Below are 57,081 nucleotides of genomic sequence, written 5' to 3' on the forward strand. Positions count from 1 at the left end.
ACAGGCCGATAGTAGACGCCCGACCGGTTGAGTTGCAGCAGCGTGCATTGCCGGATTATCGGCAGGCATGCTCTCTTCGGGTCAATCATCTGCCGCCTCTGATCACGCCCAACCGAGCAGAGGCATCCCGCAAAAAATCCCGTTCCACCAGCAACTGGCCGATCTTGGCGTGCAGTTTCTCTACATCAGCAGGGCTGACTGAAGGTTCCGTTACTGACTTACCAGAAAAAAGGCTTGCCATGCCTTCGATCGCCTGGCGCTTCCATTGGGCGATCATCGTCTGATGCACGCCATGTTTCGAAGCCAGTTCCGCCAGCGTCAGTTCCCCACGGATCGCCTCCAGCGCAACCCGTGACTTGAACTCTGCCGCATACCGTTTCCGCGTAACCTTGCCCATAAAACCCGTCCTCGTTCAGGCCAGATGATAGCTTATCGCCCTGTCCGAAAAATGGGGACCACCTCTGCCTTCCTTTGACGGACTGTCGGATCGGTCGTTGCCGGAAGTGCGCGAAATTTTCATGACGGCAGTGCGCCTGATCGAGGGACGCCCCCTGCCAGATGTTGAAACGCAGGAAGAATATGTGCCCGGTCCGGCTGGGGCGCCCGACGTGCGCGTGCTGATTTACCGGCCGCGCGAACGTCGGCCCAATGCGCCTGCCATGGTCTATATCCATGGGGGTGGCCTTGTCTCCGGCCATCCCGAAGTTGACGATCCCAAATGTCAGGTCCTGGCCAGCAAGATGGGCTTTGTCGTCGTGTCCGTCGATTACCGCCTGGCGCCGGAGGTCAAATATCCCGGCGCGATCGAGGACTGTTACGCCGTGCTGAAATGGGTGCATGAGAATGCGGCGACACTGGGCATCAACCGCGACAAGGTGGTTGTCGCAGGCGAAAGCGCGGGTGGCGGACTGAGCGCTGCGCTGTCTCTGATGGCACGCGACCGCAAGGAGTACAGGCTTGCCTACCAGTTGCTGATCTATCCGATGCTTGATGACCGGACGGCCACGAAAGTGGATCCGGCCCCGGATTTCGGTGAATATGTCTGGACGCGTTCCGCCAACAAATTCGCATGGGAGGCCTATCTGGGGGCGGCCGCAGGCGGGGCCGATACGCCAGCCTATGCCTCTGCCGCGCGTGCAAAGGATCTGTCCGGGATTCCGCCCACGTTCATCGGGGTGGGATCCATGGACCTGTTTCTGTGCGAGGATCTGGAATATGCCCGTCGCCTGATGGCGTCCGGCGTCCCGACGGAGGTTTCTGTGGTTCCGGGTGCCTATCATGTCTTCGATATGTTCGTGCCTGATGCGGAGTTGTCGCGCCGTTTCATGGAGGCCTACTGCGCCGGCCTGAAGCGGACGCTGGGCCTGTAACGGGCAGGGACATGTGCAAAAAACGGGCTGCATCCGCGTGATTGCGCCCGTGGCTTGCGGCCCGAATCCGTGCGGGCATATTTGGGAAATCTACGCCCTCGATATCGAACCTGTGGTGCTGGCGGACAGTACGGCAACGGTTGCGGAAGCCGCCCGGGCAGTGGGTGTGGCGGAAGGGCAGATTGTCAAGACGTTGGCACTGAAGGTCGGGGGGAGGGCCAGCCATCCGGTCAGAGTGTTCTGTGATGTGTCACTGCGCGCATTTGAGGAAGTCTGACCGGTAGCCGGGGACCGGAACAGTTCGGTATGCCTGATACCGGACCGGCTTGCGGAACTTGTCGGCGCGGAATGTCAGCAAGCCTTGATGGCAGGCATCATCCTGTCACGGTCAGTCAGTCTCGTGATGCGGTTCGTTGGGGTTGGGCGGTGATAGTCCGTAAATGGATTTCAAAGGTAGCGACGCAACTGTCCAGTTGCCTTATGCGATGCTACGAAAAGAGATGCAGATGGTTACAACACATATATCTCTTTATCCATTCACAGGTATTGTCAGAACCGCGCCAGGGTTCTTGGTCGTTTTTGAGAGTTCCATAAGGATCTGCAGCATTGTAAATCCAAGCTTGCTGGAAAAATCCGTATCGGAGATATAATAGAACTTTTTGTTATATTTTATCTCAACAAAAGAAGAGCGTGGACGTTCATCGCTTACATGAACAAAAACAGTTGGCTTTGTATTTCTGCCAATCAGGATGACTTTGGGAAGCGTGCGCCCTGAATCAATATCTTCTTGTGGAACGTCGATCTGATACGCAATCTGCCCTAAAACGCCAAGCATTGTGCGGGTCAGGAGCCTGATCTGGCCATGCTGCGGTCTTCCGGCCCCGTAGATGACTTCTACACGCTCGTCTTTCGGTCCCATTTCAAAGAAACGACGTGTCGCCTGTACAATTTTGGATAAAATCGGATCAGTGGTCGACGATACCGTCAGGAATACCCGGTCGAAAGCCGGGGTTTTTCCTGGTATTTCCTCGCTATGTTCAAGCTGTATGCCAAGCAGGCCAGCAATCTGCAATCGGCGGAGATCGTAGATGAGCTCAAAAAATTCCGGGGACCCTCTCCCCACATCGCCACCTATGGCCCCCACGTTATTGATGAGGTTAACCGCCTGAACCGACAGGCGGAACAAAATATCTATGGGCAGGCCGCCCATGGCCAGAGGCAGGAGGCTGCCCGGAGGCAACGGGCGGAGGAAGCTCTGGGCATAGGCGTCGCCCGTAACGGGTTGGAACGTAAAGGTCGGGCTTTCCTGTATCTGCGCCCCGATGGCTCCCGCAGGCCTGAGGGGATTGGAGTCCGATCCAACCCCGATGGAAATATTACGTTGCAACTGGTAACCGGAGATAAGTTGGGTCGTATCCAGAAAACCAGGGGTATCAGCATATCGCAAACGGACAACATTGAGGAGTGTCTGTTGCTTGGAAGATCCGATTAATGCCTGGGAGTAATCAAGCTGATCATGGTCCAGTCTTTGGGAGCCAACGCCATAACAGCCGCTCAACAAGAAGGCGAGCGAAATCACTGTAAATTTTTTCATAAAAGTGTAACTCTGCATCCCTGAATATGGCGTATTATCTTGTATTTAGACTTTTGGGGTGACGGTGGCGCGTTTGTCTTCATGAACTGATCCAGTTGCTGGATGTCATGATAGCATGCGTGTTTCTTAAATTGTATCTACATTGAATTTTATCTGATCCATCACCATTCCACTATACTCTTCAAAAATACAGCTATTATCAAGCCTGCTCATTCCTTGTTATTTTTCATGAATGATACGAAAAGCCTTCCAGTCGGCCATGTCAGACCTTATCGCCGGACAATGTCGATCCACGACAGCAGGATCTGAGAACAGCGTTCAATGGACTGTGATCCATTGTGAAGATGAGGCATCAGGGGAGGTGACTTATCGGTAGATGCCGCGATGGATGGTCGCTTGGTGTCTGATCGGCATTTCAGGCCAGAATGGCTGGATTCCCCGAGGCTGAATTTATGCAGGAGCGTCATTGATAACTGAACGCCATGCCCCAATTTCAGAAGCGGTGCCCTAAAAGGCCATGAGGATGCAGGGCAGCAGGGTTGGGGCGAATCTCCATGTCATCATTGACGCATTGGGCAATCTTTCAGTTCCACAGCCCGCTCCGGTGACGGAACAGGATCACATGAAATTTGTGGGATATGGGGAACATCCACGTTTTCCCTCCGCTTTGCACAGGCCGTAGGCCTTGGCTGCCTGCACGGCGCATGAGCACAATTTTCAAGGGGAATATGTTATTGTAGGAGAATATGTTAACTGATCACTGCTGGTTCATCGCGTCCTGTGCAAAGGGGAAAAACATAAGGTATCAAATCCGACTGCGAGTTTGTCTTAATTTCCCGTAAGGTATCTCTTGCCATGAGAAAAAGTTTTCTTTTCCTTGTTCCAGCACTCATGATGGCCACCCATGCATATGCAACAGATGTGAAGCTTCCGGATGGGACGCTGGCGAGCGTCACCGTCCAGACGCCCTGCACCAGCAATAGTTATAAAGAATATGAGACGTGCATTTCAGCCATCCTGAGTATCCCTTCCAATCGTGGTGGCGACGTGGATGTCAGGTCTCTCGAAACCCTGCTTCCTAAGGATATTCAGAAAGCTGCGATCATAAGCGGGATCACTTCGACCCCTGTCATGCCGATGACGGTGTCCTTGAAACATTATGATGACAGTAATATCACTTGGCCAACAACGGATACGCCACTCGATCATGTGATAATTCCAAATAATGGAACGTATCAGGTCGTTCTGACAACGAATGACGGTGGGAAAACATGGGGCATGCGGGTTGTTATTGAGCAGTCGGGATCTGCGGAGCAATAAAAGTCCATATATTCAATGATAGATCGCAGCTGATCAATCGTAAGTGACTGAAAATGAAATCTGGTCATCACACGTCTTGACAGATGGCGATATGAGGCCTGCCCTTGGGCATGAGCCAAGGTAAAATTTGGGTGGAGCCGTCAACGTAATCGGATCGCCTGCCATACGGTCTGGTGCGGTTGGCAGAGATGCGGTGTAGCGGACCGGTAGCAGCGTTTCCCGACGGGGTATGGCGTATGGGAAACCGCACGCATGCCTGACGATCCATCGCAAAATACGGACAGGGTGATATTCCCTCTCTCGCATTTCCTGCCATGAGCATATCCCATGCTGAACAGGAGGGCAGATGATCGTGCAACCGATCATATTCTTGGTCACACACTGAATGTGTAATGCATGTCCAGCAGGGGATCCCGGCTTTCCTGTCCGGCACATTGACGGAACCGCATATAAGCCGGGTTCGGTTTGTTCGGGATGGGCATATCCGGGACTATTGTCGCGGATATGCCCATTTCAGCCGTTATCGAATATACTTGTGTTCCGTGTGTCGGCAGAATTGCCCCGTCTTGAAGGCCGAGGCAATTCGCACTCCACGGGAAGTTATCTTTCGAAACAAGACCCCATCAGAAATTGACCTGCGCCTTGAGATACATATAGCGTCCCTGCCAGTCATACATGCCGGGATCGGTGTTGTAATCTCCCAGGGCATCGAACTGGGGCTGCTTGCCGCCAATGTTGCGCACGCCACCGGTCACGGTGAACTTGTTGCCGCGATAGGTGATGGCCACATCGTGATAGAAGGTCTGATTGATCTTGTACCACTGCGTGAAGCTGGCATTATAATCGGACGAGGGGAAGTAATACATGCCGTCGATGAAGCGCAGCATATAGGTGAAGCTCCACCGTCCATGGGTGAAGGTGGCGGTGCCGTTGGCCAGCCATTTCGGGGTGCCAACCGACCCGAGGTAGCTTACAAACGGCGTGCTGGGCGTATTCTGCTCCTTGTATGCCATGACATCCTGAATGTCCGCGCCGAAATGCAGCGAGTTGGCATAGTCGATGTCGTAGTTGTACTGCGCCGAGATATCGAGACCGTCTTCCTTGAAAGCGCCGACATTTTCTTCATAGTTGGAAACGGGGTTGAGCTGCCCCGACACATCGCGTCCATGGATGACGTTACAGTAGGCGCTGGACATGTTGGCGCTTTCATAGCAGCCATCCAGTTCGGTCTGAAGGGACGGGGTGCTCAGCGCGTGCGTGATGGAGGTGTGGAAATAATCAATCGTCGCGGAGAAGCCGGGCAGGAAGGTCGGCGAGAGGATGGTGCCGATCGTATAGGTTCTTGACTCCTCAGGCTGGAGGCTCGGATTGCCGCCACTGATATATTTCATGGCGTTGTTGACCTGCTTGAAGGTCGAGGGATTGAGGCCCTGTGCACGACAGTTGGCGGCAACAATGCCTGCCAGCGCACCATATTCGGAAATCTGCCCGCACGGATCATGCGCGCCACTCAGGCTGATTGTCTGGCCCGCATACAGGTCACCGATCTGTGGGGCACGGAAACCGGTTGCAAGGTTGGCACGGAAGCGGATGCTGTCCGTCGGCGCGTAGATCAGGCCCGCATGCCAGTTATATGTCTGGCCAAAGGTGTTGTAGTTGGAAAAACGTCCTGAAACCTGGGCGCTCAGGCTTTTGGCCGCAGGCAGGTTCTTCAGCAGGGGGATACTGAGTTCGCCGAAGACTTCGGTGACGTTATATCCACCCGATGTGCTGGTGTAATAGTAATTCGATGCCTGTCCGCTCGAAGCGAAGTCACTGGCGTAGGAGTAGCCGTCCAGTCCACGATGTTCGACGCCTACGGCGATACCCAACGGCCCATAGGGCAGGCGGGCGATATGCTTGTTGGCGAACGTGACCTGCACGTCGCGAAGTTCATAGCCCGACGGATAATCGTCCGTGACGCCGATGTATTTTTTCGCGGCAGGCGAGAGCGTCTGCGAAAATGGGTTGATCAGGACACAGCCTGGCTGGCTTGTGCAGACGGAAGGATCATAATATCCCGTTGTCGAGCCACCGCCACCCGTCTGGTGAAAGCCCAGGGCGTTTTCCATCTTGACCCAGTTGATCTGGCCATTCTGGCTTTCTTCACCAACGGATTTACCGAAGGAATAGAAGGCATCATATGTCCACCCGCCTGAATGTGGGATGGACCCACGCAGGCCGACGGTGGCCTGATACTGGTCGTTCTGCAGGTCGCTGTAGCGTTCGCCAAGTCCCATCATGCGTTTGTACATGGCAACGTCTTCACCGAACGGGTTATAGGGGTTGCCCGACGGAATGATCATTTCCCCCGAATTGCCCGTCAGTGTCGTTGCCGGGGTGCCAATGAACATCGGCACGCCCTTGGACCAGCCCGCCGTGTGCGTCCAGTTTCCATCAATGTAGAACTGGACATTCTTGGTGATGTCGAAATGTCCGCTGCCCGCAACAGTCTGGATGCTCTGCTGGGCAAGCATCTGGTTGCCCTGTGAATAGTCATAGTCGTTGGCATAGCCAAACGGGCTGAAGCCCCCGTTGCCATTGGGGGTTACGGAATAATTGCCCAGCTGTCCCGGCTGGGATGTCAGGGGCGCGCCACCATTGGCTGCCACGAAATAACCGTTGGGCGTATAGGTCGAGCCGTAATACTGTGGTGCCCCGGGTGAATTGTCCCACCCTGCACGGTCGTGCATGGCCCATTTGCGGGCATTGGCATCCACGGGCGCCTGATAGTTGTAGGAGCCACTCAGGATGAAATTACCGCGCCCGTGCATGATATCCCATCCATGCGTGGCGGTCAGTGCGCTGGTCTCGGCATCTCCTGAATCGCTGATGCCGCCATTGGCGGTCAGGGTCGTGCCCGTGTAGTCCTTTTTCAGGGTAATATTGATGACACCCGCGATGGCATCGGAGCCATAGGTGGTGGAGGATCCGTCCTTGAGGATTTCAACGCGGTCAACCATGGCCGGTGCGATCGCATTCATATCCACGCAGCCGCCGGGTCCTTCGACCATGCGGTGCCCATCGACCAGGACAAGGGTGCGCGCCGTGCCCAGATTACGGATATTGATGCATGAACCGCCGAAATTGCTGTAGGAATTGCCGGAGAAGTTCATGGACGGAATGCGTGAAAATACTTCACCCATCGTCATGGCGGACGATTGCTGGATCTGGTCCGACGTGATGAGGGCGACAGGCTGTATCTGTTCCGTTTCGCGGGCGCCCAGATGGGTGCCGACGACCATTATGTTTTCGCTATTGTCGCTTCCTTTCTTTTGATAAACCTTTGTTTGTGTTTTCTTGCTTTTCTTTGCCGGGATGACCTGTCCCGACGTCGTCCCCGGCAGGGAAATGATCTGCGCATGTGCGGATTTACTCGAAAGTAATTCGCCCGCTGCGGTGCCGAGGATACACAGGCCAGGAGTAGTCAGTATAGAAAGGCAAGTCGTATAACGACTTATGCGGAATGACATCGGTTAATGCTCCTTCCTTGTTGTGCCCTATGTATTTATTCGGAAACACATCATATCGAGCGGTATAATGTATCGGTTCCGGAATGTAATATCGTCAATTTCAAAAAAGTTGTTCGTGCATAACTTTTGTTTAAGGGGACCGGAACGATATGTTGAATTCGACGTATTGGTATTACGCCTGACAAAATGAAAAAGGTACGAAAATCATCAAGTAATTCTGATGAATTCATTTTTTAGTTGTAAATTAATCACAACCGTAACGAATTTTCCAAACAGAATCCTGAATGTCATGCGCACGATAACCTTGGCCTGCGAAAATTGTTGGTCATGAAGTCATGTTTTGAGAAGCGAAGATTATTTCGCAGCACATGACTGTAACGAAACAGGTTTTATTTCTGCATATCTTCCACTTTGTCATGGGGGATGCAGGATTATGGGCAGTAGAGCCGCGTGATCGTCATTGCGAACACTTCCCATATCCCTGATGCCTGTATTTTTCAGGTAGGGGAACACAAGGCAGGCGGAAGCCGGAGACGCGCCCGAAACGATACGAACACAATGCCTGTACCGATGGAAGATATCATGCCGTATATATCTATATGGCAGGCGCATGATCGGGTTCCCATCATGACTACTTGGTTCGTTTCAAAATATTCCAGTTCAAGACAGATTGTGTCAATTCCAAAATGATTCGGTCGTATTAGCCCTTGGTTAAGGGGGAGGGGTTTTGTTAATTGAAAGGAACGAATGGTATTAACCGACATTTTCATGACGAACCCGGATGGCGGAGGCAACAAAAAGACGTTGGGGGATGCCCCATGGCATGTTCCCATATGCATGACGGAAAGAATGGAGCCGGTTCGAGAATGCAGAGGTCCCGACGGTCACGGGTACGAACCGGTGTAAGTTGGCGGACCGGAAGGATGCTTGATATTGCGTGATGTGATGGCTTAGCCTCAGACAGGGCCGGAGATGTTTCCAACTGGCCAGTCACGCGCAGAGGCAGGGCAGCACCCAATAACCTGTCATGTGACGTGTCTGCGGACACTGCCGGACGCCACGGGTCATCATCGCTCCGCCATGGAAAGGCAGCCCTTCATGTCCATACGCATCGGTGTTGCTGGCTGGTCGATCCCCGCTGCGCTGGCCGCGGAGTTTCCTTCGGTTGGCACGCATCTTGAACGCTATGCAGGGCGTCTGCTGGCTGTCGAGATCAACAGCAGCTTCTATCGCCCGCACCGGCGCACGACTTATGAACGTTGGGCAGCGGGCGTGCCGTCCGGGTTCCGGTTTTCCGTAAAGCTGCCCCGGACCATCACACATGAACGTCGCCTGGTCGGTTGCGGGGCGCTTATGGAACGGTTTGCCGAGGAAACCGAGGGGCTGGGTGCAAAACGTGGTCCCATCCTGGTTCAACTGCCGCCGGGCTTCGCCTATCCCGGTGAGGCCGCAGAACGTTTCATCACGGATCTGAAGGCCATCATCGCCGGGCCTGTCGTTCTGGAACCAAGGCATGCCAGTTGGTTCCAGCCGGAGGTTGAACGCATGCTACAGCGACAGCAGGTATCGCGGGTCGCGGCGGATCCGGCGCGACCATCATCATCTGCGGCGCAGCCCGGGGGATGGGACGGCCTTGCCTATTTCCGGCTGCATGGCTCCCCGCGCATCTATGTGTCGCCTTATGGGAAAGATGCCATTGCGGAGCAGGCAGGGCGCATTGCGGCGCTGAATGCGCGCGGCACGGAAGTCTGGACGATTTTCGATAATACCACCTATGGCGCCGCCACGCGGAATGCGTTGGAGCTTGTCGAAGCGGTCATGGGAAAGAAATGATTGATGGAATGGAAAGGGTATTTTTCGAGGCCTGTTGAAAAAAGCGTCACCAAAAACGTTTGAATGGTTTGTGTGATTTCCTGTGGGTAGGGGAGTGTCCGTGTCCTGCCGCGGGCCATAAAAAAGCCGGGACATCCTGCGATATCCCGGCTCCGTGTCGTGGGGAAGGCCCTGCTTACTTCAGGCCGTCGACAAAGGCTGCGATACGGCGGCAGCCTTCGCGCAGGGTTGCGGTATCGGTTGCATAGGAAATGCGGAAGAAGGGGCTCATGCCATAGGCCGCGCCCTGCACGGAGGCCACCTGCTGTTCTTCAAGCAGGGCCATGACAAAATCGGCGTCGGTTGCGATCAGGCGGCCGCCTGCCGATGTCTTGCCCATGCATCCGCTGATGTCGGGATAGACATAGAACGCGCCCTGCGGCGTGTGGCACTGCACGCCGGGAATGGCGTTGAGCAGGCCGACCACAAGGTCACGCCGTGCCTGGTATTCGGCCGCGCGGGCCTGAAGGAAGTCCTGCGGGCCATTCAGCGCCGCGACGGCTGCCGCCTGCGCCAGCGTGTTGATGCCGCTTGTCGTCTGGCCCTGCATGTTGTTCATTGCCGCAATCAGCGCGCGGGGGCCACCGCAATAGCCCACGCGCCAGCCCGTCATGGCATAGGCCTTGGACACGCCATTGACGGTCAGGACGCGATCTTTCAGGCGTGGCTCCACTTCGGCAATCGTGCAGAAGGTGAAACCGTCATAGATCAGGTGTTCATAGATGTCATCGGTCAGGATCCAGACCTGCGGATGCTTCAGCATGACGGCGGCGATGGCTTCCATGTCCGCGCGCGGGCAGCATGCGCCGGTCGGATTGCCGGGGAAATTCAGCACCAGCCACTTCGTCTTGGGGGTGATGGCGGCGTCAAGGGCCGTAGCCGACAGGCGGAAGCCGCTTTCGGCGGGGCAGGGAACGGGGACGATATTCGCACCGGCCAGGCGGGCGATGTCGGCATAGCTGATCCAGCTTGGCGTGGGCAGGACCACCTCGTCACCGGGGTTGATGGTGGCCATCATGGCGTCATAGATGATCTGCTTGGCGCCATTGGCCACCAGGATTTCGCCCAGTGCGTAATCAAGATGGTTTTCGCGCTGGAATTTGGCCTGCACCGCTTTTTTTAGTGCGGGCTTGCCATCCTGCGGCGGATATTTGGTATCTCCGGCACGGGCCGCTGCAAAGGCCGCCTCCACAACATGCTCCGGCGTGGGGAAGTCCGGTTCGCCAGACGAGAGGCTGATAATCTTCATCCCTTCCGCCTTCAGCACCGACGCCTTGTCGGTCATCGCGGCGGAAGCCGAAATCCCAATTCCATTCAGTCGATCCGCAAACCCGGGCATCAGACGCTTTCTCCACTTCTGCTCATGCAACACAATACATGCCTGCAATATATCGTAGATGGTTTCACGACTGGGCCGATACCGACGAAAACCGTCTGGCCCCATACAACAATCCTATGGGGCGCGATCAACCGTCCCGTCCATCCATCCGGATCGGGTTGCGTACCATCGACAGCGACAGCATGGCCGCAATGATCAGGGCGATGGCGCACATGTACCACGCCATGTCGAAACTGCCGGTCCAGGCGACGATATACCCGGTCAGGATGGGCGAAAGCAGCCCCAGCGCGTTGCTGCATGTCAGCGTGACGCCCGTCACCGCCCCCATTTTCCCACCATCTTCGACCATGTCGGTCAGCAGGGCGGTATTGGCGCCATTGGCCGCCATCAGGCAGGCCAGCGCGCCGGAAAGGACCAGCAGGATGGGCAGCATGGTATGGAATTGCGGCAGAAGTCCGATCGTGGCGGCCCCCGTCAGGCAGGTGGCGACAACGAAACGCCGGTAGGGCGGGTGGATGCCATTGCGAAAGACCAGCTGTTCCAGGACCCGCCCGATGATGACCGCGCCGACCGCCGCACTCAGGTAACACAGGGCCGTGCTGTTGCCCGTGCCGGTTGTGTCGATATGTAATTCATGGATGAGGTAGAGCGGCATCCACGACATGACCAGGAAATTGAGGTAATTCTGCGTACACTGCACCACCAGTATCCCAAGGAAGGAAGAAGAGCGGAACAGGTTGCGTATTTCCCGTAATGAAATGGGTTTCCGGCGTGGTGCGTCGGACTTTTCCTTCGGGTTGCGGTAGACCAGCCACCACACCGCCGCCCACGCGATGCCAATGCCCCCCAGCGCCATGAATTCACAGCGCCAGCCAAAGAACGTGATGAGATAGGCCCCCGCGATCGTGCCGCCCGCCAGGCCAAGCTGCATGCCGGTCAGGAGTATGGTCATGACCGACCCGCGTTCCTGCGGCAGCGCCCAGTTGCGCACGACCGTGGCTCCAACGCCAAAGGTCGGGGCTTCGCCCACCCCCAGCAGCATGCGCGTCAGCAGGAACTGCGTGATGTTCTGCGCCATGCCGCCCAGCAGCATGGCAAAGGACCAGATGCCCACCGCAAGGCTGCCGATCACCCGCGCCCCCACCATGTCGAGCACGATGGTCGAAGGCAGGTTGAGCAGGAAATACGACCACAGGAAGCTTGAGGACACCCAGCCCATCTGCACCGGGGTGAGGGAAAATTCCCTGCCCATCGTCGGCAGGGCGATGGACAGCGCGGCACGGTCGCCATAGCTGATGGCGTACATCAGGAAAACAAGGAAAAAGAAGACATGGCGGGCGGGGATTGCACGTCTGACTTTTGCTTTGGTCGTGATTTCACCTGTTGTCACGCGACAGGACTCCCGGTGTGGCGTGGATTTGGGATGAAGCAGCAGGGCGGCAGGCGTTGGGCGGGGGTCATGGCGGGGTGCCCGTGGCGGCGTCCATCGTGCCCTCGGCCACGGCTTTCTGCCGGGCCGGGCGGTCATGGCGCAGCATCCACACGCCAGAGCCAATAATCAGCAATCCGCCAATGACCATGGCCACGCCGGGGATTTCCCCAAACCCGAACCACCCGATCAGCGCGGCCCACAGCAGCCCGGAATAGGCAAAGGGCCCGATGGCGGACACCTGCGCCGATGCAAAGGCCTCGGTCTGGAGCACCTGCGCGATACCAGCGAAGGCCCCCACGGCGACAAGGCACAGCGCGTCGGTTAGGTCGGGCGTGGTCCAGATGAACGGCAGCGGCAGCGCGGTCATCGACGTCATCAGGATGGCCTGCCACAGGGCGATGGTGGTGCTGGATTCCGTGGCCGAAAGCTGGCGGATCTGCATGGTGGTCAGTGCGCCCACGCCGCCCTGCGCCAGCGCCACGAAATAGGCCCAGGCGGGCACCGCGCTGTCGGCGCCGTGCAGCAGTCCCTTGCCCAGGGCGACGACGACCACGCCGGAAAACCCGATCAGCACCGCAATCCAGCGCTGGAAGGACGGGCGTTCATGCAGGAGGGGAATGGACAGCAGCACCAGGAACAGCGGCTGCGTGTAGGACAGGACCTGCTGTTCCGCCAGTGGCAGGCGGGTTACGGTAATCACCACCATGATCATGCTGATCAGCCCCACGACCGAGCGCAGGACATGTCCGCCGAAATGATGCGTTTTCAGTACGATGCCCGTGCGTGATGCGATCAGCAGCACGAATGGCAGGGAAAACAGGTTGCGGAAGAAGGTGATTTCAAGCGCGGGAAGGGTCGATCCCGTCAGTTTCTGCAACGCATTGAGTGCTGCGGTAAAGAACGTGGCCGATGCCAGAAGCAATGCCCCACGTTTCAGGTCATGCTTCATTGTATCCGTACCCCGATGCACGACATGAACGAAGGTGTGCGTCTTGAAGGATCAATTTTTCAATGCCCCGGACTGCTTCACGTTACGTCACCGTAACGCAGTGGGCGCATTCCGGGTCATAGGCATTCGTTTCTGCGGAATAATAAATTCTTATGGCTGGGCGGTGCCTCAGTCCATGACCCGGCACGCAGGCGTCAGGATGCCGCCACTGGCCTCGATCTCCGCACGGATGGCGCGGGCGAGTTCCAGTGAACCGGGCGTATCGCTATGCACCAGGATGGAGCGTGCCCGGACCGGCAGGCGCACGCCATCGATGGTGGTGACGGACCCGTCATGCAGGAACTGCCTTACGCGCGCGCGCACGTCCGCCAGGTCATGGATGACCGCGCCCTGCTGGCCGCGCGGAACCAGTGTGCCTGCCGCCGTATAGGCACGGTCCGCCAGGAACAGGGTATGGGGACGCAGCCCCGCTTTTTCCGCCGCGCGTTCCGTCGCCTGGCCGGGCATGCAGAATACCGCCAGATCACGGTCCATGGCCGCAATGGCACGGGTCAGGCGCAGGGCAAGCGCTTCATCCGCGTTGGCCATGTTGCCGAAGGCGGCGTGGTAGCTGACATGGGTGACGCGATGGCCATGCCGTGCGGCGATGCCCTGCAGCGCGCCGATCTGGTAGCACATCATGGCTTCCATCTCCGCATCGGAGACGGCCATCGCACGCCGCCCGAAGCCGATCAGGTCCGGCAGGCCGGGATGCGCGCCAATCCCTACGCCCTTTTCCTTTGCCAGTCGCACGGTGCGATCCATGATGGCGTAGTCACCGGCATGGAAACCACAGGCGATATTGGCCGACGAAACGGTATCCATCAGGCCATCGTCATCAGCGATGCGCCAGCGGCCGAACCCTTCGCCCATGTCGGAATTGAGGTCGATCTTCATGCCCTGTCTCCAGATTTCACACCCGTGCGGCAGCGCGCGGACTGCCGGTAGCGACCCACCATCATGCGCAGGTCATCCAGATAGGCGACCACCGGCCGCATGGCGGCGACACCCTCGGCGAAGCTGCATTCATGCAGGCGGATGCGCGTGCCGATCCGCGCCTGCCCCAGTCGCCACAGGTCGGCTTCGATCACCGTGGCGATGCGGGGATATCCCCCTACGGTATTGGCGTCGGACAACTGCACGATCGGCTCCCCCGCAGGGGGGACCTGCACGATCCCGGCAATGACACCGTAGGAGCGCAGTTCAACCCGGTGGCGCAGTTCCAGCGGCGCGCCCGACAGGCGGTAGCCCACGCGGTTGCTCTGCGGGGTGATGCGCCATGGCGTCGCCCACAGCCTCTGCTGCGCATCGGGGGTGAACAGCCCGTAATCGGTTGCGGGCATGGCGCGCAGGTTGATGGTCCTGCCGTCCTCTTCCCCGGCAGGGTTGCCCAGCACGGCGGAAGGGGGCAGGGCGCCATAACCCGAAATGTCCAGCGTGGCGCCCGTGGTCTCCAGCGTATCGCCCACCTCCAGCGGCCGGCCGTCCAGTCCGCCAAATCCCCCGCGCAACTGCGTGCTGCGTGACCCCAGCACGACGGGCACGTCGATGCCCCCCGCGATGCAGACGTAACCACGTGCGCCCTTGCTGGGTGGGCCGATACGCAGGACCTGCCCGGCGGCTGCGGTCTCGACCATCCATGGCAGCACAGGGCGGCCATCGAGTTCGAGTGCGGCGTCAATGCCGCCCACCACAAACGTCGCCGCCGCGTCAAAGCGCAGGACGAACGGATAGGTCTGAAGTTCGATGCAGGCATCATCGTCATTGTTGCCCAGCAGGATGTTGCCCACCCGCAGGGCGATCGGGTCCATCACGCCGGACGTGCCGACGCCAAGGTCACGGTAGCCGGGCCGCCCCAGATCCTGCACCGTATTGAGGGGCGATGTTTCAAGGATCGTGATCACAGCTCTATGCTTTCCGGATGGAAACGGATGCGGTCGCCCACGGCGAACAGGGCAGGGGGCTGCCTGTACGGATCAAACAGGCGCAGGTCGGCATAGCCGATGGAATTCCACCCATTCGGCCCCGTCAGCGCGGAAATGCCCGCCTGCATGCCACCGATGATGACAGTGCCCGCCTGCATGTTCAGCGACGGCACGGTCTTGCGCGGGGTGGCGATGCGCGGGTCCAGTCCATGCAGGTAACCAAAGCCCGGCGCGCTGCCGATGGCGCAGACCGTGTAGTCATTGGCGTGATGGATGGCGATGACTTCTTCGGGCGGCAGGCCATAATGGGCGCTGACGGCGGCCAGGTCCTCGCCCAGTTCGCCGCCATAGCGTACGCCGATTTCAAACAGGCGTCCCTCGATATGCCGTTCGGGCAGGGTTTCCCACGCATGGCACAGCCATTCGGCCACGGCCTGCGGATCGGCGGGCGGCGCGGCGAAGACCAGCATGAGGTTGGTGACACCGGGGATGAGTTCGCACACGTCTGGACGGGCCTGCGCCGCATCCATCAGCGCCCAGATCCGGCGCTGGTGCGCCATGGTGAACGCGCCCGGTGCCTCGAACAGCATGGCGCGCGTGCCGATCATGCTGGTGACGGGGCGCGCACCTGCATCGTGCGCCATATCGTGCCTCATATCCGTGCTCAAGCTACACAGTCCCCGCAACAGTGCCCGCGACAGCGGGGCCACATCCCGAAATAAAGGCCACGGCCCGGTCCGGAACCATGCCGGTACAGGTTCCGCAGCCTCATGTGCCAGGGCCGAAACTATGGCGTTTTCCGTAATGATGGCCAGTGCAATTCTGGTTGTGAGGCCATTGGATAATCTTATGGTTCAGGCGCGCGGCGGTGCCATCAGATTATGTTATGGCGTGAGAACGAAGTCTTCTTGGCGCATGTCGCGCCCGGCCGGTAGCATGGCATGAATGGCTGAGCATCCGGCAGCCGTTGTGGGGCCGGGTCGTGTCAGTCCGTCTGTTCTGGATCGGGTTTTTTACCAATGAGCAACCAGCCGTATCGTACCGCCCTCGTCACTGGCGCATCCTCTGGCATCGGGGCGGCAATCGTCCGTCGCCTCGCGGCGGAAGGGATCGAGGTGCATGCCGTGGCGCGTGATGCGGCGCGGCTGGAAACGCTGGCGAAGGAAACCGGGTGCATCCCCCATGCGGTCAGTGTCTCCGACCAGGCCGGGATCGAGGCGCTGGTCAAGGGGCTGGAAATCGACATCCTGGTCAACAATGCGGGGCAGTCGCGCACCGGGAACATCACCAGCACCACGCCGGAGGATATCGACGCGCTGGTGGATGTGAACCTGCGCGCGGTGCTGCAACTGACGCGGCTGGTGGTGGCGGGCATGATCGCGCGTGATCGCGGGCATATCGTCAACATCACCTCGATCGCCGGGCATTATGCCTTTGCTGGTGGGAACACGGTCTATCATGCCACCAAGGCCGGCGTGCATTCGCTGTCGCAGCAGCTGCGCTGTGACCTGTTCGGCCGCCACATCCGCGTGACCGAAGTCTCCCCCGCGCGGGTCGAGACCGAGGTCTTCGGCCGCCTGATCGGCAATATGGAAGAGGCGAAGAAGCGTTTCTTTGATGAATATGATTCGCTGCTGCCCGAAGATATCGCCAATTCCGTGGCCTTTGCCGTCATGGCGCCGCAGCGCATGAATGTCAGCTTCATGGAAGTGCTGCCGACCATGCAGGTGGTAGGCGGCCTGAACTTCGCCAAGAAGACATCCGGCGCGGCGTAAGCGCGGTGGATCTTTCCCATGTCAGGCGGCTGATCGAGCTTCTGGCCCATGCCCCGGTGACGGAGCTTGAGGTGGAGGAAGGCGGCTGCCGCATCCGCATCACCCGTGGGGATGGGCGGATGCAGGCCGCGGCGCCGCCTGCCGCCATCGTGGATGCGCCCGCCGCGTCCGGGGCGGATGCCCCGGCTGCATCCCCGGTCGCGCCGCATGTGGCGGATCGTGTCATTACGGCCCCGTCTTATGGGGTGTTCCACCTTTCACCTTCCCCCGGCGCCGCGCCTTATGTCGCGGTGGGGGACGCGGTGCAGGCTGGACAGGAAGTGGGACTGGTCGAGGCCATGAAGGTATTCAATGCCGTCCGCGCGACACAGGCGGGCGAAATCGCCGCCGTCCTTGTGGATGACGGCGCCGAAGTGGAGGCAGGCACCCCCCTGTTCCGCCTGGCATGAGTGGGCATGGACGTTTCAGCAGGGTGCTGATCGCCAATCGGGGCGAGATCGCCCTGCGCATCCAGCGCGCCTGCCGCCAGCTTGGGCTGGAGACGGTGGCCGTGCATTCCGAAGCCGACGCGGACAGCCGCCATGTGCACGAGGCGGATGTCAGCCTGTGCATCGGCCCTGCGGCGGCGGCGCGCAGCTACCTCGATCCTGACGGGCTGCTGCTGGCGGCGCGACTGACCGGGGCGCAGGCCATCCATCCCGGCTATGGCTTCCTGTCGGAGAATGCGGATTTCGCCGATGCGGTGGAGGCCGCGGGCCTGACCTTCATCGGCCCGACGGGCGCGTCCATCCGCATGATGGGCGACAAGATCACCGCCAAGCGCGCAATGCGCGAGGCCGGGGTCCCCTGCGTTCCCGGATCGGACGGCCCGCTGCCCGCTGACATGGACGCGGTGAAGGCCATTGCGCTGGAGGTGGGCTTTCCCGTGATCGTCAAGGCGTCGGGCGGCGGGGGCGGGCGCGGCATGCGGGTGGTCGAGCGCGAGGCCGACCTGGCGCAGGCGGTCATGCTGACGGCCAAGGAGGCGCAGCAGGCCTTTGGCAACCCGACCCTGTATCTTGAACGCTTCATGCAGAAGCCGCGCCATATCGAAATCCAGGTCCTGTGTGATACGCATGGCACGGCGCTGTGGCTGGGCGCGCGCGACTGTTCACTGCAGCGCCGTCACCAGAAGGTGCTGGAGGAGGCGTCCGCCCCCGGTATCGCGCCGGAGATGATCGCCCGGATTGGCGAACGCTGTGCCGAAGCCTGCCGGCGCATCGGCTATCGTGGCGCGGGCACGTTCGAATTCCTGTATGAGGACGGGGTTTTCGCCTTTATCGAGATGAATACCCGCGTGCAGGTCGAACATCCCGTTACCGAGGACACGACCGGCATTGACATCGTGGCGCAGCAGTTGCGCATCGCACAGGGCGAGACGCTGGATATCGCGCAGTCCGACATCGCATTGCAGGGACATGCCATCGAATGTCGCCTCAATGCGGAGGACCCGTTCACCTTCATGCCCTCGCCGGGCACCATCACGCGCTGGGACCTGCCCGGCGGCCCGGGGATCCGTGTCGATACGCATGTGGTCGCGGGCTATACGGTGCAGCCCTATTATGACTCCCTGATCGGCAAGATCATCAGCCATGGCGCAACCCGGGCGCAGGCCATCGCGCGCATGCGCGTCGCGCTGGCGGAAATGAAGGTGGAAGGCGTTGCCACCAATATCGCCCTGCATCAGGACCTGCTCGCGGACCCGGCCTTTGAACGCGGAGGGGTGGATATCCATTACCTTGAACGCTGGCTTGCACACAGGACGGCCCCATGAACAACCGCCCCGAACAGTTGGTGCCCCATTTCGACCGGCTGCCTGAACCCGAACAGATCGTGCAGATGGCGACATGGCTGGCTCAGGCGGGATTGCAAAGCCTGGAACTGGTGAATGAGGCCGCCGGGTTGCGGCTGCGCCTTTGCGTGGGGCAGGCCGACAGCGGCACGGCACCTGCGGCCCCTTCGGGCGCGGTTGCGTCGTCCGCCGCCGGGGCGCAGGCCGTGACGGTCACGACGGCGTATTTCGGACGCCTGTGCCTGGCCCATCCGTCGCGTGACGTTCCCCTTGCCCCGGTGGGGACAAAGGTGGCGCAGGGAGAGGTCGTCGCGCTTCTGGCGCTTGAAAGCCTGCTGCTCCCCGTTGTCGCGCCGGTGGCGGGGACGGTGACGGAAGTCATCGGACAGTCTGGCGCGCTGGTGGGGTATGGCGCGGCGGTCATGCGTATTCGCCCCGACTGACGGCAGCCAATCGGGGGCGTGCCGCCTGCGCGGCCCCGGCTTTTATCCCGCAGAGTGCGGACAATGTGCGGATGTGTTCAGGCCGCAGGCGCGGTCTGGTGCCTGTCCCGTGACATTCTTCCTGATGTGGAGGCACCGAAATGACCGATATGCCCCTTCCGGCACATGATGCTGGTTCCCATGTGCCTGCGGGCCTGTTGTCAGATGGCGTGCGACAGGCGGAAGGATCGCCCGGCAGCCGTGTCGAGCGCGACCTGCTGGGCGAGGTCACACTCCCGCCCGGTGCCCTGTGGGGGGTGCATACATGGCGCGCGGTCGAGAACTTTCCCATCAGTGGCACGACGGTCGGCGCGTTCGGGGAACTGGTGCAGGGACTGGTCAGGGTCAAGCAGGCGGCGGCAGGGGCCAACCTTGCGCTGGGCCACCTGGACGCGCTGCGTGCCGGGGCCATTGATGCCGCATGCCGGCGGATACTGGAAAATCCGGCCTATCACCGGCAGTTTGTCGTGGATGCCATGCAGGGCGGTGCGGGCACGTCCACGAACATGAATGCCAACGAGGTGATTGCCAACGTCGCCCTTGGGGTGCTGGGGGAAAGGCCGGGGACATATTCGGTGCTGCATCCCAATGACCATGTCAACATGGCGCAGTCCACCAACGATGTCTATCCAACCGCACTGCGGCTGGGGTTGCTGCTGGCGGTGGACCCGCTTGTTGCGGCGCTGGAGGGGCTGCATGCGGCGCTCGATGAAAAGGCGCGGGCGTTCGGGACGGTCCTGAAGGTCGGCCGCACGCAGTTGCGCGATGCCGTGCCCATGACGGTGGGGCAGGAATTTGCGGCCTTTTGCACGGCTGTCGCCGCGGAAATCAGAAACATAAGGGAACAGGCCACCGCCTTTGAGCAGGTCAATCTGGGGGGGACGGCCATCGGGACGGGGCTGAATACCGATCCGCGTTATGTCCCCATTGTGATGGCGCAACTGCGCGCCCTGACGGGACGGCCCATGACCAGTGCGCCAGACCTGATCGAGGCGACATCGGATGTGGGGGCCTTTGTCGGGTTTTCCGGCGTGCTCAAGCGCCTGGCGCTGAAACTCTCCAAGATGTCGAGCGACCTGCGCCTGCTGTCGAGTGGCCCAAGGACCGGGCTGGGTGAAATCGTGCTGCCTGCGGTGCAGGCCGGGTCTTCCATCATGCCGGGCAAGGTCAATCCGGTCATCCCGGAGGCCGTCAACCAGGTGGCCTATCTGGTTGCCGGGCATGACCTGACCATTACCATGTGTGCGGATGGGGGGCAGTTGCAGCTCAACCCGTTCGAGCCGATGATAGGCTACTGCCTGTTCACGTCCATCAGGATATTGCGCGCGGCGGTCGAAACCCTGACCACGCGGTGCATCAACGGCATTTCGGTGGACCGGGCGCGCTGCCAGTACCTTTCCGGGGTCAATATCGGTGTCATCACGGCGCTGGTGCCGGTGCTGGGATATGACATCTGTTCGGCCATCGCCAAACGTGCGCTGTCGGAAAACCGCAAGGTGACGGACCTGATTGTCGAGGAAGGGCTGCTCGATGCCCGGCAGCTTGACGCCCTGCTCGCCCCCGATGCGCTGACCCGCCCCAATGTCGGACGTGCGCCGGCCTGATCCATCAGCCGAAAGGCTGGGTTCCGGGCCAGCTTTGCGCGGCCGCCATCGCCTGGGCCAGTTCGATCAGCAGTTCGCGCACCGCGACAGAGGCTTCCGTTTCCGGAATGATTTCAGGAACACACAGCGAGACATCTTCCTGTATGACCGGATTGCGCAGCGGATAGATGCGCGACCTGCCCGGCACGACAATCCGGCTGGCGACGGACCATGGCAGGATGGTGCTGCCGATGCCTTCTTCTATTGCGCCCTGCAGGGTGATCAGGGCCTCGATTTCAGCGACAATGCACGGTTCAAGCTGCCTGCGCATGAAGGCCATGTCCACGCTCTTGCGGACAAAATTGTGCTTGGGCGGCAGCAGCAGGGGAATGTCGGCAATATCAGCCAGTTGCACGGCGCCCGTTTCATCCTGCGGGAACGCCAGCCCGTCGGGGGCGAGCAGGAAGAACTCCTCCTTCATCATGGGCGTGAAAATGACGCCCTTGATCGGCCCCGCGCCGTGGATGACCGCCATGTCCAGCCGCCCGGTCATGATCAGTTCGCTGTAGATGTCATCAAAGCTTTCGGTCAGGTGCAGCGTGATGTCGGGCAGGTGTTCACGCACGCGCTGCAGCAGCTTGACCGAAAGGGTGGAGCCCGCGCTGTAGGGGGACAGGCCGACCGACACCTTGCCAACGAGGGGACCGGCGCCACGGCTGATTTCAACCATGGCCCGGTCGAACTGCTTGGTCAGGGTCTGGGCATGCCGGTAGAGTTCCCGCCCGGCCGTGGTGGGCGTCACGCCGCTCTTGCTGCGGATGACGAGTTTCTGGCGGAAGGCATTTTCAAGTGTCGCCAACTGCTGGCTCAATGCGGGCTGGGCGATGTTGAGCAGGTCAGCCGCACGGGAAATGCTGCCAAGATCGATGATTTTAACAAAAGCCTGCAGTCGTCGTATATCCAACTGGAACTCCATAAGTGTTATGGGCGTGTGGCTTTATTGTATTGATAATAAGGATATTTCTGGAATTGTCAATCTGTTGCTGGTGTCGGTGCGCTCCGGTCCGGGCACTGGCGCGTCCGGTCCTGCGCGCCTGCATTGCGTTGCATCGTGCGGGGCCGCGACAGGCAGCGGGATGCTTGTTGTGGCAGCAAAAATGGGGAGCTTCCAAAACATGTATTATTTTCAACAGTATAATTCATTCTGGATGAATAAGAATCCGCCCTGTTGTGCAACATATCAATAATCCATATGACGCCAAATCATAACGGATGCGCATCATAAACCTGCACATGTTCGTTGCGAAACGTCGGGTCGAGTTGCAGGGGAATTCAGATGGCACGCCTATCAAAGCGGAAGTTATATCTGGTGGCTGGGGTTGCGTTCGGTACGTTCGTGCCGGCTATGGGAGACGCCGCGACGGCAACTGTCTCATCCCCTGGAAAACATTACAAGGTCGATACGCACAAGAAGGCATCCACGCCTCCCCATGTCGTGCCCACGTCGGTGCGTGCCTCCACGCAGCCGGAAGTGATCCATGTCGGGGGACATGCGACCAATTCCGTCTTCTCCCCCGCCACGGCACAGCACAGCACGACGCAGGTGACGGTCGTAACCGGCGCCGAACTGCTCAAGACCGGCCAGACCAACGTCCTGTCCGCCCTGGCGCAGGCCAATCCCGCGATCACCACGGCCGCCCTGCCGGGGGGCGGCGCGAGTTCGTTTGTCCAGACCATGCAGCTGCGCGGGCAGTCACCTGATGATACGCTGATCCTGGTCAATGGCCATCGCCGCCATATCGGCGCCAACTTCAATTCGAACGCGGGCACCAACTGGGGGAGCGAGCCGGCCGACATCTCGCTCATTCCCATCACGGCGATCGACCATATCGAAGTCATCACCGAAGGGGCTTCGGCGCTGTATGGCCAGGACGCCATCGCGGGCGCGGTCAATATCGTGCTCAAGCGCGATACGCATGGGGGCACCGTCAATTTCAAGAACAGCGGCTATTACGCGGGTGACGGGCAGGGGCTGGACGGGTCGGCCAACTATGCCATGGCGCTGGGGAACAGGGGCGGCTACCTCGACCTCGCGGCGCAGGTCACCCACCAACTGCCGACGACCCGTGGCGGTGATTTCTATGGCACCATGTTCGCCGATCCCACCCGCAACGCCACAGCGGACCGTGACGTGCAGCGTGGGCTCGGCCTGCCCAAGAGCACGCTTGAGACCCTGAGCGAAAACATGTCCATTCCCGTGGCGCACGGGTTCAGTTTCTACAGCACATCCACCTTCTCCCACCGTCGCGCCAACGTGCCGGAAACATTCCGTGCCAATTCGGGTTCGGATATCTGGCTCAACCCGACGCTTTATCCCAATGGTGACCAGCCCTACATCACCATGGACCAGTACGATTTCGAAACGGATAACGGAATCCGCGCCCGTAAATTCGGTTTCGCGTGGGACGCCTATGTCACCTATGGGCGTGACCAGCAGAAATATGGCACCAAGGATTCCGAAAACGCCACGATGTCGGGTGGCGAATATGTCTATGACCCGACGCAGACATCCTTCTATGACGGGCAGTCGATCTCCTCGGAACTGACGGCGGGACTGAAGGCGTCACGTTCGTTCCATACCGGCCTGCTGCCCCGGGACATCAACCTGAAATTCGGCGCGGAATACCGTCACGACACGTTCCAGATGACCGAAGGCGAGACCGCGTCATGGGGCGGGCAGGGGGCGACCGACCATCCGGGCAACGTGCCCATGGCGGTCACGAACCAGAACCGTGACGTGTATGAAGGTTTCATCAACCTTGATTTCTATCTGACGAAGAAATGGGAATGGACGCTGGGCGGTCGCGTCGACAGCTACAATAACCTTGCCACTGTCGCGACCGGGTCCGTGGGCACGCGTTACAATTTCAACAAGCGCTGGGCGCTGCGGGCAAATATCAATTCCGGCTATCGCCCGCCGACGCTGGGCGAGATGTCCTATTTCTACTCCGCCCCCTATCCCGGCTATACCGTGGACCAGGTGCCGGCCAACAGCGCGATTGCAAAATACCTTGGTGCAGGCAACATGAAAGGGGAGTATTCGCGCAGCTATACGATCGGGCTGGATGCGACGCCGGTGGATAATTTCCATATTACCGGCAACCTGTATTACATTGCGATCAATGACCGTCTGGGCAGCACGCAGTCCTATACGGTCAACCAGAATGACACCGTGCTGAAGGATCTCCTCTCGGCCGCCAACATTTCGAGCGCGACATCGCTTTCATATTACGCAAACCTTTACAACACCCAGACATTTGGTGGGGACCTCAGCGCCGACTACACCCTGCATACGAACAGGTTTGGCAAATTCCGCTTTGCCATGGGCATCAACTTCTCCGATAACGAGATCCGTTCCGCCCGCAACAATCTGGTGAATGAATATACCAAGGAAATGGTGCTGCATTCCGCGCCGAAAAACCGTGAACAGATCAGCGTGAACTGGCAATACAAGAAGTGGTCGGTATTCCTTCAGGAAATGCGTTACGGTTCGATCACCTACATGGCCGCGCCCACGGGTGCTGGTGCCGTGCCGTTTGAACAGAACCCGGCATTCATCACCAACCTCGAAGTTGATTACAAACCCATACCGCGCTGGACGATCGGGGTGGGTGCCAATAACCTTGGCAATAAATACCCGACCCGTATTTCAAGTGCGATTGCCAATTCGCAGCAGGGTCTTGCGAAATATGCGTCCTATTCCCCCTATGGGTTCAATGGCGGACTGTATTACGTCAAGACATCGCTCGATTTCTGAGGCATGACGGACACGGATGGTTTCCCCTGATATTTTGGGAACCGGATTACCCTGCATGATGATTTCAGATAATAAATGATAATTAAAAAGGATTTTGGATGTCGCCTTTTCACGGGGCGGCATCCTTTTTTTTGAAGTTTCCCTCGGGGCCTCATGCGCCCTCGGCAGGACAGGGTGCGTCCTGTTTCCCATGGGCGACTGTCCGGATGCTGATTGCCCTTTGGCGGGGAACCAAATCCACATGGTCGCTGTTTCTTCCGGCAGGTGAGGAAGGACATGTTTCCTCCTGCCTGTTGGTCGCGGGGTGTCCCGCAAGAGAGGGCAGCGCAGCCATGACATTTTCCCTTGAAGCCCTGTCGGCCTGCCGCGCGGATCTGGAGGAGGAGGCGAGCGCCAATGATCCGCAGGCCGCGTTCCCGGTCGAAGGGATGGCCCGCCTGCGAAAGCTGGGTGTCCTGTCGGCCGCGTTGCCTGAAACACTGGGGGGACAGGGCTTTGGCACCGGGCGTCAGGGTGGCATCGGGTTGCTGCATCTGCTGCGGTTGGTGGGGCAGGGGAGCATGGCGCTTGGCCGTCTCGTGGAGGGGCATATCAACGCCATTCGCCTGATCGCGTGCTATGGCACGGCGGCGCAGTTGGCCCGTGCCGCAACGGATGTGCATGACGGGGCCCTGTTTGGTGTCTGGGTCACGGATGGCGTCGTGCCGTTGCGCATGGAATTCCTTGATGGGGGCATCATGCTGCAGGGGGAGAAGGCCTATGCCTCTGGCGCACACCATGTCACCCGTGCCCTTGCAACCGCGCGCACGCGGGGCGGCATGACGCATATGCTGCTGGTCGCGCTGGAGGGCGCGTGCACCGTATCATCCATATCCGGTGGCCTTGCGGGCATGCGTGGGGCAGGGACGGGGCGGTGTGATTTCGGCACGCTGGGCCTGCCGCCAGATGCGATGATCGGGCAGGCGGGGGATTACCTGCGCCAGCCGGAATTCTGCGCGGGCGCATGGCGTGGCATGGCCGTGGCGCTGGGCGGGATCGAACGGTTGACCACCCTGTTGCGCCAGCAGTTGTCCGAACGTGACCGGGCGGGCAGCCCGGCCCAGCAGGCGCGCATCGGCATGGCGCTGATTGCCACGGAAAGCGCGTATCTGTGGACGCGGAAAGCCGCGCTGATTGCCGCCATTCAGGACCGGCACGACGCGGGCGAGGTCGCGGCCACCGTCAATCTGGCGCGCATCGCGGTGGAACGGGCCGGGCTGGATGTAATCGAACTGGTCCAGCGTGGCCTTGGGCTGTCGGCATTTACCCGGACGAATGTGGTCGAACGCCTGACCCGTGACCTTGCGACCTACCTGCGCCAGCCTGCGCCGGATGAAACCCTGTGCGAGGCTGCGTCATGGTTCACCCATCGCGACCTGCCCCGGCTGGAGGACATGTCGTGAAGGCCGCTGTCCTGCATGGGATATTGCGCAGCCTGCCCGTGGCCCCGCTATCGGCGATCGTGCCGGGCACGGCCCTGATCCTCGCCCCGCATGCCGATGATGAGAGCCTTGGCTGTGGCGGACTGATTGCCGCGTGCTGTGCGGCGGGCCGTCCGCCGGTCGTGGTGATCCTCAGTGATGGCGTGGGCTCCCATCCCCGTTCCCCTACATGGCCCGCACCGCGCCTGCGGGCACAACGGCGGCACGAGGCGCTGCGGGCCGTGTCCAGCCTTGGCCTTGCGGCGGGACGGCTGTTTTTCCTCGACCTGCCCGATACGGCGGTGCCGCATGCAGGGCCGGTGTTTGAGCAGGGCGTGCGACAGATTGCGCAGATATGCAGGGATCATGGGTGTGGCGTGGTGCTGGCCCCGTGGCGGGGCGATCCGCATTGCGACCATGAAGCGGCATGGAAGATGGCCGTCGCGGTGCAGGGGCGCTGCGGGGGCGGGCTGCTGGCCTATCCTGTGTGGGGCTGGCTGCTGGCGGCAGGGGTGGACGTGGACCATGAACGGCCCGTGGGGATGCGTCTGGACATCGCGCCCTATCGCGCGGCCAAGGCGCGTGCCATCAGCATGCACGAAAGCCAGTATGGCGACCTGATTACCGATGATCCCACCGGTTTTCGCCTGCCGGGGACATTGCTGGAGGCGCTGGTGACGGATTTCGAGGTCTTTGTCAGGCCATGACGGGGGCAAGCTGGTCCCGCGGCGTGTTCGAGCGGATATACGCACATCACCCCGACCCGTGGGGGTTCGGGACACGGGCGTACGAACGTGACAAATACCGCCAGACACTGGCCCTGCTGGAGGGGCGGCATTTCCATCATGCGCTGGAACTGGGCTGTTCCATCGGGGTGATGACGGTGCGCCTTGCGCGGCAGTGTGCGCATGTCCTTGCGGTGGACGTGGCGGAAACAGCCATCAGGCGCGCCCGGCGTCGCTGCGCCGGATTGCCGGGGGTGTCGTTTTACAGGGGGCAACTGCCCGAAGCGTTTCCTGCCCTGCCGCCACATGCGTGTGATCTGATCGTGATTTCGGAACTGCTGTATTTTCTTGCCGCGCGGGATATCGCCCGCCTTGCGATGCAATGCCTGCACGTGCGGCGGCCGGGTGCGCCGATCATCCTGGTCAACTGGACCGGGCCGACCGACACGCCCTGCCATGGTGACGAAGCGGCAGCCCATTTCATGCAGCAGTGCGCCTCCGAAGATGTGCGGGTGGTGCATGCCCGGCGTTATCCCGGCTATCGTCTGGATATGCTCAATGACAGGACATCGGTGCGGCCGCCTGAACCGTTACACGCAGGTGGCGGATCGTGATACATGCAGATGGCGCAGGATCTGTTCGGCCTGTCGTGCGTGCATGTCCAGTTCGGCGCGTCTGACGGGCCTGCGTTGCAGTGGGGGGCTGGCGGTTTCCAACTGGCTCCACGCCATGCCGAAGAACCGCGCGTGCATCATTTCGAGGACGCGGGACAGCGGCAGGTCCAGTCGCCGGGCCAGGGACCGGGCAGTTTCATGATGCTGCCTGCCCGATTGGGGAAGGGCGCGGACCCGGCGCAGGCTGGCGCGAGCCTGCGCCCGAAGCAGGCATGTCCCGGCGGCCTCAAGGCTATCGTCCAGCATCTCGTCCTGCCGGATCACGCGACGGGCCATCGTGTCGGCCATGCCGCCGCGTGCCCGCCCGACGGTGCGGCCAGAGACGCGGACCGTGACGTCCGGCGCATGGCGGATGGCCGCATCCATCCGCCGTAGCGCCGCAAGGAAGCCGCGGTCCTCGCCCAGTGGCAGGGGCGGGATGCCGCCTGCCTGCCGCCATGCCCCGACACGCACGGCGATGCTGGCGCCGGAATGTTCGGTATGACGTGGCCAGGGATCATGCGGATCGGGGTCGATCAGGTCATGGATACGGTCCAGCAGCGTGGCATAGGCCATCTCCGCACGGTCGTCGGCATGCAGGCTGTCGGGGATCAGCAGGGCATCCGCCGGGTCGATCAGGGCGCGTCCGCATACCGCATCGGCCCCGGCATCAAGCGCGGCAAGGTTGCGCGCCAGCCAGTCCGGCGCGACCATGCTGTCGGCATCGGTGGTCATCAGGATACCGTCAGGCCCCGCCACCGTTGCGGCCTCTTCCATGGCTTCGCACCGTGCGGTGCCCGCATGGGCGATCGGCAATGGATAGGTCCGTTCGATCAGGGAAAGGGAAAATGGCAGGTACGCGGCAACGTCCCGCACCCTGTCGGCCGTGGCGTCGGTGCAGTTGTTGAGCAGCAGGACGGCATGGGTCAGGCAGGCACCCTGCTGCGTGGCGAGGGCATGCAGGCAGTGGCCGATGCGCTCCGCCTCATTACGCACGGGAATGGCGGCGACAAGGGAACGGGCAGGCGACATGGAACACCCGTTGAAAGGGGATCGGTCAACGCCGGGCCTGCCGCCATGGTTTCATGATGCAAAGGACAAGAAGAAATATCGCAAAAATCATCCAAAGGTTTTTGGTGAAGCTTTTTTCAAAAAGCTTCAGGGAACGCTGCCTTCCTGAAAACAGGCAGCCCCCGGGAATCCTTCGCGCCTCATTCACCATTGCGCACGACAACGCCCCCCTTGGCAACAAAACGCACGGCATGCAGGGTGCTGATATCGCGCGTCGGGTCCCCCGCGACCGCGACCAGATCGGCCAGAAGGCCGGGCCGGATCGCGCCCAGACGGTCGTCGATATGGAAGATCCGCGCATTGCCCGATGTCGCGGCCTGCAGGACGGCGGCAGGGGGCATTCCTGCGGCGGCCATGGCCTCAAGCTCCCGGGCGTTGGTGCCATGGGCGAAAACGCCGACATCGCCCCCGACACACAGGGTCACGCCTGCCTTTCGCGCGGCGGCAAAGCTCGCACGGCTGGTCTGGACGGCCTGCGGGGCCGGTTCCTTGCCGTTCCAGCCGCGATAGCGGGCGATGGCTTCCATGGCCGACAGCGTGGGGCACAGCGCCGTGCCGTGGTCGTGCATCAGGCGAAAGACATCCGGCGTGCCTTCCGACCCATGTTCGATGGTATCAACCCCCGCCAGGACGGCACGGCGCATGCCCTCGGCCGAATGCGCATGGGCGGCGACGATCCGGCCCGCCGAATGGGCGGCTTCCACCGCCGCGCGCATTTCCTCCATCAGGAAGGTCGGGCGGCTCGGCTCCCCCGGCCCCCAGTGGTAATCCGCATACAGCTTGACCACATCAGCACCCGCCGCGATCTGCGTGCGTGCCGCACGGACCAGGTCGGGGCCATCGGCCTCCTGCGCGCCCTGCGGAACGGCGACGCCGGGTTCGAACCCTTTGGGTCCGTAGGAACCGGTCGCCACCAGCGCGCGCGTCGCCACCAGCATGCGCGGGCCGGGGATGATGCCCTGCTCGATGGCCTGTTTCAGGCCCACATCGGCATAGCCTGCCCCCTCGGTGCCGAGGTCGCGGACCGTGGTGAAGCCCGCCATCAGCGTCGCCTTTGCCGCGACGGTCGCACGCGCGGTGCGCAGCGCCAGCGGTTCATGCAGGACCTGGTCGTCCCATTTCGTCTCGTTATAGGGATGGAGGAACAGGTGGGAATGTCCCTCGATCAGGCCGGGCATCAGCGTCATGCCCGGCAGGTCGATCACATGTGCGCCAGCAGGCGCGGCGAGCGCCGGGCCGACGGCCGCGATGCGCGTGTCATGGACCAGAACCGACCAGCCTTCGTGGGGGCGGGGATCGATCCCGTCAAAGACCCGCGCGGGGCGGATCAGCAGGTCATCGGCCCACGCCGGAACCGCAAGGAGGCCCAGCAGCGCTAGGCCCAGAAAATATCTTGCCAAACGCATCATGGTCTTTCCCATGCGGGCGGTCTGTCGGTCTTGCATGTCGTTGCGCCTGTGGATAGATTTTTGCCGATGATAGCCCTGCGTCTTCGTGTTGCAACCTCCCGCATGCTCTTTGTCTCGGCCCTGTGCGCGGGGATCAGTCCGTGCGCGCACGCCGCGCCACCGGATGAGGCCACCCGCCTGCGGCATGAGGCCGGCCGGGTGACGATCACCCGCGATGACTGGGGCATTGCCCATGTGCGCGGGCATACGGATGCGGACGCCGTTTTCGGCGCGAGCTATGCGCAGGCGGAGGATGACTTCAACCGGGTGGAGACGAATTACCTCGTCTCGCTCGGTCGCCTTGCGGAGGCGGAGGGCGAAAGCGCGCTGTGGCAGGACCTGCGCATGCGGATGTTTGTCGATCCGGTGCGCCTGCAGGTGGATTATGCCGCATCGCCGCGGTGGCTGAAGCGCCTGATGGAGGCGTGGGCCGATGGCCTCAACTGGTATCTGCGGACACATCCGCAGGTGAAACCGCGCGCCATTGCCCATTTCGAGCCATGGATGGCGCTCAGCTTTACCGAGGGCAGCATCGGTGGCGATGTGGAACGCATCTCGCTGACGCAGCTTCAGGCATTCTATGAAAAACGCCCTGTCGCGCCGAGTGCTGAAGAACGGGGCGCAAAACCGCGCGAACCCAAAGGCTCCAACGGGATCGCGATTGCGCCGTCCCGTACGGCCGATGGTCATGCGCTGCTGCTGATCAACCCGCATACCAGCTTCTTTTTCCGCTCCGAACTGCAGATGACCAGTGACCAGGGGCTTGATGCCTATGGCGCGGTCACATGGGGACAGTTCTTCATCTACCAGGGGTTCAACCCGCATGCCGGGTGGATGCATACGTCAAGCGGCGTCGATGTGGTCGATGAGTTTACCGAGACGGTCTCCCGCTGCGGAAACCAGACCTGCTACCGTTATGGGGGAAAGGATGTCCCGGTCGAGACCCGCAGGGTCACGTTGCGGGTGCGCACGCCATCAGGGACACTGGCCGAGCGCGAATTCAGCATCAATGCGACCCGCCATGGACCGATCGTCCGGGCGGACGGGGAGAAATGGGTCAGCACTGCCCTGATGTGGAAACCCATCCCCGCGCTGGAGCAGTCCTTTCTGCGCACCAAGGCGAAGGATTACGCGCATTTCCTGAAAGTCTCAGCACTGCAGGCCAATTCGTCGAACAATACCATCTTCGCCGACCGCAAGGGGGAGATCGCCTACCTGCATCCCCAGTTCGTGCCGCGTCGCGATGACCGTTTCGATTACCGCCATCCCGTCGATGGCAGCGACCCGGCAACCGACTGGCACGGACTGCATGCGCTGTCGGAACTGCCACAGGTGGTCAATCCGTCAAGCGGGTGGGTGATGAACACCAACGACTGGCCCTGGTCCGCCTCTGGCCCCGACAGCCCGAGGCGGGAGGCCTTTCCACGTTACATGGACATGGTGGGCGAAAACCCGCGCGGCATCCATGCAGCACGCCTCCTGAGCGAGGGACGGGATTTCACCGCGCGCTCCCTGATGGCTGCGGCCTATGACCCGTGGCTGCCGGAATTTGGCGTGCTGGTGCCGCAACTCGTCTCCGCATGGGAACGGCTGCCTGCCGGGTCGCGGCAGAAAGCGCGGCTGGCGGGGCCGGTGGCATTGCTGCGGAACTGGGATGACCGGTGGTCGGCGCAGTCCACGGCGACATCACTGGCGGTGTTCTGGGGGGATGGACTGCTGGAACGGGTGCGTCCGCTGGCGAAGGCGGAGGGTGGATCGCTCTATGATTACCTGAGCACGCGGGTCAGTGACGGGGAACGTCTGGACCGGCTGGAGGATGCGGTAAACCGTCTGGTACATGATTTCGGCAGATGGCAGGTGCCATGGGGCACGATCAACCGGTTCCAGCGCATCAATGGCGACCTGACACAGTCCTTCAGTGATGCGAAGCCAAGCATTCCCGTCCCGTTCACGTCCGCCATATGGGGATCGCTCGCCTCCTTCGGGGCGAAACGCCATCCGGGGACGAAACGCTATTACGGCACAAGCGGCAACAGCTTTGTCGCCGTGGTGGAATTCGGCAGGAAACTCCGTGCCTGGGCGGTCTCCACCGGGGGGGAAAGCAGCGATCCGGCCTCCCGGCATTTCACCGACCAGGCCCAGCGATATAGCGACGGGAACCTGCGCGAAGTCTATTTCTACCCCGAACAGTTGCTGGGCCATGTGGAGCGGCGTTACGCGCCCGGCGATTGAGGGGATGCGTTCCCATCAAGGGGGACAAGTTTCCAGACGGTTTCCGCAGCCGGGCAGGCCCCTTTCAGGCCGCCGGGAATGTCGTGCCTTTCCATGCGGGTCAGCATGAATTGTCGCCCATAATGCTGCCGGACCTCGGCCTCGTCCACGCTGAATGGCGGCCCTGCCCGGCATGACTGGTCATATTCCACACAGACCAGCAACTGGGGGGCCGCGTTTGTGATGGAAACCAGGTGCGTGGCGTAACGTGACCTTGCAGCGGCAGGCAGCGCGATCAGGGCCGCACGGTCGTAAACTGTATCGACATGACCAAGGTCATGGCGGGTCAGGTCAAAGACGTTGCCGACAAAGATGCACAGTTTCCCGGCCTCGAAACGCTGAAGCGTGCCTGTCGCCGTGACGCGCGGCGACAGGCCGAGTGCGGCAAACAGCTGCCCGACCGCAATCGGGCTCAGTTCAATACCGCAGACCTGATGGCCCTGTGACAGCAGCCAGTGGATATCAAGGGTTTTTCCGCACAGGGGCACGAAGATGCGCCCACTGGCCGGAAGGTGCATCTGCGCGAAATTGCGCAGGAGGAACGCATTGGGCTGCGGTTCATGAAAACCGATTTCATTACGCTGCCACTTCTCATGCCAGAAGGCATCATCCACGATTTTTTCTTTCATGCGCACATTCTATACGGCGCGGGCATGGCAGTCACGGGATTGAGAACGCCAGAGCGGCACGGGCAGTACATCCTTCTGTCGGTATGGCGTCGGGGTGGCAGAAGTGCCCATGGCCACGGATGGAAAACACCGCAGTCCCGTGCTTGCCGGACGGTTGCAAACCGGCTAAAAATGATATTAAGAATAAATTGCAATTTGTTACCCCAAGGTGACATCGTGCGCAGAATGGTCAGGGCGCGGAAACAGTGGATGTTTTGAAACAGACGGGCTCGGTTGCGGCCCTGTATGCCACGCATCAACGCGCATTGCTGAAATACGCCAGCGGTCTCGTCCGTGATCGCGCCCAGGCAGAGGACATCGTGCAGGAAGCATGGCTGCGCTTTGCCCGGATTGTCGCGGACGCGCGGCCGAGCGATCCCCTGCGCTATCTCTACAGCATCGTGCGCAATCTCGCGATTGACCATCTCCGCCAGAAAATCCGCGAAAAAGGGGTGCTCGATCCCGGCCCGTTCGAGACGGCTGCCGAAGCTGCGACGGACGGCAGGGCGCCGCCGGATCTGGCCATGCGTGACAGGCACGCGGTCGAAGCCGTCAGGAAGGTCATGGCGGAAATGCCTGAACAGATGCGCGTCGCCTTTGAGATGCACCGCTTTGATGGCTACAGGCTGCGTGAGATCGCAGCCCATCTGCATATCTCGGTCTCGATGGCGCACGTGCTGGTGTCGGAGGCAGTGGATCGCTGTCGGCGGCATGTCGAATGGCCGTAAGAAAATGGCCTCCCGGTCTGGAAAAAATATCCCGGTTTCCGTCAAAGACAATGGAAGAACATCACATGCCGCCGTGCGGATGTATGTTTCGTGGATTGATCTCAAGGGACCGTAATGGCGACGCAATCTGATCCGATCCGTGAGCGCGCCCTGAAAGACGCGACGGACTGGCTGATCCTGCTTCAGGAGCAGTCGGACGATCCCGTGACCCGGCAACGATTCCACGACTGGCGTGCGGCCTCGCCCCTGCATGAGGAAGCCTGGCTGCGTACTGAAAAGACCATGGAGGTCGTGGCGCAACTGCGCCCCGGCGCGGCCCGCGAACGGCGGCGGGGGGCTGAGGATGTTTCTTCCACCCCGGCTATCCGCACGCTTCCCATCCGGCAGCGTGCACATGGGGGGCGGCCGCGGCGCTGGGCCATGGCTGGTGTTACGGGACTGGCGGCCTGTCTTGCCCTGATGTTCGTTGCACCGGATGTGGCGTTGCGCCTGCGTGCCGACCGGATCACGGGCACGGGGCAGCATATCGCCGTTCCGCTGGCCGATGGCAGCACCATGACGCTCGGCCCGTCGAGTGCGATGGCCTTCGATGGCGATCAGCGCCATATCATCCTGCTCAGGGGGGAGGCATTATTTTCCGTCACGCATGATGAACGCCATCCATTCGTGGTGAAAACAGGCGCGTTCCGGACGGAAGACATCGGCACCGTGTTTGACGTGCGCCGTGACGGGGAGGGTGTTGTCGTCGCCGTGCAGTCCGGCCGGGTCCGCGTCCATGGCGGGGCCCTGCCGGGCACCGGGCAGGAACTGGGGGAGGGGCAGGCACTGGCCGCGAACCCGGCGGTCTGGGGCACGCGCAACGGACCGCCCGAACAGGTTGGCGCATGGGCGGACGGGGTGTTGGTGGCGAACGATGAACCGATGGGCGAGGTCATCGCCCGGCTTCGCCCGTGGCTGCCGGGGAAGGTCGTCGTCTCGTCCCGCCTTGCGGCACAGCCTGTTTCCGGCGTTTACAGCCTTGCCGATCCTTCCGCCACGCTGGAGGTCATCGCCCGCGCGCGTCAGGCGCATGTCCGCCGGATCGGCCCGTGGTTTGCCGCGATCTATTGACTGCAGCACTCCCGGCTCCCTGCAGGTTCTCCGCATTGTCTCCTGCGCCATGCGGAACAGGGGCGCGATCCGTGGAAGGTCTGGCGGACAGCAGTGATGGCCGGATGCCCCTGCAACATCCGGTCCCGGGCCGGCCGCCAGCCATGACCGTGCGCCTGTTGCAGGGGGGGGGCGTGGTGTGGGGAAAACCTTACCAGCGATAGCCGATCGTGCCGAAGACGCGCCGAAGCTGCCCCCATCCGCAACTGGTGCCGGAGGTGCATTCGACGACATATTCCTTGTTAAAGGCGTTCACGAGGCTCACACGGAAATTGACGCCCTTGAGGGTGCTGCTCAGCTTGCCGAAATCGTAATCAGCACCGCCGTCAAACACTGTGTAGCCGGGAACATGAAAGGAATTGGCCATGTCCCCCTGCGTGAAGCCGACGTAACGCATGCCCGCGTTGAAGGAGAGACCCTGCAGGATACCCCGGGGGAATTTGTAATCCACCAGCAGGCTGACCGTGTTGCGTGGCAGTTCCGTCGGTGATTTCCCCTGCGTGGAGACCAGATTTCCCGCCAGGTTCTTGCTCGTCAGGTTGGAGCGCGAATTTTCGGGATACATATAGCTGTAGGTGGCGCTCAGATTAAGACCTTCGGCGATATTCACGTTCGCGGAAAGATCGACGCCACGGACGCGGACCTGCCCGATCTGGAGCGAGAAATTCTGGTGATACGGATCATTGACCAGCACATTGTCCTCGCGCAGGTCATAGGCGGCGGCGGTAAAGAGCATTTTCGAACCGGGGGGCTGGTATTTCAGCCCGACCTCCCACTGCTTCCCGACCAGAGGCGCTGCCTGCCCCGCGCCGTAGATGTTGCCCGATTGCGGGTTGAACGACGTGGCGTAGCTGAAATAGGGAGCAAGGCCGAAACCGAACTGGTAGGATGCCCCGGCATGCCAGGTGAAGGCGCGCTGGAACTTATTGTACCAGTTGTCCCAGTCCTCGCGCCCCGCCAGCATGACGTTAAGCCCCTTCCACTGAAGCTGTTCCTGAAAATAGATGCCGTTCTGATTCAGGTAGTCGTCTTCCGATCCCCATTTCCCGCCTGATGCGGCCATCAGGTTTTTCATGTTGTACTGGTAATAGACCGGCGCCAGCAGGTTCAGGCTTGGCGCGGAAAAATCGAACATCCATTTGCCCCACGCCCGCTGCAGGCGGTAATCGACGCCCACCAGTACCGTATGCTTGACGGGGCCGGTTGAAAAATCGCCTTGCAGATGGGTGTCCAGCAGTACGGAATAGCCATGGTTGGCATAGGCCATGGCGTAACGTTCCATCTCCGACGTTCCGTTGACCAGTCCATCGCTGAAAAGGTCGGTGAAATACCAGTCATCGTGCTCGTAGCGGAAATTCTGGCTGAATTGCAGATGTTTGTTGAACTTATGCGAAAATATGTATTCGAACATATAACTTGTATCGCGTGAGGTATCGAAGCCCGGGTCCCCGGCATTGAGGCTGGGGGAGTATCTCACATACTGTTTTGGAAAGATGGATCCCAATGCCGGCGCGGCGGAGGACTGGTTCATCATCGGCGTGTAATTATACTGCCCGATCAATGTCAGTTCGGTCTTGCTGTCGATTTTCCATGTTATGGCAGGCTGCACGATCAGTCGTTTATATTTGTTATACCTGACCTGATCGTCCTGCGTGTCGCCCATGGCGACGATACGGTAGAGAAGATTGCCCTGTTTGGTCATCGGCCCGCTGCTGTCGAACTGTCCCTGGTAACGTCCGTAACTGCCGAAACCTATATTGACCTGATGCTGCGCCTTTTCGGTCGGTCGCTTCAGGCCGACATTGATGATGCCGCCCGGCGCGGCCGAGCCATACATGACCGAGGCCGGTCCGCTGAGCGCCTCGATACGGTCCATCATGAAGGGTTCGGCGATGGACGGGTCGACGCCGGTCATCAGGCCATCGACAAAGGTATCCGACTGGAAACCGCGCTGGTAAATATCGTGCGTGTTCGCCCATGGCGTGCCGCCACCATCAACCGGGTCGGAAATACCGGGGGCATAGCGCAGGGCTTCGTCGATCGTCAGTGGCTGGAGATCGTCCATCTGCTGGCGGTTGATGACATAGATCGACTGCGGCGTCTTGACGATCGGCGTATCGGTCTTGGTGCCGGCGGTCGAGCGCGCGACAAAAAAACCTTCGCCGGGACCATAGGGGGCCTGCGGGTCGGACGCGGGTGTCGCGGCGACGGTGCCCCCCACGCGCACGGGGCCAAGGGTGATGCTGGCGGCACCGGGAGCGGGAATGATCTGGAAAGCCTTTTCTCCCACAGGCTGATATGACAGTCCACTGCCCTGCAGCAGGCGGGCGAGTGCGTCGCTGGAGGTAAACTGTCCGTGCAGGCCGGCGGTCGTTTTCCCACGCAGGAGTTCGCCCGGTGCGGTCACCGCAAGGCCGGATTGTTTTCCAAAACCCAGCAGGGCGGAAACAAGGGACTGTGCCGGGATATCATAAGTATGGGTCGCCTGGGCGGCATTTCGCGTGACGGTGGCCGCTGTCGATTGCGCGCGGGCGGGATCGGACAGTGCGAGTGCAATCAGGGCCGTGCCGGTCAGGACGAAGGGCGCGCGGGACGGACGCAACGGGCGGTGGGAGGCGCAGGCGGATGTATCGTGAACACCGTGCGGCAGGTTCCTGCGCGCAGGCTGGTGGAACCGGATCAGGGGGTATGTGTCCCCTTGCGGGACCGTGCCCTGCGACGGGCCGGACGCGTGCCGGTCATCGGCCCCGTCAGCCAGAACTCCGGTGTTGCATATGTGCCGAGCGTGCGCGCGGCGTTCGGTCCCTGACGTCACCCTGTGGTTCTCCATCGTGTCTGTTGTGGGACCTGTGCTTCGCCTCAACCCATAAGTTGAGAATGAATTGCATTCGTATCCCTCTATCCCGGTTGACGTTGCGGCGGGATTTTTTCCAATCGATTTTCCCCTGTTGTCTTTTTTATGAGGCGTCGGGGGTGCTGTGGTCCGGGCGTCACAGTGACGGGGAAGGGGAGGGGGCGGCATCGGGTCATGGGGTGGCATGATCCGGTGCTCCGTTTTTTGTGTCCGGGCACCATCGTCGTCCGGCCATAAAATTCCGTGCCGTCATTAGAAAAAGAAACAGTCCGGTCGTCATAGACAACAGAAGAGGCTTTTTGAGGCGAACCGCCTGCGTCCGGGGATCCGGCATGGGGTGGAGGCCGATGGACCAGCACCCCATGGAGGCAGGGATGAAAAGATGGAACCCGGCGAGACGTGCGTCATTTAGTTGCGAACGAGAATTACCCACATTTCCGAACTGTCTGGAAACATGACCGTCCCCACCCTTCGCCGCTGGTTTGTGGTCCATAAATGGACAAGCCTGGCCTGCACGCTGTTCCTGCTGATCGTATGCGCGACCGGCCTGCCCATGCTGTTTTCCGAACAGATATGGGACACGTTCGTTGGCGACGATGATCCGCCCTATGAAGTCCTGCCGCCGGGCACGCCGAACGCCAGCCTTGATGTGATGGTGGAGAAGGCGAGGGCACTTTATCCGGGGCAGATCGTCACCAGTGTCAGTCCCGATGATGACGAACCGGCCGTGCTGGTCTCCATGGCGCCAAGCTGGCAGGCGCTGAAGGAGGACGAGAATTATCCCGACCGTCATTCCGGCCACTGGATCAAGTTCGACGCCCGCACGGCAAAGGTGCTGAAGCAGTCACGCCCCCCCGATGCCCCGAAAGAGCCGCGGACATGGACGGCCCTCATCATGGGGACCTGCACGCGGCTGCACATGAACCTGTTTGCGGGCCTTTCCGGCGCGCTGTTCATGGGGGCGATGGGGGCGGTATTCGTCGCCTCCCTGGTATCCGGTACAGTGCTGTATGGCCGGTTCATGAAGCGGGTGCCATTCGGCGCGGTCCGGCGGGATCGCGCCTCGCGCCTGGCATGGCTGGACCTGCACAACCTGCTGGGGGCCGTGACACTGGTCTGGGCGATGGTGGTGGGGTTTACAGGGATGGTCAACGAACTCCAGACGCCACTGTTCGGCCTGTGGCGCGTGACCGATGTGCGGCAGATCCTGCGTCCCTATGCCAGCCTGCCCGTTGTCCCGCAGGATCATCTGTCATCCGTGCAGGCCGCGTTTGAAACGGCAGCAAAAGCCGCGCCCGGCAATGAAGTGACCGGCCTGTCCTTCCCCGGCGCGTCCTTTGGCAGTCCGGTCCATTACGTTTTGTGGACCCGTGGAAATACACCGCTGCGGGCGCGCCTGTTCACCCTGGTGCTGGTCGATGCCCGTACGGGCGAACTGACCGGGGCGTATCCGATGCCGTGGTACCTGCGCTTCCTTGAAATCTCCCGCCCGCTGCACTTCGGGGATTATGGCGGCATGCCGTTGCGTATCCTGTGGGCGCTGCTCGATATGGTGGTGATCTTCGTGCTGGTCAGCGGACTGGTGCTGTGGGCGGGCAAGCGGAAAATCGCCACCGATGCCCGACTGCGCGCGCTGGGTTACGAACTCGACGATACGGGCGGCGTGCCTCCTTGGGCGGAGGGCGCGCGATGAACGCCTTTTCTCAACACGCGGCACTACGTTCCTCCGTTGCCGTCTGGCCGTGGCCGATCGCCCTCGGCCTGCTCACCGCTTTCGGCCTGCTGTCCGCCCTGCTGGGGCAGCACGGCATCTGGCTGGCTTTCTCATGGGCCGCCCTTTCCATTCCCCTCATCGTGACGCTCGCCTGCCTGATCCGGGCGTGGCGTCGCAATCCGTCAGTCAAGGGAGGTCAGTCATGACCCCGATTTCGTTCTCTCCGTGGGAGATGTTCCTCAATGCAGGTCCCGTGGTCCGCTGTGTGATGACCTTGCTGGCCGCAGCCTCGCTGCTGACATGGACCATCTTCATCGCCAAGTCGGTGGAACTGCTGCGCGTGCGGCTTAAACTCCACAAGGCCGAAAAAGCGCTGGAAGACGCCAATACGCTGGACCTTGGGGAGGAATGGACACGGGGCAACTCATCCATTGCCCACACGCTGGTCATGGCCGCCGAGACCGAACGCACGCGTTCCGCCGACATTCCCGACGATAGCGAGGGTCTGAAGGAACGGATCGTCCTGCACCTTGAACGGCTGGAAGCAGCCGAGGGACGCAGGCTTCTGCGTGGCACCGGCGTGCTGGCCACCATCGGGGCCACGTCTCCCTTCATCGGCCTGTTCGGCACGGTCTGGGGGATCATGACGTCGTTCACCGGTATCGCCGCCAGCAAGGCGACCAGCCTTGCCGTGGTCGCCCCCGGCATTGCCGAGGCCCTGCTGGCAACCGCTCTCGGTCTGGTGGCCGCCATCCCGGCGGTGGTGATCTACAACCATCTCGCCCGCCAGACGGCGTCGTGCCGCGCGCAGGTGGCCGACCTGACCGCACTGGTGATGCGTCTGGTGTCGCGCGATCTGGGCCGCACGCAGATGCTCATGACGCAGGGCAACATCGTACGCCTTGGTCCGCAGGCGCGGGATGTCCGCACGATGGCCGGGGAGTGATCCGCCATGATCCGCATGCGCCACACCGATGAAAGCCCGCATGAGGCCAGCGAGATCAATGTCACCCCCTTCATCGACGTGATGCTGGTGCTGCTGGTGATCTTCATGGTCACAGCGCCGCTGACCACGGTGAACGTGCCGGTGGACCTGCCGTCCTCGACCGAAAAACCCGCGCCCCGGCCGGATGATCCGGTGTTCCTGACGGTAAAGGCCGATCATGGTCTGGCGCTGGGTGAAGACGACATCACCATGGATGGTCTGGCGGGCGCTCTGGAGAGTGCCACCAAGGGCAACAGGGACGAACGGATTTTTCTGCGTGCCGACAAAACGGTCGATTACGGTACGCTGATGGGGGTTATGGATAAGCTGCGTTCAGCAGGCTACCTCAAGGTGGCGCTGGTCAACCTGCAGGGGCAGGAGGAAGGCAAGGAAGCGGGCACGGCCGTGGTACCGACCGGTAATGCGCCTTCGGGAGGTCATCCTGCGGTCGCTCCTGCTGCGGGAGGTACGCCATGAGCAGCACGACGGACATGGCGCGGATGGCGGATGTTTCCGTGCCATCGTCCTTTGCCGAATGGCAGAGGCGACAGGTCCGTCTGGCCCGACGCCATGATGCGCTGCGCTGGGGCCTGTCCTTCCTTGCCGTGCTGGCGGTCAGCGGCGGGGCGGTCTGGTGGGTCATGCGCCTGCCGCCGCCAGCCATGGCCGTGCCCGAACCGCCACCTGCGGCGATCGCCATCGACATGGCCCCGGAACCGGTCTCCACACCGACCCCGCCGACCGACGCGCCCATCGGCCCGAAGCAGACCCAGTCCATTCCCGATCCGGCCCCGGTCGAGCCACCGAAGATCATGGCCCCGCCATCGCCCGCGTCCAATCCACCAGTCCCGGTGCCAAAACCCGAAAAGCCGCGCAAGATCGTCAAGAAGAGCAAGCCGGTCCCGCAAATCAGAAAGCCCATACCGGACAGGACGCCACCGGCCGAGGCCACGACCGCACCGCCGTCCTCGGAAGCGCCCCCGGCCCCCACGCAGGCTGCACCCGCACCCGGTTCGTCATCGGCCCATGCGTCACATGACCCGGTCACCTGGCAGGGGGCGCTGCTTGCGCAACTGGAGAAGTTCAAGCGCTACCCATCTGACGCCATGAGCGACCATCAGGAAGGCGTGCCCACCGTAACCTTCTCCATGGACCGCAAGGGCCATGTGCTCTCGGTCACACTCGCCAGCAGTTCCGGCCATGCACTGCTGGACCGGGAAGCCATGGCGCTCCCCAAACGTGCCCAGCCTCTGCCCGTTCCACCGGACAGTGTCGCCGGGGATCCCATTACGCTGACCGTGCCGGTCGAATTCTACATCCATGCCGACAGGAACTGAGGTTTCTGGCCATTCCCTTGCCCCGATCGTGACAGGATCATCGCCATGCCCGCCTTCGCCGAACACCGCCGCTCCCCGCCCGTGCTGAAACAGATCCGTCCCGGCATGGAGGCCAGCCGAAATGCGGTGCGGAAGCTGGAAGGGCGCTGCCGGGAGGCAGGCGTGAAGATGACCGACCTGCGTCGGGTAATGCTGCATGGTATCCTCGCAGCGGGAGCAGGGGCTACGGCCATCGGGATCTGGAAAACCCTTGGCCTCATGACCGATGGCCATCCGCCCAGCCTGGGCTCGATCCAGCGCAACCTGAACCTGCTGGTCGCCCGCGATATCCTGTGCCGCGACGTTGCGCCCGACCGCCTGTGGCATTACAGCATCGCGCCGGAGCGCAGGGGCAGGCTGGCCGTTACTTTCGTTGAGGCAGGAACGGGGCGGAAGATACGCTGCCGGATGCCGGAAGTGGCCGCCCTGCTGCGACGTGTCGCGGCTGAACACGGGTTGGCCGTGCAGGCCGCCGCCATCACCGTGACGTCGGGGACCGGGCGTTGACGGTATGGGCCCGACGGCTCAGGCCAGTCGTGTGCGAAATGGATCAGTCATCTTCCGGATCCGCAGCGTGAAGGAAGCGCTGTGCGATCGGAAGGGGATGGGAAACACGAAGAAAGCTGAGGTCTGTACGGATGCGCGGGAAAAGCGCGACAGTACTTCCCCCTGCATGGCCACGTCTTGCCGCCTCGGGGCAGTTTGGTATGAAGGACAGGATGGCTTCAGCAACGTGCGTTCATGGTGTCTGCTGGCTGTGCGGGGTTTCTTCCAATGTTTCGACGTTCTGTTTTCCTCCCGCTCCTCCTGACAACCGGACTGGCGGTCAACGCATCGGCGGCCATGGCCTCCGGGACGTCTTCAGCCATTGCCGTTCCCACCATTATCCTCGATACCCGGGGGGCTTCGGAATGGGTGCGTTGCATGCGCGCCGCCAAAACCGACATTGCCCGATGCAACGCCCGAAGTGCGGCTACGGACGGTGGGAAACTGGCGGAACTGTCAGTTCCCACATTTGGCACCTTGCCCCCGGGCACCGTTACGCAGCCATCGGTCCAGAATGTGCAGGAACTTCTGGACAGCATGAACCACTGGCCCATGTACGATATCGCCCGCGATGTCGGCGCCTATGTCCCGCCCCTGAAAGGTTCCGGCCACATATTGCGCATTTTCGTGGTGGGTAATGGAGCCCCGTTATTCAGTGACATGTATGTCCGTCATTTTTCATGGCGGCACGGCATGCCGTTCCTGAATGAAACGTCAGGCGATCCCGTGATGCTGATTGATGCGCGGCAGGTTGTATCATACGGGAATACCGGCAAGAATGCAGCGGATATTGTAGAAGATGTTCTGCACCATGAAATGTTCCATATCTATTTTTCATGGTATCGCACCACGGATGTCCGGTGGCAGTCCTTCATGAAGGCCATGACGCCGGAAAAACAGCTCCTGCTGGATGTGCAGGATGAAGGCATTGCCCATTATCTGGGGGATCCCGCCTGGAAACGGACCGGCTTTCCCCGTGCGCATGGACAGGCCGCCATGGATACGCTGGGTCAGGTCATCCTTGCTTTCAAGAATGGCACGGTAACGCCGGACATGCTGCAAAAGGCCAATGAGGGACCATTCTGGGAAAAATATGCCGATATTGCCGGGGGACTGTTTGCGACCGGCATCGACCATGTGTTTGGCAAGGCCGCCGTGCGCCAGTCCGTGCAGGACGGCCCTGCCTGCTTCATCCTGAAATATGATGCAGCCACCCGACAGGACCCCGGCCTTTTGCCCCTGACAGACACCATTCGCCAATGGGCGCGTCAGTCACGATGGAGGCTGTGAGGCACAAGGACATGGCAATTCACGCTGACGGGGGTGGCGTGATCGGACGTATCATCGTCACGGGTGGCCGTTTCGCCATATTGCCTTGCCTGCTGGCCTCATGACCATTGTCCTCAATGGGAAAGTCCGGGCAGGACCGCCTTGAGGCCCGCCATGACCATGCCGACGGAAATGGCCAGCAGGATCATCCCCATCAGGCGCGTCGTGATGGTGCGCATCGTCTCGCTCATCACCCTGCCAATTTCCGAGGCGAAGAACAGGGTGACGAACAGGACAAGGAGTATTCCCGCGATAATGCCGCCTATTTCCACATTGTTGGTCAGGGAGCTGCCATGGCCGGTATAGATGATGATGGTCGCAATGGTGCCGGGGCCAATCAGCATGGGAAAGGTGAGGGGATAGAAGGCCAGCCCCGACAGGTTCTGCAACTGGGACTGTTCCTGATGGCTGCCCTGATGGGAGGGGATGTTGCTACCATTGAGCATCGACCATGAAATCTGGGCCAGCACAATGCCACCCGCCACACGGAACTGGTCAATGGTAATGCCGAAGAAACCGATGATCTTCTGTCCCGCCAGCAGGATGACCAGACACATGATGGCTGAATAGACCGTCACCTTGACGGCAAGCGTGCGCTGCTGGGCCACCGAAAACCCTGCTGTCATCGCCAGGAAGACAGGCAGGCTGAGGAAAGGGTTCATGATGGCAAGAAAAGTGCCAAGCGCCTTGACGAGTTCCGTGTGGTCCAATGGTCGGTATCTTTCGTAAGGTGGCGTGTATGTCAGGAAAAATGAAATACGTCATATGGTTATAATTCCCGCCTGCCAACCTTTTTGCCCTGCGTCGGCAGCGGGGAAGGCATGTGCCGCCGTAGCAGGCGCATCAAGTCTCACGTCCTGCCGGGACGGGAAAGTGGGAATACATTCCGATATATCTTGAAGTAAGATATATCGTGAATTATATCGAAGAATATGCAGCCGTGCTGGACGCGGCCGCCCGCGCGATCGAACAGGCCTGAGGGTCCACAGGACGGGGAGGATGGCATGCACGATATGGATGACAGGATCCGGGCGGTTCTCGCTCTCTATCATGCCCGGATGGCGGAGGAACGGCACCGTCCGCGTGAGGAAGCGCCCGGCGGGCGGGATGGCGGTCAGGACCAGCGCATGCGCGCCATCGGGCCGGATACGGGGCGGGTGCTCAATATCCTTGCCCGCAGCCTTGGCCGGGCGACCATTCTCGAACTCGGCACGTCCTTCGGTTATTCCGGGATCTGGCTGGCCGAGGCCGCGCGTGCGACGGGCGGGAAACTGATCACGATGGAACGCCATGCCTACAAGACCGACCATGCGCGGGAAATGGCCGGTAGGGCCGGGCTTGCGGAGTGGATCGACTTTCGTGTCGGTGATGCCGTGGCCATGATCGGGGAACTGACGGAGAATGTGGATTTCGTCTTCGTCGATCTGTGGAAGGATTTGTATGTGCCCTGCCTGGACGCGTTCTACCCCCGCCTCAATCCGGGGGCGATCGTGGTGGCGGATAACATGATCCGGCCCGCGACCGAGGATGTGAAGCAATATGGCCGGGCCATCCGGGCGCGCCCCGGGATGTCCAGCGTCCTGCTGCCCGTAGGGACAGGGATCGAGGTCAGCCGTTTCGAGCCGGAATTGATGTGACGGCGCATCACCTGTTGACTACGACTACCAATATCCGGGGCCGCCGATACCCGTCATGGGGCATCGTGCGGCCTGTTTTGTCATGACGGGAAATCTTCGTGCAGTTTTCTTCCACGGCAGGAACAGCTTCCGCCGCTCGTAACGCACCACGGCTTATGGTGTTCATCGGCCTGATCCTGACCATGGTCATGGGCGCGCTGGACCAGAGCATCGTCTCCACCGCGCTGCCCACCATCGTCAGTGACCTTGGCGGCCTGGCGCACATGTCCTGGGTGGTCACGGCGTTCATGCTGACCTCCACCATCGCGACACCCCTGTATGGGCGGCTGTCCGACATGTTCGGGCGGCGTCCCCTGCTGGCGTTCAGCATCGGTTCGTTCCTGTGTGCCTCGCTCCTGTGCGGGATGGCGCAGGGCATGTGGGAACTGATCCTGTTCCGCGGGTTGCAGGGCGTGGGGGCCGGCGGACTGATGACGCTGTCGCAGACGGTGGTCGGTGACATGGTGACGCCACGGCAGCGCGGCCGTTACCAGGGGCTTTTCACCGGGGCGTTCGCGGTCAGCAGCGTGACGGGACCGTTCCTTGGCGGTGTACTGACCAGTGCGCTTTCATGGCGATGGGTTTTCCTGGTCAACCTTCCGGTCGGGCTGCTGGCGCTGGCGCTGGTCATGTTCAGCCTGCCTGCCCACCGGGCGGAGGCAAGACCCCGCATCGACTATCCCGGCGCTGCGTTGCTGAGCGTCGCAACGGCGGGTTTCCTCCTGCTGTTCAATGCGCTGGGAACCTCGCTGCCATGGACATCGCCGCTCACATTTCTGCTGCTGGGCTTTACCATGGTGCTGTTCGTGCTGTTCATCGGGCAGGAACGCCGTGCGCCAGAACCCCTCATCAACCTTGGCCTGCTGCGCATCGTGGAGTTTTCCGTCTGCGTCGCCGCAACCGGGATAATGTCGTTCGCGATGATGGGGTCGATGATTTTCCTGCCCCTTTATTACCAACTCGTGCTGGGTGAAACACCGGCGGCGTCCGGTCTGATGATGCTGCCACAGGTCGGCACGATGATGGTCAGTTCGGTGCTGGGGGGCTATGTCTCCTCCCGCACGCAGCGTTATGCGCTGCTGCTGGCCATTGGCGTGGGGATCGAATTTTCGTCGCTGACGCTGATCGCGGTGTGCGCCCATCATGGCGCGCCGGCCCTTTTCTTTCTGCTCAGCCTCGGGTGTCTGGGCCTTGGCATGGGGATCGGCATGCCCAATGCGACCGTCATGATCCAGAATGCCGTGCCGTCTGGCGCGCTGGGCATTGCCACGGCCATGATGTCCTTCATCCGCTCGCTTGGGGGCGCGCTTGGCGTGGCGCTGTCGGGTGGCGTAATGGCGCTGACGTTGCAGAACCGGCTTCAGGCCCTGCCGCAAAAGATTGATGTATCAGGGTTTCTGCAAAAAGGTATGGCGGCCATCCAGACGCTGTCCCCCGCCATGCACGCACAGGTGACGCAGGCCTACAAGGGTGCGATCAGCGCCAGCCTGAGCGTCAGCAGCAGCTTCATGTTTCTGGCGTTCATGATGATTGTCGGGTTGATGGTGCGCAAGGCGCGATCCGCGAAATGACGGGGGCCCCAAACCGGCCGCATCCGTGAGGCTGCGGGGACGTCCGCGTGCGCCCATATTGCCCGGATGGTTGACTGACGCAGCGGACCATGTCGCGACATCCCGCCTGCCCGTTGCGTGGGGCGGGGTGCCTGTGGATGGCATTTCCCGTGGGAAGACAGGTCTGGCTGCCTTTTGGGGATCGGTCCTGTATATAAATGTATCCATATGATGAAAATATCACCTATTTTTTACATCTCATGCGGACATATCCATACAAATGTATCCAATTAGCTGATACGCCTTGCGGATAGCCCCGGCCGCCGATGCGGTCGGGATGTCATGAAGGAACAGGCATGATGCGTACCATTCCTCTGGATCCCCAGGCATCATGGGTGCAACTCTGCTCGACACAGGATGACTGGGATGCGATGGATCCTGCCATTCTGGATACAATGCTGGTCCGGCTCAGCCTGATACGGGCGTTTGAAGAAAGTGTCCTCGATCTCGCGGGAAATGGCCTGGTCCATGGTCCGGCCCATTCCTCCATCGGGCAGGAAGGCGGCGCGGTGGGAAGCATCCTTCCCCTGTTGCCCGGCGATCAGGTCAATGGATCCCATCGGGGACATCATCAGTTCCTCGCCAAGGCGCTTGGTTATGTCGCGCAACAGCAACCCCTTGCGCGCGATGCGCCCTTTGACGGGGCCATCCGCGAAACCCTGCAGGGCGCGCTTGCCGAAATCATGGGGCTTCGGAACGGTTTCTGTCTCGGGCGTGGCGGGTCGATGCACCTGCGATGGGCCGAGGCCGGGGTAACGGGAACCAACGCCATCGTTGGCGGCGGCGTGCCACTTGCGGCCGGGGCCGCATGGGCGGACCGCATGGCGGGGACCGACAATGTTTCGGTGACCTATTTCGGGGATGGGGCGGTCAATATCGGTTCCGTCCTTGAAACCATGAACCTTGCGGCGGCATGGAAACTTCCGCTGGTGTTTTTTATCGAAAACAATCTCTATGCCGTCTCCACCCATGTTGACGAGGCCACGGCCGAACCGCGCCTGTCATCGCGGGGACTGGCCTTTGGCATTCCGTCATGGCGGGTCGATGGCATGGACCCTGTCGCCACGTACATGGCGATGCAGCAGGCGCTGTCGGTCTGTCGCGCGGGACAGGGGCCGGCGGTTATCGAAGCCACGGTCTATCGTTATTTCCACCAGAACGGGAAACTTCCCGGCAGCGCCTTTGGCTATCGTGACAAGGGGGAGGAGGCCGCGTGGCGCGAGCGTGACCCGATAGAGCAGGTCGGTCGGGAAATGATCCGGCGCGACCTGCTGACGGCAAAGGATATCTCCGACCTGCGCGAACGCTGCCGTGCGGTCATGGAGGAAATCTCCGCCGAACTGACGGTCATGGAGGGCAACCGCCGCGCCGTCCGTTCGGATCTGTGGCCAGCAGCCTCCTTCCGGGATGTGGGGATCCGCAGCGACCTTGACGAGATCAGTGCCCTGCCGCGCCTTTCGCAGGGAACGGCGGGAGAAAGCACAAAACGAAAATTTGTCGATGTTGTCGCCGATGTCATGAACCGACGGATGGAACAGGACCCCCGCATTGTCGTGCTGGGCGAAGATGTCCATCGCCTCAAGGGCGGGACAAATGGCGCCACGCGTGATCTGGCCGCCAATTTTCCGGGCCGCGTGTTCGGGACGCCAATCAGCGAGAACGCGTTCATGGGCCTTGCCGGCGGCCTTGCCATGGATGGGCGTTTCAGGCCGGTGGTGGAGTTCATGTATCCCGATTTCATGTGGGTGGCGGCGGACCAGGTGTTCAATCAGGTGGGCAAGGCGCGGCACATGTTTGGCGGCGCGATTGATGTTCCCCTTGTCCTGCGCACAAAGGTCGCGATGGGAACGGGATACGGATCGCAACATTCCATGGACCCGGCAGGTATTTTCGCAACGGCACCCGGATGGCGCATCGTGGCGCCGTCATGTCCTGCCGATTATGTCGGGTTGATGAATGCCGCCCTTGCCATCAATGATCCGGTGCTGGTGATCGAACATGTGGACCTGTACCAGCAGATGCTGCCGGCCCCCATCGATCTGGATGGCATTATCCCGCCCGGATCGGCGGCATTGCGCAGGTCAGGCAGTAAAGTGACGGTCATTACCTATCTGGCGATGGTGCAGCCCGTTCTCGATATTGTTGATGAACTTGATGCGGATGTGGACGTCATTGATCTGCGCTGGCTTGATCGCGCCAGCCTTGACTGGGACATGATAGGAGAAAGCATCCGCAGGACAAACCGTGTGCTTCTGGTGGAACAGGGCGCGCGTGGAACGTCCTATGGCGGCTGGCTGGCGGACGAGATCCAGCGACGCCTGTTCGACTGGCTGGATGGCCCGATCATGCGGGTGACGGGTGGCGAAGCCTCACCAAGCATTTCGAAAGTTCTGGAACGCGCGGCATGTGCCGGACGGGAGGAAATCAGTGCTGCCCTCGGGGAACTTCTTGAACTGGCCTAGCGGCCATTCCCGGAGAGGTCTTCTGGCACCGGTCCCGTTTATCTATGGAGACTGCAATGCAGGAATTTACAGGTCGTGCCCTGCTCCTGACCGGGGCGGCAGGGGGCATTGGCCGCGAAATCGCCGCGCTTTTTTTCGCGCGTGGGGCCAGCCTGCTTCTGGCGGACCTTGATGAGGGCGCCGTCACGGAGATGGCGCGCCAGATGGACCCGAAGGCGGAGCGTGTCATCGCGGCACGTTATGACGCGGGCCGCGAAGATGATGCGCAGGACATTGTCGATCGTGCGGTCCATCATTTTGGTGGCATTGATTTCGTGGTGCCGGGTGCAGGCATTTACCCGGAATGTCCGGTCGTGCGGATGGATGCCGCCGACTGGCGCAGGGTCATTGCCATAAACCTGGATAGCGTCTTTTACCTGTGCAAGGCGGCCATGCCCGCTTTGCGCGATGACAGCGCGATCGTGACCCTGACATCCGTCGCCGCCCATCGTGGCAGCCAGAACCATGCCCATTATTCCGCCTCCAAGGGCGCGGTTCTCAGCCTGACGCGTTCGCTTGCCATGGAACTTGCCGGGCGCACGCGCGCCAATGCGGTGTCACCCGGGATCATCGAGACCGCGATGACACGTGACCTTCGCGGCCAGAAAGGCGAGATGCTCAAGGCCCAGACACCGGCCCGCCGTTTCGGCCAACCCGGCGAAGTGGCGTCCGTCGTGGCGTTCCTGTGCGGGAATGATGCGAGTTTTGTCAACGGGGAAGTCATTCATGTCAATGGCGGCCTCTATATGGCCGGGTGACGCCTGTCAGCGAGGTAGACCTTCATGGCTGTCAATATTTTCATGCCGGACCTGTCCGCATCCTCAGGGACGGTTACACTGGCCCGCTGGCTCCGGGCCGAAGGGGATGCGATTTCTGCCGGGGACATCCTTGCGGAGATGGAGGCGGACAAGGCCACGATAGAAATAGAAGCGCCAGCGGACGGCATCCTGGGGCGTATCCTTGTCCCGGACGGTACACAGGGCATCTGCGCGGATCAGGTGGTCGGTATCGTTGTCAGGTCGGATGAGAAGGTTCCCGACATATCCGGCATGGATGTCCGAACCGTACCGAACCCGGCGCAGGAAACTGTGGCGGAGGTTCCTTTGCCGGTCAGGGAGGAGAAGGCCCACGCCCCTGTTGTGTCAGGCAGGGAAACACGGGCACGTATTTTCGCATCCCCTGTCGCACGTCGCCTTGCGCGCCTGCATGAAGTGGACCTGAAGCAGGTCGATGGCAGCGGGCCACAGGGCAGGATCCTGCGTCGCGACATCGATCGCCTGCTGTCCGGTAGTAAAACGGTTGCTCAGGAAACGGAAAAACCGAAGGACGAAGGTGACCGTGTCGCCATGTCGGGCATGCGGCGCGTCATTGCGGAGCGCCTGACGAAAGCCAAGCAGACGATCCCGCATTTCTATGTCTCGGTTGATGTGCAGGTCGATGCTCTGCTGACGCTGCGTGATGAGCTCAATCATGTTGCGCCAGCGCCGCCGTCCCCGGATACGTTTCACCTGTCGGTCAATGACATGCTGATCCGTGCCGCCAGTGCGGCATTTGTCGCGGTGCCGTCGATGAATGTCATGTATTCCGCGGATGCGCTGGTATTCCCGCAGCAGGTTGATATCGCTGTCGCGGTCTCGGTTCCCGACGGGCTGCTGGTGCCTGTCCTGCGTGATGCGGGGCGCAAGTCGCTTGCCACCACCAGCAGGGAGGTCCGTGCCCTGATTGAACGTGCACGTGCGGGAAAACTGCGCGCGGATGAAATGCAGGGTGGCTGCTTCACGATTTCCAATGTCGGGATGTTCGGTGTTGATACGGTCACCCCCATCATCAACCCGCCCCATGCCGCGATACTTGGGATCGGGGCCATCAGTCGCAGGCCGGTGGTCAGGGAGGAGCAGTTTGCGATTGCGTCACTCATGACCTGCACCCTTTGTGTCGATCACCGCGTTGTCGATGGTGCACTGGCCGCGCAATGGCTGGGCACATTCAGGAATATCGTTGAACAACCCATAAGATTGCTGACCTGACAAACATTTTCTTCAGATGACGCCCCGGAAGAAGGGCGCGGGAGACAGGATAATGGCTGACAGCAAATTACGGTGCTACATGCCCGACCTTGGCCGCCTGCTGGAGCAGTTGCCCAAGAACTGGGGGCGGTGGGGAAAGGATGACGAGGTCGGTTCCCTTAATTTCCTGACCGCGCAGGAAGTCCTGCGCGGTGTTGCCTCCGTAAAGCAGGGAAAGGTATTTACGCTGGGTATCCGTATCGCAGCGCCGGAAGGGGACCCGATCTGGCCCGGACGCGCAACGGCGCACCGGGTCAATGTCATGGATCGTGCCCATTTCATGTGTGGCAAGGCGGAACCCCTGTCCGGTGGGGGCGAATGGGCCGATGACATGGTGGTGATGTACCTGCAGGGATCCAGCCAGTACGATGCGCTGGGCCATGTCTGGTACGACAATACACTCTACAACGGCTATCCCGCGACGACGACGGTGGGGGCAATGAGCAAGGCCAGCGTGCTGCCCATCGCGGAACGTGGCGTGGTCGGGCGCGGTGTGCTGATCGACATGGCGCGCTTCCGGGGCAAGGACTGCCTGGACCGGGGCGAGACCTTCACGCATGAGGATCTTGAGGCCGCCGCCGCGCAGCAGGGCGTCGAGATCATGCCCCATGACGTGCTGGTGATCCGCACGGGCTGGATCGGGAAATTCTATCGCACGCCCAAGGAAGAATTCTACAAGGACTTTCTGGAACCCGGCCTGACCTACAGCCCTGAACTGGTCCACTGGTTCCACAAGAAGGAAATTCCCAACCTTGTGACCGACACGATCGCCAACGAGGTGACCGTCGATCCCGAAAGCGGGGTTGTCCTGCCGCTGCATTGTGCGCTGATGCGTAATCTCGGCATCACCTTTACCGAGATCATCGCCCTTGATGCGCTGGCGGAGGACTGTGCCGCCGATGGGCAATGGTCCTTCCTGTATACTGCTGCCCCGCTGAAGGTTGTCGGCGGTTCCGGCGCGCCTGTGAATCCGGTTGTCATAAAATAAGAATACCGTTCAGCGGAGAAAATCCATGGAATCACTTTCCGGTAGCACGGCGCTGGTCACTGGCGCGGGATCGGGCATCGGCCGTGAAACCGCCATCGCCCTTGCCAAAGCAGGGGCTGTCGTCCTGGTCAATGACGTGGCGCAGCAGGCGGCGCAGGCGACATGCGCCGCCATTGGCGAAGCCGGGGGACAGGCCAGTCCCTATGTCGCATCCGTGGCCGACCCGGATGCCGTGCGCAGCCTGTTCCACCAGTTTGACGAGGAAGGAAAAACCCCTGACATCCTCGTCAACAATGCGGGGATCAGCGGGAATGGCCCGACACTCGACCTGACGGATGAAAGCTGGCTGCGTGTGGTGGGCATCAACCTCAACGGCCCGTTTTTCTGCAGTCGGGAGGCCGCACGCCGCATGGGCAGGGCGGGCAGGGGCACCATCGTCAATATCGGCTCGATCTATTCCCTTGTCGCGGCACCGCAGCGCCTGTCCTACTGCACGACCAAGGCCGCGATTGCGATGATGACGAAATGCCTTGCGCTGGAATGGGCGGATCTTGGCATCCGCGTCAACTGTGTTGCGCCCGGATATGTGGACAGTGCCCTGACACGTGAACTTGCGGCGTCGGGGCGACTGGACATGGCCGCGCTGGAACGGCGCACCCCGCAGCACCGCCTTGGCAAGGCGAGCGAGATCGCGGATGCGGTGCTGTATCTGTGCGAACCGCGCAGCGCCCATGTCACGGGTCATGTCCTGTCGGTGGACGGTGGCTGGACGGCGAATGGATATCTGTGAATCCCGCGCCTGCCGCAGGGTTTCGCGTAATGAAAGAAGGTCGTCATGGACCAGTCCCGTCCGGTTCCGGGGTTCAGATGGCGTATTGGCTGTCTGCTCGCCCTTGGGGTTTTCGTCAATTATATCGACCGTATCGCCCTTTCGGTGGCATCGCCGCAGATCCAGGGGGAATATGGCCTGACAAACATTCAGCTTGGCTGGCTTTTCAGCGGGTTTTTCTGGGTCTATGCCTTCGCCCAGATCCCCAGCGGGCTGCTGGCCGATCGCTTTGGTGCGCGCGCGACAATGCGCCTCAGCACGGTGCTGTGGACGGTATCATCGGGGTTGATGGCGCTGGCACAGGGGTTCGCGGGGTTCTTTGGCGCGCGCATGCTGCTGGGACTGGCGGAGGCGCCGGCTTATCCGGCCGGTACAAAAGCTACCGGATACTGGTTCCCGCGCAGTGAACGCGGAACGGCGACGGCCGTGTTTGACGCTTCCGCGCGGTTTGCCAATGTGGTGGGCGTCCCGCTTGTCGCACTTGTCGCGGTCCATCTGGGCTGGCGCTGGTCATTCGTCATGACCGCATGTTTCAGCCTGTGTTACGCGGTTGCCTTTTTCCTTGGCTATCGCGATCCGTCACGGCATCCGCGCCTGACGGCGGCGGAACATCGTTACATACTGGCGGGCGGGGCCTGTGCCGAAGGGATGGCGACGGCCGGAAGTGGCTGGGCCACCATTCCCCACCTGCTGCAGCAGCGCAAGATCTGGGGCATCATCCTGGGCTTTGCGGCATACGGGTATTTCTTTACGCTGTTCCTGACATGGATGCCGAACTACCTTGTCCGCGAACTGCATGTCAGCATGATGCAGTCCGCCATCTACATCATGATACCGTGGGGTGTCGCGACCCTTGGGGAACTGTTTGTCGGGGGCTGGCTGATTGATGCGCTCTGCCGCCGTGGATATGACGACACATGGACACGCAAGGCCATGCTCATGCTGGGTTTCATGCTCGGCATGGCGATGATCGGCGCCATTTTTACGCATCGTCCCGGATGGGCGGTGTTCTGGATATCCATCTCCCTCGGTGGCCTGTCCAGTGCCGCCCCGATCATCTGGAGCCTGCCTTCACTGGTCGCGCCGCGCGGGGTCGGGGGCACGGTGACCGGGATTGCGAATTTCGTCAATAACGGCGCGGGGATCATCGCAACCGTCCTGACAGGATATCTGGTCAGCCTGACCGGATCGTTTGGTGCGGCGTTCCTCTGCGCATCGGTCATGCTGGTGGCGGGATTTGTCGCTATTGCCATACTTGTGGAATCCTTTACACCCGTTGACGAACCGCCAGCATGCGGGATGGCCGTGCCCCTTTCGGGACTGGCGGAGGACGGGCCGGTGAAATCCTGATGGGGGTGGAAACGTGATTTTCCATGCAGGGTAACGTATGACCGACAATGCAGCCTCCCAGCCACTTGCCCCCACGGCCCGCCGGATTGCCGATGCGCTGCGGCATGATATCCTGGCGGGCGTCCTTGCACCGGGAACACGCATTCGTCAGGAAGATTACTCCGCCCATTTTGGCGCCAGCCGCATCCCCGTCAGGGAAGCGCTCAAGGCCCTGCAGAGCGAAGGCCTGCTGACGCTTCAGGCGAACCGGGGCGCATGGGTGGCCCATATGAACCAGGCGCAATGCCTGGAGATCTACAAGATCCGCGAACGCATAGAGCCCCTTGCGCTGAGCGAAAGCACGCAGCGCATGCCGGCGGCGGCGATGGATGGGCTTGAGGCGCTGGTGGAACGCATGGAACAGGTTACGACCGTCGAAGCGTTCATTCCGCTGGATCGGGAATTCCATCTGCGCAGTTACGAATATTCGTCATTGCCTGAACTCAACGCCATGATCGTGCGCTACTGGAACACGACACAGCAGTATCGCCGGGCCTACATGAATGAGGTCGGGTTCAGCCTGCGGACGATCGTTGATTCCGAACACAGGCTGTTGATGGATGCAATCCGCCGGCGTGACAGTTACAATGCGGAACGCCTTTTGCAGGTGCATATCCGCAGGACACGCCTTGAATTCGAAAAGAACGAAGCTGCCGTGGCTGGTCAGATGTAACGCCAGGGCACCTTGGACGGAAGGGATGCGGTCATGGTCGGATTGCCGGGGTTGCGCGGTGTGGAACATGTCGGTTTTACCGTGCCGGATATTGAAGAGGCCACCAGTTTTTTCGTCAATGTCATCGGGTGCGAACATGTCTATTCCCTCGGTCCGTTCCGGTCTTCTGACGACTGGATGGCAACGCACCTGAATGTTCCTGCCGATGCCATCATGCGGGAGTTGAGGTTTTTCCGGTGCAGGAATGGTCCGAACTTTGAAATCTTCCAGTACGAGGCCTCGGGTCAACGCCTATCTCCCCCGCGCAACAGTGATGTCGGGGGGCATCATCTGGCGTTCTATGTCGATGATTTCGGGGCGGCGCTTGCATATCTGAAGGGGCATGGCATACGGCTGCTGGGGGAGCCAACCTACCGCGATACCGGGCCGAGTGCGGGCCAGACATGGATATACTTTCTGGCCCCGTGGGGGATGCAGCTGGAACTGGTCAGCTTTCCTCAAGGGAAGCTGTATGAAAAAACGGCCACGACCCTGTTGTGGCAGCCGTCCGCGGTTTTGTGACGGTAATATTCCCCCATGGAGAAGCAACCCGTGCGGGGCTGGCCCCGTTATGACGGGCAACGAAATTCCTGCAGGACACAATCAGACATTCATATCGGTACACGCTTTGAAGATGTTTCAGGTCGGTTGCATTGATGGCGCGCTGATTCTGGCAAGATGTGATCACAAAAAGTGTTGTGTAGGAATATTTGTTATATTCGTGGCTAACAATCAATAAAAATAATTCACGAACCCGGTAAAAGCCAGACTGATACATGCCTTGAACATGGCCGTACGCATCAGGTCCGCGAACAGGTGCGGGACCGTTCCGGATTGATGCCGATGGTTCATGGATCTCCGAAAAAATGAACGGGCAATATTTGATATCATCAGGTCTGGCTTGATTCAGGTTCATGATCTTCGTCAGGATGAGGTTCAGGGCATGCGCGTCCTTCATGAATCATTTTTCCCGTCCGTTTTGAATTGCCTGCTTTCGGTCATATGGCGTTCATGTAACCGGAAAGTCATGAAACTGCCGTTCCGGATTGCCGCCTGTCTGGTCTGTGTCTTTATGTACCAGTCCGTGGCCGTGGCGGCGGAGGATCCGAATGCAACGGTACAGTCCGTGCAGGATACTCAGGAAAAGCAGGCCCAACCCGCGACGCAGAATTCGCAGGATGTCAAACTTCCGCGCTGGATCAGGAAAATACTGGGCGAAAAGACCAAGGCCAAAGGGCCGCCGGAAGTTTCCAACCCCACGCCCTACGGTGAAACCCAGCCGACCACGCCGTTGTACCAGACCATCCCGGGCTTCCTGCAGGCGCCGTATGGTCCACCGGCATTTGGTCCACCATTCGGCACGACCCATCTGGAGGGTTCTAAAAACCCCCTGGTTTTGAGGTCTTCTGTATGATTCTATTTCTTCTGCGTTGATTGAGGGAATGGCGATATGAAGCAGCCTGGTTTTTTTGATGTTGAAGAGCGGCTTTCCC

Annotated in this window: 49 protein-coding genes and 2 pseudogenes; 35 read left to right on the forward strand and 16 right to left on the reverse strand. The window is 60.9% G+C overall.

Annotated features, from left to right (window positions below; translation table 11 throughout):
- Positions 1–397, reverse strand: a pseudogene (locus KMAL_RS08625) (transposase); the annotation flags it as partial.
- 34 nt (positions 398–431) lie between these two features.
- On the opposite strand from KMAL_RS08625, the gene KMAL_RS08630 reads away from it, so the two are divergent.
- Both KMAL_RS08630 and KMAL_RS08635 read left to right on the forward strand, forming a co-directional pair.
- A complete protein-coding gene (locus KMAL_RS08630; RefSeq protein ID WP_110095310.1) occupies positions 432–1,370 on the forward strand; it encodes an alpha/beta hydrolase in 939 nt (312 codons plus the stop codon).
- 54 nt (positions 1,371–1,424) lie between these two features.
- Positions 1,425–1,800, forward strand: a pseudogene (locus KMAL_RS08635) (hypothetical protein).
- A gap of 99 nt (positions 1,801–1,899) precedes the next feature.
- Here KMAL_RS08635 and KMAL_RS08640 read toward each other — a convergent pair.
- Positions 1,900–2,964, reverse strand: a complete 1,065-nt coding sequence (locus KMAL_RS08640; protein WP_110095351.1) for a hypothetical protein — start codon at positions 2,962–2,964, stop codon at positions 1,900–1,902.
- Positions 2,965–3,819: 855 nt separating this feature from the next.
- Here KMAL_RS08640 and KMAL_RS08645 point away from each other — a divergent pair.
- A complete protein-coding gene (locus KMAL_RS08645) occupies positions 3,820–4,284 on the forward strand; it encodes a hypothetical protein (protein ID WP_110095311.1) in 465 nt (154 codons plus the stop codon).
- Between the two features lie 623 nt (positions 4,285–4,907).
- Here the strand turns inward: KMAL_RS08645 and KMAL_RS08650 are convergent.
- Positions 4,908–7,568 carry a TonB-dependent receptor plug domain-containing protein gene (locus tag KMAL_RS08650; protein WP_167400137.1) on the reverse strand — a complete coding sequence of 887 codons (2,661 nt, stop codon included), beginning with the start codon at positions 7,566–7,568 and terminating at the stop codon, positions 4,908–4,910.
- 1,326 nt (positions 7,569–8,894) lie between these two features.
- On the opposite strand from KMAL_RS08650, the gene KMAL_RS08655 reads away from it, so the two are divergent.
- Positions 8,895–9,629 carry a DUF72 domain-containing protein gene (locus tag KMAL_RS08655; RefSeq protein WP_110095352.1) on the forward strand — a complete coding sequence of 245 codons (735 nt, stop codon included), beginning with the start codon at positions 8,895–8,897 and terminating at the stop codon, positions 9,627–9,629.
- A 175-nt stretch (positions 9,630–9,804) separates the two neighbouring features.
- Here KMAL_RS08655 and KMAL_RS08660 read toward each other — a convergent pair whose 3' ends face one another.
- The 6 genes from KMAL_RS08660 to pxpB all read right to left on the reverse strand — a co-directional run bounded on the left by KMAL_RS08660 (position 9,805) and on the right by pxpB (position 16,008).
- The gene (locus tag KMAL_RS08660) at positions 9,805–11,007 is read right to left on the reverse strand and encodes a pyridoxal phosphate-dependent aminotransferase (RefSeq protein ID WP_110095313.1); all 1,203 of its coding nucleotides are present in this window, start codon (positions 11,005–11,007) and stop codon (positions 9,805–9,807) included.
- 127 nt (positions 11,008–11,134) lie between these two features.
- Complete coding sequence (locus tag KMAL_RS08665) at positions 11,135–12,313, reverse strand: MFS transporter (RefSeq protein ID WP_239020040.1); 1,179 nt, start codon at positions 12,311–12,313, stop codon at positions 11,135–11,137.
- 151 nt (positions 12,314–12,464) lie between these two features.
- Positions 12,465–13,388: a DMT family transporter gene (locus KMAL_RS08670; protein WP_110095315.1), complete on the reverse strand. Its 924-nt coding sequence runs from the start codon at positions 13,386–13,388 to the stop codon at positions 12,465–12,467.
- 168 nt (positions 13,389–13,556) lie between these two features.
- Entirely contained in the window at positions 13,557–14,324 is a 768-nt protein-coding gene (locus KMAL_RS08675; RefSeq protein ID WP_110095316.1) for a LamB/YcsF family protein, read from the reverse strand.
- Positions 14,321–15,331 (reverse strand): 5-oxoprolinase subunit C family protein, encoded by a 1,011-nt coding sequence (locus KMAL_RS08680; RefSeq protein ID WP_110095317.1) that lies wholly within the window; start codon positions 15,329–15,331, stop codon positions 14,321–14,323. The genes KMAL_RS08675 and KMAL_RS08680 overlap by 4 nt, the downstream gene beginning before the upstream one ends.
- Positions 15,328–16,008 carry a 5-oxoprolinase subunit PxpB gene (gene pxpB / locus KMAL_RS08685; protein ID WP_110095318.1) on the reverse strand — a complete coding sequence of 227 codons (681 nt, stop codon included), beginning with the start codon at positions 16,006–16,008 and terminating at the stop codon, positions 15,328–15,330. The genes KMAL_RS08680 and pxpB overlap by 4 nt, the downstream gene beginning before the upstream one ends.
- A gap of 363 nt (positions 16,009–16,371) precedes the next feature.
- On the opposite strand from pxpB, the gene KMAL_RS08690 reads away from it, so the two are divergent.
- From KMAL_RS08690 to KMAL_RS08710, 5 genes are all read left to right on the forward strand, one after another.
- On the forward strand, positions 16,372–17,127 hold the full coding sequence (locus KMAL_RS08690; protein WP_110095319.1) for an SDR family oxidoreductase: 756 nt from the start codon (positions 16,372–16,374) through the stop codon (positions 17,125–17,127).
- A gap of 5 nt (positions 17,128–17,132) precedes the next feature.
- Positions 17,133–17,576, forward strand: coding sequence for an acetyl-CoA carboxylase biotin carboxyl carrier protein (locus KMAL_RS08695; RefSeq protein WP_110095320.1), 444 nt, complete (start codon positions 17,133–17,135; stop codon positions 17,574–17,576).
- On the forward strand, positions 17,573–18,940 hold the full coding sequence (accC, locus tag KMAL_RS08700; protein WP_110095321.1) for an acetyl-CoA carboxylase biotin carboxylase subunit: 1,368 nt from the start codon (positions 17,573–17,575) through the stop codon (positions 18,938–18,940). Before KMAL_RS08695 ends, accC begins: the two co-directional genes overlap by 4 nt.
- Positions 18,937–19,401: a biotin/lipoyl-containing protein gene (locus tag KMAL_RS08705; protein WP_110095322.1), complete on the forward strand. Its 465-nt coding sequence runs from the start codon at positions 18,937–18,939 to the stop codon at positions 19,399–19,401. The genes accC and KMAL_RS08705 overlap by 4 nt, the downstream gene beginning before the upstream one ends.
- 140 nt (positions 19,402–19,541) lie before the next feature.
- The gene (locus tag KMAL_RS08710; RefSeq protein WP_110095323.1) at positions 19,542–21,044 is read left to right on the forward strand and encodes an aspartate ammonia-lyase; all 1,503 of its coding nucleotides are present in this window, start codon (positions 19,542–19,544) and stop codon (positions 21,042–21,044) included.
- A gap of 4 nt (positions 21,045–21,048) precedes the next feature.
- Here KMAL_RS08710 and KMAL_RS08715 read toward each other — a convergent pair whose 3' ends face one another.
- Positions 21,049–21,987, reverse strand: coding sequence for a LysR substrate-binding domain-containing protein (locus KMAL_RS08715; RefSeq protein ID WP_167400138.1), 939 nt, complete (start codon positions 21,985–21,987; stop codon positions 21,049–21,051).
- Positions 21,988–22,359: 372 nt separating this feature from the next.
- On the opposite strand from KMAL_RS08715, the gene KMAL_RS08720 reads away from it, so the two are divergent.
- The 4 genes from KMAL_RS08720 (at position 22,360) to KMAL_RS08735 (ending at position 27,639) form a co-directional block, all read left to right on the forward strand.
- Positions 22,360–24,840 (forward strand): TonB-dependent receptor plug domain-containing protein, encoded by a 2,481-nt coding sequence (locus KMAL_RS08720; protein WP_180999778.1) that lies wholly within the window; start codon positions 22,360–22,362, stop codon positions 24,838–24,840.
- 332 nt (positions 24,841–25,172) lie between these two features.
- Positions 25,173–26,282, forward strand: coding sequence for an acyl-CoA dehydrogenase family protein (locus tag KMAL_RS08725; protein WP_110095325.1), 1,110 nt, complete (start codon positions 25,173–25,175; stop codon positions 26,280–26,282).
- Positions 26,279–27,007, forward strand: coding sequence for a PIG-L deacetylase family protein (locus KMAL_RS08730; RefSeq protein ID WP_110095326.1), 729 nt, complete (start codon positions 26,279–26,281; stop codon positions 27,005–27,007). Before KMAL_RS08725 ends, KMAL_RS08730 begins: the two co-directional genes overlap by 4 nt.
- Positions 27,004–27,639: a class I SAM-dependent methyltransferase gene (locus tag KMAL_RS08735; protein WP_110095327.1), complete on the forward strand. Its 636-nt coding sequence runs from the start codon at positions 27,004–27,006 to the stop codon at positions 27,637–27,639. Before KMAL_RS08730 ends, KMAL_RS08735 begins: the two co-directional genes overlap by 4 nt.
- Here the strand turns inward: KMAL_RS08735 and KMAL_RS08740 are convergent.
- Positions 27,616–28,710 (reverse strand): glycosyltransferase, encoded by a 1,095-nt coding sequence (locus tag KMAL_RS08740; RefSeq protein ID WP_110095328.1) that lies wholly within the window; start codon positions 28,708–28,710, stop codon positions 27,616–27,618. The genes KMAL_RS08735 and KMAL_RS08740 overlap by 24 nt on opposite strands.
- Between KMAL_RS08740 and KMAL_RS17240 the strand changes: the two genes are divergently transcribed.
- Positions 28,709–28,858, forward strand: a complete 150-nt coding sequence (locus KMAL_RS17240) for a hypothetical protein (protein ID WP_167400139.1) — start codon at positions 28,709–28,711, stop codon at positions 28,856–28,858. The genes KMAL_RS08740 and KMAL_RS17240 overlap by 2 nt on opposite strands.
- A 31-nt stretch (positions 28,859–28,889) precedes the next feature.
- Here the strand turns inward: KMAL_RS17240 and KMAL_RS08745 are convergent, their stop codons facing one another.
- The gene (locus tag KMAL_RS08745) at positions 28,890–30,158 is read right to left on the reverse strand and encodes a metal-dependent hydrolase family protein (protein WP_239020036.1); all 1,269 of its coding nucleotides are present in this window, start codon (positions 30,156–30,158) and stop codon (positions 28,890–28,892) included.
- A 66-nt stretch (positions 30,159–30,224) separates the two neighbouring features.
- Between KMAL_RS08745 and KMAL_RS08750 the strand changes: the two genes are divergently transcribed.
- Positions 30,225–32,429 carry a penicillin acylase family protein gene (locus KMAL_RS08750; RefSeq protein WP_110095329.1) on the forward strand — a complete coding sequence of 735 codons (2,205 nt, stop codon included), beginning with the start codon at positions 30,225–30,227 and terminating at the stop codon, positions 32,427–32,429.
- Here KMAL_RS08750 and tmpT read toward each other — a convergent pair.
- Entirely contained in the window at positions 32,411–33,097 is a 687-nt protein-coding gene (gene tmpT, locus KMAL_RS08755) for a thiopurine S-methyltransferase (protein WP_239020037.1), read from the reverse strand. The genes KMAL_RS08750 and tmpT overlap by 19 nt on opposite strands.
- Positions 33,098–33,342: 245 nt before the next feature.
- Here tmpT and KMAL_RS08760 point away from each other — a divergent pair, with 245 nt between their 5' ends.
- Together KMAL_RS08760 and KMAL_RS08765 are read left to right on the forward strand one after the other, a co-directional pair.
- The gene (locus tag KMAL_RS08760; RefSeq protein ID WP_239020038.1) at positions 33,343–33,864 is read left to right on the forward strand and encodes an RNA polymerase sigma factor; all 522 of its coding nucleotides are present in this window, start codon (positions 33,343–33,345) and stop codon (positions 33,862–33,864) included.
- 114 nt (positions 33,865–33,978) lie between these two features.
- On the forward strand, positions 33,979–34,974 hold the full coding sequence (locus tag KMAL_RS08765; protein WP_110095331.1) for a FecR family protein: 996 nt from the start codon (positions 33,979–33,981) through the stop codon (positions 34,972–34,974).
- 190 nt (positions 34,975–35,164) lie between these two features.
- Here KMAL_RS08765 and KMAL_RS08770 read toward each other — a convergent pair whose 3' ends face one another.
- The gene (locus KMAL_RS08770; RefSeq protein ID WP_167400140.1) at positions 35,165–37,828 is read right to left on the reverse strand and encodes a TonB-dependent siderophore receptor; all 2,664 of its coding nucleotides are present in this window, start codon (positions 37,826–37,828) and stop codon (positions 35,165–35,167) included.
- A gap of 493 nt (positions 37,829–38,321) precedes the next feature.
- Between KMAL_RS08770 and KMAL_RS08775 the strand changes: the two genes are divergently transcribed.
- From KMAL_RS08775 to KMAL_RS08805, 7 genes are all read left to right on the forward strand, one after another.
- The gene (locus tag KMAL_RS08775) at positions 38,322–39,560 is read left to right on the forward strand and encodes a PepSY-associated TM helix domain-containing protein (protein ID WP_110095333.1); all 1,239 of its coding nucleotides are present in this window, start codon (positions 38,322–38,324) and stop codon (positions 39,558–39,560) included.
- Positions 39,557–39,787 (forward strand): hypothetical protein, encoded by a 231-nt coding sequence (locus tag KMAL_RS08780; protein ID WP_110095334.1) that lies wholly within the window; start codon positions 39,557–39,559, stop codon positions 39,785–39,787. The genes KMAL_RS08775 and KMAL_RS08780 overlap by 4 nt, the downstream gene beginning before the upstream one ends.
- Entirely contained in the window at positions 39,784–40,527 is a 744-nt protein-coding gene (gene exbB / locus KMAL_RS08785) for a tonB-system energizer ExbB (protein WP_110095335.1), read from the forward strand. Before KMAL_RS08780 ends, exbB begins: the two co-directional genes overlap by 4 nt.
- A gap of 6 nt (positions 40,528–40,533) precedes the next feature.
- Positions 40,534–41,043: a TonB system transport protein ExbD gene (gene exbD / locus KMAL_RS08790; protein WP_110095336.1), complete on the forward strand. Its 510-nt coding sequence runs from the start codon at positions 40,534–40,536 to the stop codon at positions 41,041–41,043.
- Positions 41,040–41,903, forward strand: a complete 864-nt coding sequence (locus tag KMAL_RS08795; protein ID WP_110095337.1) for an energy transducer TonB family protein — start codon at positions 41,040–41,042, stop codon at positions 41,901–41,903. The genes exbD and KMAL_RS08795 overlap by 4 nt, the downstream gene beginning before the upstream one ends.
- A 45-nt stretch (positions 41,904–41,948) precedes the next feature.
- A complete protein-coding gene (locus tag KMAL_RS08800; RefSeq protein ID WP_110095338.1) occupies positions 41,949–42,449 on the forward strand; it encodes a Fur family transcriptional regulator in 501 nt (166 codons plus the stop codon).
- Between the two features lie 267 nt (positions 42,450–42,716).
- A complete protein-coding gene (locus KMAL_RS08805) occupies positions 42,717–43,778 on the forward strand; it encodes a DUF5700 domain-containing putative Zn-dependent protease (protein WP_146044185.1) in 1,062 nt (353 codons plus the stop codon).
- Positions 43,779–43,891: 113 nt separating this feature from the next.
- On the opposite strand, the gene KMAL_RS08810 is transcribed toward KMAL_RS08805, so the two are convergent.
- Positions 43,892–44,527: a MarC family protein gene (locus KMAL_RS08810; RefSeq protein WP_110095340.1), complete on the reverse strand. Its 636-nt coding sequence runs from the start codon at positions 44,525–44,527 to the stop codon at positions 43,892–43,894.
- A 303-nt stretch (positions 44,528–44,830) separates the two neighbouring features.
- Between KMAL_RS08810 and KMAL_RS08815 the strand changes: the two genes are divergently transcribed.
- The 10 genes from KMAL_RS08815 (at position 44,831) to KMAL_RS08860 (ending at position 56,110) form a co-directional block, all read left to right on the forward strand.
- Positions 44,831–45,454 (forward strand): O-methyltransferase, encoded by a 624-nt coding sequence (locus tag KMAL_RS08815; protein ID WP_110095356.1) that lies wholly within the window; start codon positions 44,831–44,833, stop codon positions 45,452–45,454.
- A 98-nt stretch (positions 45,455–45,552) separates the two neighbouring features.
- Complete coding sequence (locus tag KMAL_RS08820; RefSeq protein ID WP_408887908.1) at positions 45,553–47,064, forward strand: MDR family MFS transporter; 1,512 nt, start codon at positions 45,553–45,555, stop codon at positions 47,062–47,064.
- A 335-nt stretch (positions 47,065–47,399) separates the two neighbouring features.
- Positions 47,400–49,565 carry an alpha-ketoacid dehydrogenase subunit alpha/beta gene (locus tag KMAL_RS08825; protein ID WP_110095342.1) on the forward strand — a complete coding sequence of 722 codons (2,166 nt, stop codon included), beginning with the start codon at positions 47,400–47,402 and terminating at the stop codon, positions 49,563–49,565.
- A gap of 56 nt (positions 49,566–49,621) precedes the next feature.
- On the forward strand, positions 49,622–50,362 hold the full coding sequence (locus KMAL_RS08830) for an SDR family NAD(P)-dependent oxidoreductase (RefSeq protein ID WP_110095343.1): 741 nt from the start codon (positions 49,622–49,624) through the stop codon (positions 50,360–50,362).
- 24 nt (positions 50,363–50,386) lie between these two features.
- A complete protein-coding gene (locus tag KMAL_RS08835; protein WP_110095344.1) occupies positions 50,387–51,631 on the forward strand; it encodes a dihydrolipoamide acetyltransferase family protein in 1,245 nt (414 codons plus the stop codon).
- 52 nt (positions 51,632–51,683) lie between these two features.
- A complete protein-coding gene (locus tag KMAL_RS08840; protein ID WP_110095345.1) occupies positions 51,684–52,658 on the forward strand; it encodes a cyclase family protein in 975 nt (324 codons plus the stop codon).
- A gap of 25 nt (positions 52,659–52,683) precedes the next feature.
- Positions 52,684–53,448 (forward strand): SDR family NAD(P)-dependent oxidoreductase, encoded by a 765-nt coding sequence (locus KMAL_RS08845; protein WP_110095346.1) that lies wholly within the window; start codon positions 52,684–52,686, stop codon positions 53,446–53,448.
- 45 nt (positions 53,449–53,493) lie between these two features.
- Positions 53,494–54,837, forward strand: coding sequence for an MFS transporter (locus tag KMAL_RS08850; protein ID WP_110095347.1), 1,344 nt, complete (start codon positions 53,494–53,496; stop codon positions 54,835–54,837).
- A gap of 37 nt (positions 54,838–54,874) precedes the next feature.
- Positions 54,875–55,549 carry a GntR family transcriptional regulator gene (locus KMAL_RS08855; RefSeq protein ID WP_110095348.1) on the forward strand — a complete coding sequence of 225 codons (675 nt, stop codon included), beginning with the start codon at positions 54,875–54,877 and terminating at the stop codon, positions 55,547–55,549.
- A gap of 33 nt (positions 55,550–55,582) precedes the next feature.
- The gene (locus KMAL_RS08860; protein WP_110095349.1) at positions 55,583–56,110 is read left to right on the forward strand and encodes a VOC family protein; all 528 of its coding nucleotides are present in this window, start codon (positions 55,583–55,585) and stop codon (positions 56,108–56,110) included.
- On the opposite strand, the gene KMAL_RS16930 is transcribed toward KMAL_RS08860, so the two are convergent.
- A complete protein-coding gene (locus KMAL_RS16930; RefSeq protein WP_146044186.1) occupies positions 56,037–56,546 on the reverse strand; it encodes a hypothetical protein in 510 nt (169 codons plus the stop codon). The two genes, KMAL_RS08860 and KMAL_RS16930, sit on opposite strands and share 74 nt — an antisense overlap.
- A gap of 69 nt (positions 56,547–56,615) precedes the next feature.
- Here KMAL_RS16930 and KMAL_RS08865 point away from each other — a divergent pair, with 69 nt between their 5' ends.
- Positions 56,616–57,002, forward strand: a complete 387-nt coding sequence (locus KMAL_RS08865; protein ID WP_146044187.1) for a hypothetical protein — start codon at positions 56,616–56,618, stop codon at positions 57,000–57,002.
- The last annotated feature ends 79 nt before the right edge of the window (positions 57,003–57,081 follow it).

It is taken from the genome of Novacetimonas maltaceti (genome assembly GCF_002906255.1).
In the GTDB taxonomy this organism is placed as follows: domain Bacteria; phylum Pseudomonadota; class Alphaproteobacteria; order Acetobacterales; family Acetobacteraceae; genus Novacetimonas; species Novacetimonas maltaceti.

Coding starts and splice junctions, on each gene's coding strand:
- KMAL_RS08705 (WP_110095322.1), top strand. CDS start 18,937: ATGAACAACCGCCCCGAACAGTTGGTGCCCCATTTCGACCGGCTGCCT.
- KMAL_RS08740 (WP_110095328.1), bottom strand. CDS start 28,710: ATGTCGCCTGCCCGTTCCCTTGTCGCCGCCATTCCCGTGCGTAATGAG.
- KMAL_RS16930 (WP_146044186.1), bottom strand. CDS start 56,546: ATGAAGGACGCGCATGCCCTGAACCTCATCCTGACGAAGATCATGAAC.
- KMAL_RS08675 (WP_110095316.1), bottom strand. CDS start 14,324: ATGAAGATCGACCTCAATTCCGACATGGGCGAAGGGTTCGGCCGCTGG.
- KMAL_RS08855 (WP_110095348.1), top strand. CDS start 54,875: ATGACCGACAATGCAGCCTCCCAGCCACTTGCCCCCACGGCCCGCCGG.
- KMAL_RS08825 (WP_110095342.1), top strand. CDS start 47,400: ATGATGCGTACCATTCCTCTGGATCCCCAGGCATCATGGGTGCAACTC.
- KMAL_RS08800 (WP_110095338.1), top strand. CDS start 41,949: ATGCCCGCCTTCGCCGAACACCGCCGCTCCCCGCCCGTGCTGAAACAG.
- KMAL_RS08845 (WP_110095346.1), top strand. CDS start 52,684: ATGGAATCACTTTCCGGTAGCACGGCGCTGGTCACTGGCGCGGGATCG.
- pxpB (WP_110095318.1), bottom strand. CDS start 16,008: ATGAGGCACGATATGGCGCACGATGCAGGTGCGCGCCCCGTCACCAGC.
- KMAL_RS08775 (WP_110095333.1), top strand. CDS start 38,322: ATGACCGTCCCCACCCTTCGCCGCTGGTTTGTGGTCCATAAATGGACA.
- KMAL_RS08710 (WP_110095323.1), top strand. CDS start 19,542: ATGACCGATATGCCCCTTCCGGCACATGATGCTGGTTCCCATGTGCCT.
- KMAL_RS08765 (WP_110095331.1), top strand. CDS start 33,979: ATGGCGACGCAATCTGATCCGATCCGTGAGCGCGCCCTGAAAGACGCG.
- KMAL_RS08780 (WP_110095334.1), top strand. CDS start 39,557: ATGAACGCCTTTTCTCAACACGCGGCACTACGTTCCTCCGTTGCCGTC.
- exbB (WP_110095335.1), top strand. CDS start 39,784: ATGACCCCGATTTCGTTCTCTCCGTGGGAGATGTTCCTCAATGCAGGT.
- KMAL_RS17240 (WP_167400139.1), top strand. CDS start 28,709: ATGGAACACCCGTTGAAAGGGGATCGGTCAACGCCGGGCCTGCCGCCA.
- KMAL_RS08655 (WP_110095352.1), top strand. CDS start 8,895: ATGTCCATACGCATCGGTGTTGCTGGCTGGTCGATCCCCGCTGCGCTG.
- exbD (WP_110095336.1), top strand. CDS start 40,534: ATGATCCGCATGCGCCACACCGATGAAAGCCCGCATGAGGCCAGCGAG.
- accC (WP_110095321.1), top strand. CDS start 17,573: ATGAGTGGGCATGGACGTTTCAGCAGGGTGCTGATCGCCAATCGGGGC.
- KMAL_RS08830 (WP_110095343.1), top strand. CDS start 49,622: ATGCAGGAATTTACAGGTCGTGCCCTGCTCCTGACCGGGGCGGCAGGG.
- KMAL_RS08670 (WP_110095315.1), bottom strand. CDS start 13,388: ATGAAGCATGACCTGAAACGTGGGGCATTGCTTCTGGCATCGGCCACG.
- KMAL_RS08690 (WP_110095319.1), top strand. CDS start 16,372: ATGAGCAACCAGCCGTATCGTACCGCCCTCGTCACTGGCGCATCCTCT.
- KMAL_RS08665 (WP_239020040.1), bottom strand. CDS start 12,313: ATGTACGCCATCAGCTATGGCGACCGTGCCGCGCTGTCCATCGCCCTG.
- KMAL_RS08650 (WP_167400137.1), bottom strand. CDS start 7,568: ATGGTCGTCGGCACCCATCTGGGCGCCCGCGAAACGGAACAGATACAG.
- KMAL_RS08725 (WP_110095325.1), top strand. CDS start 25,173: ATGACATTTTCCCTTGAAGCCCTGTCGGCCTGCCGCGCGGATCTGGAG.
- KMAL_RS08865 (WP_146044187.1), top strand. CDS start 56,616: ATGAAACTGCCGTTCCGGATTGCCGCCTGTCTGGTCTGTGTCTTTATG.
- KMAL_RS08720 (WP_180999778.1), top strand. CDS start 22,360: ATGGCACGCCTATCAAAGCGGAAGTTATATCTGGTGGCTGGGGTTGCG.
- KMAL_RS08850 (WP_110095347.1), top strand. CDS start 53,494: ATGGACCAGTCCCGTCCGGTTCCGGGGTTCAGATGGCGTATTGGCTGT.
- KMAL_RS08745 (WP_239020036.1), bottom strand. CDS start 30,158: ATGATGCGTTTGGCAAGATATTTTCTGGGCCTAGCGCTGCTGGGCCTC.
- KMAL_RS08815 (WP_110095356.1), top strand. CDS start 44,831: ATGGATGACAGGATCCGGGCGGTTCTCGCTCTCTATCATGCCCGGATG.
- KMAL_RS08640 (WP_110095351.1), bottom strand. CDS start 2,964: ATGAAAAAATTTACAGTGATTTCGCTCGCCTTCTTGTTGAGCGGCTGT.
- KMAL_RS08860 (WP_110095349.1), top strand. CDS start 55,583: ATGGTCGGATTGCCGGGGTTGCGCGGTGTGGAACATGTCGGTTTTACC.
- KMAL_RS08735 (WP_110095327.1), top strand. CDS start 27,004: ATGACGGGGGCAAGCTGGTCCCGCGGCGTGTTCGAGCGGATATACGCA.
- KMAL_RS08835 (WP_110095344.1), top strand. CDS start 50,387: ATGGCTGTCAATATTTTCATGCCGGACCTGTCCGCATCCTCAGGGACG.
- tmpT (WP_239020037.1), bottom strand. CDS start 33,097: ATGAAAGAAAAAATCGTGGATGATGCCTTCTGGCATGAGAAGTGGCAG.
- KMAL_RS08795 (WP_110095337.1), top strand. CDS start 41,040: ATGAGCAGCACGACGGACATGGCGCGGATGGCGGATGTTTCCGTGCCA.
- KMAL_RS08805 (WP_146044185.1), top strand. CDS start 42,717: ATGTTTCGACGTTCTGTTTTCCTCCCGCTCCTCCTGACAACCGGACTG.
- KMAL_RS08660 (WP_110095313.1), bottom strand. CDS start 11,007: ATGCCCGGGTTTGCGGATCGACTGAATGGAATTGGGATTTCGGCTTCC.
- KMAL_RS08840 (WP_110095345.1), top strand. CDS start 51,684: ATGGCTGACAGCAAATTACGGTGCTACATGCCCGACCTTGGCCGCCTG.
- KMAL_RS08750 (WP_110095329.1), top strand. CDS start 30,225: ATGATAGCCCTGCGTCTTCGTGTTGCAACCTCCCGCATGCTCTTTGTC.
- KMAL_RS08645 (WP_110095311.1), top strand. CDS start 3,820: ATGAGAAAAAGTTTTCTTTTCCTTGTTCCAGCACTCATGATGGCCACC.